Source organism: Telluria sp. LT1R51-2 (genome assembly GCF_059685775.1).
Genome location: NZ_JCASIM010000002.1, coordinates 629,738 through 685,315 on the forward strand (window position 1 = coordinate 629,738; position 55,578 = coordinate 685,315).

59 protein-coding genes and 1 tRNA gene (2 of these 60 only partly in view) are annotated in these 55,578 nt (G+C 62.5%); 24 read left to right on the forward strand and 36 right to left on the reverse strand.

Features of this window, described 5'->3' with window-relative positions; all coding sequences use genetic code 11:
* Positions 1-568: the start of an acetyl-CoA C-acetyltransferase gene (locus tag AC56LH_RS20965; protein WP_183554764.1), read on the reverse strand. 611 nt of this gene lie to the left of the window's left edge; the window shows 568 of its 1,179 coding nt (coding positions 1-568); the start codon lies at positions 566-568; the stop codon falls past the left edge of the window.
* Positions 569-931: 363 nt separating this feature from the next.
* Here AC56LH_RS20965 and minC point away from each other — a divergent pair, with 363 nt between their 5' ends.
* Genes minC through minE form a run of 3 tightly spaced genes read left to right on the forward strand, consistent with a single transcriptional unit; the run spans position 932 to position 2,849 of the window.
* Positions 932-1,744, forward strand: coding sequence for a septum site-determining protein MinC (minC, locus tag AC56LH_RS20970; RefSeq protein ID WP_499649356.1), 813 nt, complete (start codon positions 932-934; stop codon positions 1,742-1,744).
* Positions 1,745-1,780: 36 nt separating this feature from the next.
* A complete protein-coding gene (gene minD, locus AC56LH_RS20975) occupies positions 1,781-2,596 on the forward strand; it encodes a septum site-determining protein MinD (protein ID WP_343025743.1) in 816 nt (271 codons plus the stop codon).
* Between the two features lies 1 nt (position 2,597).
* On the forward strand, positions 2,598-2,849 hold the full coding sequence (gene minE, locus AC56LH_RS20980; protein WP_183554769.1) for a cell division topological specificity factor MinE: 252 nt from the start codon (positions 2,598-2,600) through the stop codon (positions 2,847-2,849).
* Between the two features lie 78 nt (positions 2,850-2,927).
* Here minE and AC56LH_RS20985 read toward each other — a convergent pair whose 3' ends face one another.
* On the reverse strand, positions 2,928-3,491 hold the full coding sequence (locus AC56LH_RS20985) for a hypothetical protein (RefSeq protein ID WP_343828442.1): 564 nt from the start codon (positions 3,489-3,491) through the stop codon (positions 2,928-2,930).
* A gap of 230 nt (positions 3,492-3,721) precedes the next feature.
* Between AC56LH_RS20985 and AC56LH_RS20990 the strand changes: the two genes are divergently transcribed.
* From AC56LH_RS20990 to AC56LH_RS21030, 9 genes are all read left to right on the forward strand, one after another.
* Positions 3,722-4,411, forward strand: coding sequence for a response regulator transcription factor (locus AC56LH_RS20990; protein ID WP_499649358.1), 690 nt, complete (start codon positions 3,722-3,724; stop codon positions 4,409-4,411).
* 70 nt (positions 4,412-4,481) lie between these two features.
* Complete coding sequence (gene hemA / locus AC56LH_RS20995) at positions 4,482-5,756, forward strand: glutamyl-tRNA reductase (protein WP_499649360.1); 1,275 nt, start codon at positions 4,482-4,484, stop codon at positions 5,754-5,756.
* Positions 5,757-5,866: 110 nt separating this feature from the next.
* Entirely contained in the window at positions 5,867-6,943 is a 1,077-nt protein-coding gene (prfA, locus tag AC56LH_RS21000) for a peptide chain release factor 1 (RefSeq protein ID WP_499649362.1), read from the forward strand.
* A gap of 127 nt (positions 6,944-7,070) precedes the next feature.
* Entirely contained in the window at positions 7,071-7,553 is a 483-nt protein-coding gene (locus tag AC56LH_RS21005) for a disulfide bond formation protein B (RefSeq protein ID WP_499649364.1), read from the forward strand.
* Positions 7,550-8,371, forward strand: coding sequence for a peptide chain release factor N(5)-glutamine methyltransferase (prmC, locus tag AC56LH_RS21010; protein WP_499649366.1), 822 nt, complete (start codon positions 7,550-7,552; stop codon positions 8,369-8,371). The genes AC56LH_RS21005 and prmC overlap by 4 nt, the downstream gene beginning before the upstream one ends.
* 31 nt (positions 8,372-8,402) lie before the next feature.
* Complete coding sequence (locus AC56LH_RS21015) at positions 8,403-10,460, forward strand: DUF885 domain-containing protein (protein ID WP_499649368.1); 2,058 nt, start codon at positions 8,403-8,405, stop codon at positions 10,458-10,460.
* Between the two features lie 78 nt (positions 10,461-10,538).
* The gene (gene gshA / locus AC56LH_RS21020; RefSeq protein WP_499649370.1) at positions 10,539-12,134 is read left to right on the forward strand and encodes a glutamate--cysteine ligase; all 1,596 of its coding nucleotides are present in this window, start codon (positions 10,539-10,541) and stop codon (positions 12,132-12,134) included.
* Between the two features lie 52 nt (positions 12,135-12,186).
* Complete coding sequence (locus AC56LH_RS21025) at positions 12,187-13,233, forward strand: histone deacetylase family protein (protein WP_499649372.1); 1,047 nt, start codon at positions 12,187-12,189, stop codon at positions 13,231-13,233.
* 40 nt (positions 13,234-13,273) lie between these two features.
* Complete coding sequence (locus tag AC56LH_RS21030; protein ID WP_499649374.1) at positions 13,274-13,741, forward strand: GNAT family N-acetyltransferase; 468 nt, start codon at positions 13,274-13,276, stop codon at positions 13,739-13,741.
* Between the two features lie 14 nt (positions 13,742-13,755).
* Here AC56LH_RS21030 and AC56LH_RS21035 read toward each other — a convergent pair whose 3' ends face one another.
* The 3 genes from AC56LH_RS21035 to AC56LH_RS21045 all read right to left on the reverse strand — a co-directional run bounded on the left by AC56LH_RS21035 (position 13,756) and on the right by AC56LH_RS21045 (position 16,598).
* Positions 13,756-13,893, reverse strand: a complete 138-nt coding sequence (locus AC56LH_RS21035) for a hypothetical protein (protein ID WP_499649376.1) — start codon at positions 13,891-13,893, stop codon at positions 13,756-13,758.
* Between the two features lie 270 nt (positions 13,894-14,163).
* Complete coding sequence (locus AC56LH_RS21040; RefSeq protein ID WP_499649378.1) at positions 14,164-14,595, reverse strand: FKBP-type peptidyl-prolyl cis-trans isomerase; 432 nt, start codon at positions 14,593-14,595, stop codon at positions 14,164-14,166.
* 125 nt (positions 14,596-14,720) lie between these two features.
* Positions 14,721-16,598, reverse strand: a complete 1,878-nt coding sequence (locus tag AC56LH_RS21045) for a potassium transporter Kup (RefSeq protein ID WP_499649379.1) — start codon at positions 16,596-16,598, stop codon at positions 14,721-14,723.
* Between the two features lie 167 nt (positions 16,599-16,765).
* Between AC56LH_RS21045 and rarD the strand changes: the two genes are divergently transcribed.
* On the forward strand, positions 16,766-17,647 hold the full coding sequence (gene rarD, locus AC56LH_RS21050; protein WP_499649381.1) for an EamA family transporter RarD: 882 nt from the start codon (positions 16,766-16,768) through the stop codon (positions 17,645-17,647).
* Positions 17,648-17,730: 83 nt separating this feature from the next.
* Positions 17,731-19,398 carry an energy-dependent translational throttle protein EttA gene (gene ettA / locus AC56LH_RS21055; RefSeq protein ID WP_499649383.1) on the forward strand — a complete coding sequence of 556 codons (1,668 nt, stop codon included), beginning with the start codon at positions 17,731-17,733 and terminating at the stop codon, positions 19,396-19,398.
* A gap of 130 nt (positions 19,399-19,528) precedes the next feature.
* Here the strand turns inward: ettA and AC56LH_RS21060 are convergent, their stop codons facing one another.
* The 8 genes from AC56LH_RS21060 to AC56LH_RS21095 all read right to left on the reverse strand — a co-directional run bounded on the left by AC56LH_RS21060 (position 19,529) and on the right by AC56LH_RS21095 (position 25,417).
* Positions 19,529-20,101: a porin family protein gene (locus tag AC56LH_RS21060; RefSeq protein ID WP_499649385.1), complete on the reverse strand. Its 573-nt coding sequence runs from the start codon at positions 20,099-20,101 to the stop codon at positions 19,529-19,531.
* Positions 20,102-20,279: 178 nt separating this feature from the next.
* Positions 20,280-20,876, reverse strand: coding sequence for an alpha-ketoglutarate-dependent dioxygenase AlkB family protein (locus AC56LH_RS21065; protein ID WP_499649387.1), 597 nt, complete (start codon positions 20,874-20,876; stop codon positions 20,280-20,282).
* Positions 20,877-20,933: 57 nt separating this feature from the next.
* Positions 20,934-21,296 carry a hypothetical protein gene (locus AC56LH_RS21070; protein ID WP_499649389.1) on the reverse strand — a complete coding sequence of 121 codons (363 nt, stop codon included), beginning with the start codon at positions 21,294-21,296 and terminating at the stop codon, positions 20,934-20,936.
* Between the two features lie 122 nt (positions 21,297-21,418).
* Positions 21,419-21,796, reverse strand: coding sequence for an MAPEG family protein (locus AC56LH_RS21075; RefSeq protein ID WP_499649391.1), 378 nt, complete (start codon positions 21,794-21,796; stop codon positions 21,419-21,421).
* Positions 21,797-21,836: 40 nt separating this feature from the next.
* Entirely contained in the window at positions 21,837-22,667 is an 831-nt protein-coding gene (locus AC56LH_RS21080; protein WP_499649393.1) for a Rossmann-like and DUF2520 domain-containing protein, read from the reverse strand.
* 1 nt (position 22,668) lies between these two features.
* A complete protein-coding gene (locus AC56LH_RS21085; protein ID WP_499649395.1) occupies positions 22,669-23,247 on the reverse strand; it encodes a DUF924 family protein in 579 nt (192 codons plus the stop codon).
* A 48-nt stretch (positions 23,248-23,295) separates the two neighbouring features.
* On the reverse strand, positions 23,296-23,562 hold the full coding sequence (locus tag AC56LH_RS21090) for a hypothetical protein (protein WP_499649397.1): 267 nt from the start codon (positions 23,560-23,562) through the stop codon (positions 23,296-23,298).
* Position 23,563: 1 nt separating this feature from the next.
* Positions 23,564-25,417, reverse strand: a complete 1,854-nt coding sequence (locus tag AC56LH_RS21095; protein WP_499649399.1) for an aminopeptidase P family protein — start codon at positions 25,415-25,417, stop codon at positions 23,564-23,566.
* A 144-nt stretch (positions 25,418-25,561) separates the two neighbouring features.
* On the opposite strand from AC56LH_RS21095, the gene AC56LH_RS21100 reads away from it, so the two are divergent.
* Entirely contained in the window at positions 25,562-26,158 is a 597-nt protein-coding gene (locus AC56LH_RS21100) for a hypoxanthine-guanine phosphoribosyltransferase (RefSeq protein ID WP_499649400.1), read from the forward strand.
* Between the two features lie 7 nt (positions 26,159-26,165).
* Here AC56LH_RS21100 and AC56LH_RS21105 read toward each other — a convergent pair whose 3' ends face one another.
* Positions 26,166-27,119: an NAD(P)H-dependent flavin oxidoreductase gene (locus AC56LH_RS21105; RefSeq protein WP_332533745.1), complete on the reverse strand. Its 954-nt coding sequence runs from the start codon at positions 27,117-27,119 to the stop codon at positions 26,166-26,168.
* Positions 27,120-27,207: 88 nt separating this feature from the next.
* On the reverse strand, positions 27,208-27,402 hold the full coding sequence (locus AC56LH_RS21110) for a DUF1289 domain-containing protein (protein ID WP_183554821.1): 195 nt from the start codon (positions 27,400-27,402) through the stop codon (positions 27,208-27,210).
* Positions 27,403-27,513: 111 nt separating this feature from the next.
* Between AC56LH_RS21110 and AC56LH_RS21115 the strand changes: the two genes are divergently transcribed.
* Positions 27,514-27,993 (forward strand): hypothetical protein, encoded by a 480-nt coding sequence (locus tag AC56LH_RS21115; protein WP_499649402.1) that lies wholly within the window; start codon positions 27,514-27,516, stop codon positions 27,991-27,993.
* A gap of 145 nt (positions 27,994-28,138) precedes the next feature.
* Entirely contained in the window at positions 28,139-29,242 is a 1,104-nt protein-coding gene (locus AC56LH_RS21120; RefSeq protein WP_499649408.1) for an extracellular catalytic domain type 1 short-chain-length polyhydroxyalkanoate depolymerase, read from the forward strand.
* 4 nt (positions 29,243-29,246) lie between these two features.
* Here AC56LH_RS21120 and AC56LH_RS21125 read toward each other — a convergent pair whose 3' ends face one another.
* Complete coding sequence (locus tag AC56LH_RS21125; protein ID WP_499649412.1) at positions 29,247-29,438, reverse strand: cysteine-rich CWC family protein; 192 nt, start codon at positions 29,436-29,438, stop codon at positions 29,247-29,249.
* 170 nt (positions 29,439-29,608) lie between these two features.
* Between AC56LH_RS21125 and argB the strand changes: the two genes are divergently transcribed.
* From argB to AC56LH_RS21150, 5 genes are all read left to right on the forward strand, one after another.
* The gene (argB, locus tag AC56LH_RS21130; RefSeq protein ID WP_183554827.1) at positions 29,609-30,538 is read left to right on the forward strand and encodes an acetylglutamate kinase; all 930 of its coding nucleotides are present in this window, start codon (positions 29,609-29,611) and stop codon (positions 30,536-30,538) included.
* A 42-nt stretch (positions 30,539-30,580) separates the two neighbouring features.
* Positions 30,581-30,655: transfer RNA gene (locus AC56LH_RS21135), tRNA-Thr, on the forward strand.
* A 40-nt stretch (positions 30,656-30,695) separates the two neighbouring features.
* Positions 30,696-31,424: a pyrimidine 5'-nucleotidase gene (locus AC56LH_RS21140; RefSeq protein WP_499649414.1), complete on the forward strand. Its 729-nt coding sequence runs from the start codon at positions 30,696-30,698 to the stop codon at positions 31,422-31,424.
* 23 nt (positions 31,425-31,447) lie between these two features.
* On the forward strand, positions 31,448-32,026 hold the full coding sequence (gene slmA, locus AC56LH_RS21145) for a nucleoid occlusion factor SlmA (RefSeq protein ID WP_499649416.1): 579 nt from the start codon (positions 31,448-31,450) through the stop codon (positions 32,024-32,026).
* Between the two features lie 9 nt (positions 32,027-32,035).
* Positions 32,036-33,862, forward strand: a complete 1,827-nt coding sequence (locus AC56LH_RS21150) for a chorismate-binding protein (RefSeq protein WP_499649418.1) — start codon at positions 32,036-32,038, stop codon at positions 33,860-33,862.
* Here AC56LH_RS21150 and AC56LH_RS21155 read toward each other — a convergent pair.
* From AC56LH_RS21155 to AC56LH_RS21240, 18 genes are all read right to left on the reverse strand, one after another.
* Positions 33,850-34,461 (reverse strand): OmpW/AlkL family protein, encoded by a 612-nt coding sequence (locus AC56LH_RS21155; protein WP_499649420.1) that lies wholly within the window; start codon positions 34,459-34,461, stop codon positions 33,850-33,852. The genes AC56LH_RS21150 and AC56LH_RS21155 overlap by 13 nt on opposite strands.
* A 105-nt stretch (positions 34,462-34,566) precedes the next feature.
* On the reverse strand, positions 34,567-35,160 hold the full coding sequence (locus AC56LH_RS21160) for a glutathione peroxidase (protein ID WP_499649422.1): 594 nt from the start codon (positions 35,158-35,160) through the stop codon (positions 34,567-34,569).
* 67 nt (positions 35,161-35,227) lie between these two features.
* The gene (locus AC56LH_RS21165) at positions 35,228-35,656 is read right to left on the reverse strand and encodes a CoA-binding protein (RefSeq protein ID WP_499649424.1); all 429 of its coding nucleotides are present in this window, start codon (positions 35,654-35,656) and stop codon (positions 35,228-35,230) included.
* 152 nt (positions 35,657-35,808) lie between these two features.
* Complete coding sequence (locus AC56LH_RS21170) at positions 35,809-36,231, reverse strand: F0F1 ATP synthase subunit epsilon (protein WP_183554845.1); 423 nt, start codon at positions 36,229-36,231, stop codon at positions 35,809-35,811.
* Positions 36,232-36,258: 27 nt separating this feature from the next.
* Complete coding sequence (gene atpD / locus AC56LH_RS21175) at positions 36,259-37,665, reverse strand: F0F1 ATP synthase subunit beta (protein ID WP_183554847.1); 1,407 nt, start codon at positions 37,663-37,665, stop codon at positions 36,259-36,261.
* Between the two features lie 103 nt (positions 37,666-37,768).
* Complete coding sequence (atpG, locus tag AC56LH_RS21180) at positions 37,769-38,644, reverse strand: F0F1 ATP synthase subunit gamma (RefSeq protein WP_183554849.1); 876 nt, start codon at positions 38,642-38,644, stop codon at positions 37,769-37,771.
* Between the two features lie 56 nt (positions 38,645-38,700).
* Positions 38,701-40,242 (reverse strand): F0F1 ATP synthase subunit alpha, encoded by a 1,542-nt coding sequence (atpA, locus tag AC56LH_RS21185; RefSeq protein ID WP_183554851.1) that lies wholly within the window; start codon positions 40,240-40,242, stop codon positions 38,701-38,703.
* Between the two features lie 79 nt (positions 40,243-40,321).
* Positions 40,322-40,855, reverse strand: coding sequence for a F0F1 ATP synthase subunit delta (locus AC56LH_RS21190; RefSeq protein ID WP_499649426.1), 534 nt, complete (start codon positions 40,853-40,855; stop codon positions 40,322-40,324).
* Positions 40,856-40,857: 2 nt separating this feature from the next.
* On the reverse strand, positions 40,858-41,328 hold the full coding sequence (locus AC56LH_RS21195) for a F0F1 ATP synthase subunit B (protein ID WP_482896753.1): 471 nt from the start codon (positions 41,326-41,328) through the stop codon (positions 40,858-40,860).
* Between the two features lie 76 nt (positions 41,329-41,404).
* The gene (gene atpE / locus AC56LH_RS21200; protein WP_183554857.1) at positions 41,405-41,650 is read right to left on the reverse strand and encodes a F0F1 ATP synthase subunit C; all 246 of its coding nucleotides are present in this window, start codon (positions 41,648-41,650) and stop codon (positions 41,405-41,407) included.
* 88 nt (positions 41,651-41,738) lie between these two features.
* Positions 41,739-42,575 (reverse strand): F0F1 ATP synthase subunit A, encoded by an 837-nt coding sequence (gene atpB, locus AC56LH_RS21205; RefSeq protein WP_499649428.1) that lies wholly within the window; start codon positions 42,573-42,575, stop codon positions 41,739-41,741.
* A gap of 1 nt (position 42,576) precedes the next feature.
* The gene (locus tag AC56LH_RS21210) at positions 42,577-42,912 is read right to left on the reverse strand and encodes an ATP synthase subunit I (protein WP_183554861.1); all 336 of its coding nucleotides are present in this window, start codon (positions 42,910-42,912) and stop codon (positions 42,577-42,579) included.
* Positions 42,913-43,174: 262 nt separating this feature from the next.
* Complete coding sequence (locus tag AC56LH_RS21215) at positions 43,175-44,053, reverse strand: ParB/RepB/Spo0J family partition protein (RefSeq protein ID WP_499456139.1); 879 nt, start codon at positions 44,051-44,053, stop codon at positions 43,175-43,177.
* Positions 44,054-44,076: 23 nt separating this feature from the next.
* Entirely contained in the window at positions 44,077-44,847 is a 771-nt protein-coding gene (locus AC56LH_RS21220) for a ParA family protein (RefSeq protein ID WP_499649431.1), read from the reverse strand.
* Positions 44,848-45,012: 165 nt separating this feature from the next.
* Positions 45,013-45,663, reverse strand: coding sequence for a 16S rRNA (guanine(527)-N(7))-methyltransferase RsmG (rsmG, locus tag AC56LH_RS21225; RefSeq protein ID WP_499649433.1), 651 nt, complete (start codon positions 45,661-45,663; stop codon positions 45,013-45,015).
* A complete protein-coding gene (gene mnmG / locus AC56LH_RS21230) occupies positions 45,660-47,591 on the reverse strand; it encodes a tRNA uridine-5-carboxymethylaminomethyl(34) synthesis enzyme MnmG (RefSeq protein WP_499649435.1) in 1,932 nt (643 codons plus the stop codon). The genes rsmG and mnmG overlap by 4 nt, the downstream gene beginning before the upstream one ends.
* Before the next feature lie 200 nt (positions 47,592-47,791).
* Complete coding sequence (locus AC56LH_RS21235) at positions 47,792-48,562, reverse strand: sulfite exporter TauE/SafE family protein (protein WP_499649437.1); 771 nt, start codon at positions 48,560-48,562, stop codon at positions 47,792-47,794.
* Positions 48,563-48,627: 65 nt separating this feature from the next.
* On the reverse strand, positions 48,628-49,455 hold the full coding sequence (locus AC56LH_RS21240) for an alpha/beta fold hydrolase (protein WP_499649439.1): 828 nt from the start codon (positions 49,453-49,455) through the stop codon (positions 48,628-48,630).
* Between the two features lie 642 nt (positions 49,456-50,097).
* Here AC56LH_RS21240 and AC56LH_RS21245 point away from each other — a divergent pair.
* Positions 50,098-50,433, forward strand: a complete 336-nt coding sequence (locus AC56LH_RS21245) for a hypothetical protein (RefSeq protein ID WP_499649441.1) — start codon at positions 50,098-50,100, stop codon at positions 50,431-50,433.
* Positions 50,434-50,587: 154 nt separating this feature from the next.
* Positions 50,588-51,355: a 5'-methylthioadenosine/adenosylhomocysteine nucleosidase gene (locus AC56LH_RS21250; RefSeq protein ID WP_499649443.1), complete on the forward strand. Its 768-nt coding sequence runs from the start codon at positions 50,588-50,590 to the stop codon at positions 51,353-51,355.
* Here the strand turns inward: AC56LH_RS21250 and ald are convergent.
* A complete protein-coding gene (ald, locus tag AC56LH_RS21255; protein WP_499649445.1) occupies positions 51,352-52,467 on the reverse strand; it encodes an alanine dehydrogenase in 1,116 nt (371 codons plus the stop codon). The two genes, AC56LH_RS21250 and ald, sit on opposite strands and share 4 nt — an antisense overlap.
* 109 nt (positions 52,468-52,576) lie before the next feature.
* Positions 52,577-55,578 carry the 3' portion of a trifunctional transcriptional regulator/proline dehydrogenase/L-glutamate gamma-semialdehyde dehydrogenase gene (putA, locus tag AC56LH_RS21260; protein WP_499649447.1) on the reverse strand. 670 nt of this gene lie beyond the right edge of the window, so only the last 3,002 of its 3,672 coding nucleotides appear in the window; its start codon lies beyond the right edge, outside the window — the gene reads right to left on this strand; the stop codon is at positions 52,577-52,579.

Sequence of the window (55,578 nt, forward strand, 5' to 3'; positions counted from 1 at the left end):
GCGCGGCCTCGGCCTTGAGCTGCGACTGCAGCGCGAATTCATCCTGCTCTGCGCGCGAAATCTCGTACTTGCGCGCGACGTTTTCCGCCGTCACGCCCATGTGGTAGCCATTGAACGAATCCCACAGGCCATCATTGATCATGGTGTCGACCAGCTTGGCGTCGCCCATGCGGAAGCCGTCGCGCGAACCGGACAGCACATGCGGCGAGGCGCTCATGTTTTCTTGCCCGCCGGCGATGACGATGTCGGCGTCGCCGCAGCGGATCGCCTGCGCGGCCAGGTGGGTGGCCTTGAGGCCGCTGCCGCAGACCTTGTTGATGGTGTAGCCGGGCACCATCTCGGGCAGGCCGGCCTTGATGAGAGCCTGGCGCGCCGGATTCTGGCCGACACCGGCGGTGAGCACCTGCCCCATGATGACTTCGCTGACAGCGGCAGGATCGATGCCGGTCTTGTCCAGCAGGTGCTTGATGACTTGTGCGCCGAGTTCGGCGGCGGGGATCTTGGCGAGCGTGCCGCCGAATTTACCAACAGCGGTGCGGCCAGCGGCCACGATGACGACGTCTTCCATTTCATTCTCCGTTCAGCCGGCCTGGGGCCGGCATTATTCAGGACTTCCCTGGGACGGGGCACAGCGTTCTCGGATGCGGTGCCCATGCGCATGGGAATGGTGAAGCCCCGACCAACCGGACTGCCAAAAAACCAGCAGCGGGATCGGGGGTTGAGGAACCCATGCTGATCTTTAAGCACTGGCAATCTTAGCAGTTTATTCATCGAAAACAAGGTCGCAAGCACCGGGGTTTGATGTAGAACAGAACTTTAATTCTCAACACAGTGCACGTTCAATTGCCGCTAGGAATGATGCGTGCGCTTCTGTCCTTTTCTACAATTTTCACAGTAGAATGCACAAGCGCAATGCCAACCACTCTGTTTTATGCCCAAGACCACGCTTCCCATCGAGATCAAGATTTCCACGGTCGTCGCCATTTCGACGATCCTGCACTCGGCAGACCTCGAGGCGATCGATTCCGCCCTGGCCTCGATGACGGGCGGCGTGTCGGACTTTTTCGAGGATGAGTTTGCGGTGATCGACGTGAGCGCCTTCACCTCGAGCGCCTGGACGATCGACTGGGCCGCCATCGTGGCGCTGCTCAAGAAATACCGCCTCAACGCTGTGGCCGTACGCGGCGCCAGCCCGTTGATGATCGATGCAATCCGGGCCCAGGGCCTGGCGCTGGACGATGGCTCGGGCGGCGTGCACGCCGGCGGCCACGCCACGCCGCCCCCGCTCGTCGTGCATGCGGCCGCTGCGCCGGTGCCGGAACCGGCCCCCGCGCCAGTCGCGCCCGTCCCTGAACCGGTTCCGACTCCGGCCGCCAGCCAGCCGGGCACGCCCGCCCTGGTACCGATGGTGATCGATACCCCGGTGCGCGCCGGCCAGCGCATTTATGCGCGCGGCACCGACCTGATCGTGACCGCCGTGGTCAACAATGGCGCCGAGCTGATCGCCGATGGCAGCATCCATGTGTATGCGCCACTCAATGGCCGCGCGCTGGCCGGCGCTTCGGGCAATGCCGATGCACGGATCTTCGCGCTGTCGATGCAGCCCGAACTGGTCTCGATCGCCGGCGTCTACCGCACGTTCGACGAAGGCTTCCCGACCGACCTGGCGCGCCAGCCGACGCAGATCCGGCTCGTCGGCGACCGGATCGATATCCAGTCGCTCGCGGCGCCGTCGCGTGCCTGACATCCGAATTGAACAGATACTGTAAAGGATTTATTTGTGGCACGAATTATTGTTGTGACGTCCGGCAAGGGCGGTGTTGGCAAGACGACCTCGAGCGCCAGCTTCGCCTCCGGGCTGGCCCTGCGTGGCCACAAGACCGCTGTCATCGACTTTGACGTCGGCCTGCGCAATCTCGACCTGATCATGGGTTGCGAGCGTCGTGTGGTGTATGACCTGATCAACGTCGTCAATGGCGAAGCGACCCTGAACCAGGCGCTCATCAAGGACAAGCACTGTGACAACCTGTTCATCCTGCCGGCCTCGCAGACACGCGACAAGGACGCCTTGTCCGAAGAAGGCGTCGAGCGCGTGATCAACGACCTCGTCAAGATGGAATTCGAATTCATCATCTGCGATTCGCCGGCCGGCATCGAGCACGGCGCGCTGATGGCGCTGACCTTTGCCGACGAAGCCATCGTGGTGACGAACCCCGAAGTCTCGTCGGTGCGCGACTCGGACCGCATCCTGGGTATCCTGCAGGCCAAATCGCGCCGCGCCCAGAGCGGCTCGGAGCCGGTCAAGGAACACCTCCTGATCACCCGTTACTCGCCAAAGCGCGTCGACGCCGACGAAATGCTGTCGTACCAGGACGTCCAGGAAATCCTGCGCATCCCGCTGATCGGCATCATTCCCGAATCCGAATCCGTGCTGCACGCATCGAACCAGGGCAACCCGGCGATCCACTTCAAGGGAACCGACGTGGCCGAAGCCTATGAAGACGTGGTCGCACGCTTCCTGGGCGAAGAACGCCCGCTGCGCTTTACCAGCTATGAAAAGCCGGGGCTGTTCCAGCGCATCTTCGGAGCCAAGTGAGATGGCACTGCTATCCTTTCTCTTCCCCGAAAAAAAGAAGAGCGCGACAGCTGCCAAGGAACGCCTGCAGATCATCATCGCGCGCGAACGCACCAACCGTGCCGGTCCGGACTTCCTGCCGGCCCTGCACCAGGAGCTGATCGCGGTGATCTCGAAGTACGTCAAGGTCAATCCGGACGACATCAAGGTGTCGCTCGACCGCCAGGGCAACCTGGAAGTGCTGGATGTGAACGTGGTGCTGCCGGATAATTAAACGTGCGCCCCCGTGATCGACAAAGCCCGCTGCGAGCGGGCTTTGTTTTGGGCGGTTGTTTTACCCGTCCGGCCGGTGTTACATCACCAGCAACGGCGCCTTCGCCGTGCCGCTGGTCGCGCCCACCGCATCGTCGTCCTCGGCCACATTGTGGTCGATCCCGGCGTTTTCCAGCTCGCGCGCCACGGCCACGCACGCTTCCACGTGCTGCGTACCCATCCGCTTGAACAGCGTGTAGCCAATCGCGGCCGACGCGATCTGGCCGGCAATCGGCACCATCTTCGCGCTCGACTTGACGGCCATCCGGCCTGCCACGCGCTGGAACAGGCGCAGCACCACGCCGCGCGTGACCAGCTTGCCAACCAGCATGCCGCCGACCGACGCTGCTGCTTTATAGGCGATGATGCGCAGGCGCGGGTTCAGGCGCTCGATCTGTTTCTGCGTCAGGCCAAATTCGGCGTTGACTTCATCGACCAGCGACGCAAAACCGGTAATGTCAGCCAAAAGATCCAGACCTGGAATCGGCACCGCCGCAACGGCAGCCGACATGGCGGCGCGTTTCTTGACCAGAGCGAGACAACGCAGGCGCGTGGCCTCGACTTCCGGGCCACTGACGGGCACGCGGTCTTCAGGAACTGTCACATCTTTGCGTCGAAACAACATAGTCGCATCCTTTTCGTTAGTTGAATTTCATCTGAATTCCAGTGTACGCCCATGATGAACATCGAACCGTGGTCCCTTTAACACAACAGTTGCAACGATACGCGAAAAAACGATATTTACCTTTAGCACTATTTTGTAAAAGTCTGATATATTCGTTTTTAACTTTGTAGGAGTCTTCCTACAGTGAAAACTCTTACATTCGTCCTATCATGAAGATCGCTGTTCTGGAGCAAGACCGCCCGCAGGCCGACCTGATTTGCCAAGTCCTCAGTGCTTCCGGCCACAACTGTCAATCGTTCGACAGCGCCCGCGACCTGCTCGCGCAACTGCGCAAGGACAGCGCCGACATGCTGGTGATGGACTGGAGCGTCCCCGACATGGATGGCGCCGAAGTCCTGCGCCGCGCCAAGGAAAAGCTGGCCTCGCATGCGCCGACGATGTTCCTGGTCGGCAACAACGCAGAAGACGACATCATCGCCGGCGTGAATGCCGGCGCCGACGACTATCTGGTCAAGCCACTGCGCCGCGGCGAACTGGTCTCGCGCGTGTCCGCCCTGCTGCGCCGCGCCTACCCGTCGCAAAACAGTGCCGAGCAGCTGCAGTTCGGCCCGTACACTTTCGAAACCCGCCCGGGCCGCCTGCTCAGGGATGGCGCCGTCATCGACGTGACGCAGAAGGAATTTTCGCTGGCGCTGCTGTTCTTCCGGAACATCGGCCGGCCATTGTCGCGTGCCTACATCCACGAATCGGTCTGGGTCCGCGACAACGACGTGCCGTCGCGCACGATGGACACGCACGTGTCGCGGGTGCGCAATAAACTGCATTTGCGCCCCGAGAATGGCTTCCGGCTGGTACCGGTCTACAGCTACGGCTATCGCCTGGAAAAACTGGGCGCCTGACCCGGCGTCTGAAGCCCTTCCGGCATGAGGGTATAATGACTGCAGTCATTCACCCTCCACCCTCCCCAGAATGCAACTTCTCGCCGTTGGCCTGAACCATACGACCGCACCGGTCTCGCTGCGCGAGCAGCTGGCGCTCGCCCCCGATCAGATCGGCACGGCGGTGCAGTCGGCGCGCGGCTGGTTCGCGCGCAATGGTTCTACCGGCAACGAAGAAGCAGCGATCCTGTCGACCTGCAACCGCAGCGAACTGTATGCGGCCACCAGCCTGCCCGACCCGCTCGACGCGTCGGCGCAATTCCTGGCCCATTACCATGCGCTGAACTACGCCGAGCTGCGTCCTCACCTGTACCTGCTGCCGCAGGACGACGCCGTGCGCCACGCGTTTCGCGTCGCCTCGGGGCTCGATTCGATGGTGCTGGGCGAGCCGCAGATCCTGGGCCAGATGAAGGATGCCGTGCGCACCGCCGACGAAGCCGGTGGCCTGGGCACCTATCTGCACCAGATGTTCCAGCGCACCTTTGCCGTGGCCAAAGAGGTGCGCTCGAGTACCGAGATCGGCGCGCACAGCGTGTCGATGGCTGCCGCCGCCGTGCGCCTGGCGCACCGGATCTTCGACCGCATCGCCGACCAGCACGTGCTGTTCATCGGCGCCGGCGAAATGATCGAACTGTGCGCGGCGCACTTCGCGGCGCAGAACCCGAAATCGGTCACCATCGCCAACCGCAGCATGCAGCGCGGCGCGCTGCTCGCCAGCCGCTACAACGGCCGTGCGATCGGCCTGGCCGAGCTGCCCGAGTGCCTGCACCAGTTCGACATCGTGATCTCGTGCACCGCCTCGACGCTGCCGCTGATCGGCCTGGGCATGGTCGAGCGGGCCGTCAAGGCGCGCCGCCACCGTCCGATGTTCATGGTCGACCTGGCCGTGCCGCGCGATATCGAACCCGAAGTCGCGCGCCTGGACGACGTGTTCCTGTACACGGTCGACGATCTGGCCCAAGTGGTACAGACCGGCATGGAAAGCCGCCAGGCCGCCGTGCGCCAGGCCGAAGCCATCATTGAAACCCGCGTCGAATCGTTCATGCACTGGGTGGGTGACCGCGCCGTGGTGCCGGTGATCCGCGACCTGCACGAGTCGAGCGAGGTGCTGCGCCTGGCCGAACTCGAACGCGCACGGCGCATGCTGGCGCGCGGCGACGATGCCGATGCCGTGCTCGAAGCCCTGTCCCGTGGCCTGACCGCCAAGTTCCTGCATGGCCCGCAACAGGCCCTGCACCATGCCCAGGGCGACGAACGCGCGCGCCTGGCCAGCCTGCTGCCGCAGCTGTTCCGCGGTCGTCGTTAGCGCACCTGTTCTCTGGCGGCCTGCCCGCCCGCGCCGTGCCTGGCGCCTCTCTGCTGCAACCCGGTCGCAATCCGCGGCCTGCCCGATTCCTTACATCCCTGATACCGCCCATGAAACCTTCCATGCTCTCCAAGCTGGACCAGCTTGCCAACCGTCTGGTCGAGCTTGACGAATTGTTGATGACCGAAGGCGTCACCGCCAATATGGACAGCTACCGCAAGATGACGCGCGAGCACGCCGAGCTCTCGCCACTGGTGGCCGTGTACCGCCAGTACGAAAGCGCGCTGGCCAATACCGCCGAAGCGCAAGAGATGCTGCAGGACCCGGAAATGAAGGAGTTCGCGCAGGAAGAAATCGAAGCGGCCAAGGTGCGCATGGCGGCGCTCGAGCAGGAACTGCAAAAGATGCTGCTGCCGAAGGACGCCAACGACGAGCGCAATATCTTCCTCGAGATCCGCGCCGGCACGGGCGGTGACGAGTCGGCGCTGTTCGCGGGCGACCTGCTGCGCATGTACACGCGCTTTGCCGAGCGCAATCGCTGGCAGGTCGAGATGGTGTCCGAATCGACCTCGGACCTGGGTGGCTACCGCGAGGTGATCGTGCGCATCGTCGGCAACGGCGCCTACTCGAAGCTGAAATTTGAATCGGGCGGCCACCGCGTGCAGCGCGTGCCGGCCACCGAAACCCAGGGCCGCATCCACACGTCGGCCTGCACGGTGGCGGTGATGCCCGAGGCCGATGAAGTCGAAGACATCGACATCAACCCGGCCGACCTGCGCATCGACACCTACCGCGCCTCGGGTGCTGGCGGGCAGCACATCAACAAGACCGATTCGGCCGTGCGCATCACCCACCTGCCGACCGGCCTGGTGGTGGAGTGCCAGGATGACCGCAGCCAGCACAAGAACAAGGCGCAGGCAATGAAAGTGCTGGCCGCGCGCCTGAAGGACGCCCAGCTGCGCGAGCAGCAATCGAAGGAAGCAGCCACCCGCAAGAGCCTGATCGGTTCGGGCGACCGCAGCGAACGCATTCGCACCTATAACTTCCCGCAGGGCCGGCTGACCGACCACCGCATCAATCTGACGCTATACAAGCTCGACTTCATCATGGATGGCGACCTGAGCGATCTGACCAATGCGCTGGCGTCGGAGCACCAGGCCGAGCAATTGGCGGCGCTGGGCGACTAAGGCCGTTTTAAGTTGCCAGATTGAAAATAGCGGGAAGCCACCGATAACGTTTGTGCGAAAATGGGTGCTCCCGATTCACGCCCACGATCGCGTTTCTTCCCGTCCCACGCCGAGAAAACCACCCATCATGCAACCTACCAACCGCCAGGCCCTGTTCGTCATCTCCTTCATCAGTTTTGCGCTGGTCGGCTTTGCCCTCTACCTGCAACACAGTCTGGAAATGCGGCCTTGCCCGCTGTGCGTGATCCAGCGGTATTTCTTCCTCGGCATCGGCCTGGCCGCCCTCGTCGGCGCCTTTACCGGCAAGATCAGCGGCAGCGTCGTGGTGGCGCTGCTGGCTGCCGTCGGTGGCCTGATCACGGTCGGCAAGCACCTGTACGTGATCGCCAACCCCGGTTTCTCATGCGGCATCGATCCGATGGAAACCATGCTCAACAAGGTCCCGACGGCCGAATACCTGCCGTGGCTGTTCCGCGCCGATGGCCTGTGCGAAGGCGCGACCGACAAGGTGCTGGGCCTGGCGATCCCGCAATGGTCGGCCGTCTGGTTCGTGATCCTGACCGTGTTGCTGGGCTGGGTGCTGTTGCGCCAGCGCCGCGCCAACGCATGATCGAGGCCGGCGTCACTCTGGCCCAGGCACGCCTGGCGCTGCCGCTCGATGCGCTGGAAAACCGCATCCTGCTGTGCCATGCATTGGGCCTGCCGCGCGTGGCGCTGATCACGCAATCCGAGCGCGTCTTGAGCACCGCCGAAGCCACGCTGCTCAATGGCCTCGTCGCACGGCGCCTGGCCGGCGAACCGATCGCCTACATCGTCGGTGAACGCGAATTCTTCGGGCTGCCGTTCAAGGTCACGCCGGCCGTGCTGATTCCGCGGCCCGACACCGAACTGCTGGTCGAACTGGCGCTCGAGCGCCTGGCGCCGCAGCAGCGCCTGCTCGACATGGGTACCGGCAGCGGCGCCATTGCCGTTGCCGCCGCCCACACCCGGCCCGATCTGGCCGTCACTGCCCTCGACGTCAGCGACGATGCCCTGGCCATCGCGCGCATGAATGCCGCCGCCAACGGCGCGCGCGTGCATTTCGTGCGCAGTGACTGGTTTGCCGGCTTGGGCGATGCGCGCTTCGATTTAATTGCCTCGAATCCCCCGTACATCGTGGCCGGCGACGCCCACCTGAGCGAAGGCGATCTGCGCTTCGAACCGGTGGACGCGCTGACCGACCACGCCGACGGCCTGTCCGACCTGCGCCAGATCGTCGATGGCGCCGGCGCGCATCTGGCCACCAGCGGCTGGCTGCTGCTCGAGCACGGCTATGACCAGGCCGATGCCGTGCGCGCACTGCTGACGGCGCACGGCTACGGCGACGTGCAAAGCTGGCGCGACCTGGCCGGCATCGAACGCGTCAGCGGTGGCCGGCGCGGCGCGTAAGGCGCGCCCGCCCGCAGATGGACTTGTTAAAATGACCAGTCCCGTCAACGGAGAGCGCATGCGCATCCTGTTTGCCTCACTTGCTTTACTGGTGCCGCCTGTCTGCGCTGCTGCGGCCACGCCCGCTGTTCCTCCCGTCGCTACTCCCGTCGCTGTTCCCGTCGCCATGCCGCCGGCCAGCGCGACCGAGACGCCGGCAATGCAGGCGGCCCAGCTGTTCGAGCGCGACTGGCAATGGCAACTGCGCCAGGCACCCGAACGCGCCACGGCCCTGGGCGAGCAGCGCTACAACGCTTATCTGACCGACACCTCGCTGGCTGCGCGCGCGCAAGCGATCGAGCACGAGCGCGCCATGCTGGCCGCGGCGCGTGCCATCGAGCGCAAAGCCCTGTCGAGCCAGGACGGGCTGTCACTCGACATGTTCATCGCCGACAAGCAGCGCGTGCTGGCCGGCGCTGCCTTGATGCCGTTCGATCCGCAACCACTCACTGCCTACGACGGCCTGCACGTGCAACTGCCACGCCTCGTGGCGCAGATGCCGTTCACGACCGACGCCGACTACCAGACCTACCTGGCGCGCCTGCAGGCGCTGCCGGCCCACGTCGATGGCCTGATCGAGCAGCTGCGCGCCGGTCGTCAGGCCGGCTGGACCACGCCCAAGGCGGCGCTGGCGCCCGTGCCGGACGCCTTGCGCGTGCTGCGCGAAGGTTTGCAAGATGGCCCGCTGGGCGCGCCGTTCAAGCGCATCCCCGCATCGATTGCGCCCGAGAGCCGCGACGCATTGCGCGCCGCGGGCGCCGCTACGCTGGCCAATACCGTCGCGCCCAGCCTGCGCACGCTCGAAACGTTCCTGCGCGACGATTATCTGCCGGGCGCACGCACAACGATCGGCGCGAGCCAGCAAGCGGGCGGCGTCGACTGGTATGCCCAGCTGGTACGCAACAGCACCAGCACGACGCTCACGCCGGCCCAGGTGCATGCGCTGGGTGTGCAGGAAGTCGCGCGGCTGCGCGCCGCGATCGAGGCCGTGATCCCGCGCACCGGTTTTCGCGGCGGCTTTGCCGAATTCATCGTGTTCGCGCGCGGTGACCGGCGCCTGTATTTCACCGATCCGAACGCCCTGCTCGACCGCTACCGGCGCACGCTGGCGCTGGCCCAGGCGCGCCTGGGCCGCGTGGTCACCGGCGTGCCGGCGGCCGGCATCGTCGTCAAGCCGATGGGCGCAAACAGCAGCGGCCAGCCGGCTGCCTACTACGAGGCCGGCAGTGCGCAGCGCAGCGCCGCGCTGGTGGTCGACAATGGGCGGCTGGACGCGCGGCCGATGTGGCAGGTCGACACGATCGCGCTGCACGAAGCGGTGCCCGGCCACCATCTGCAGGTAGCGCGCGCGCAGGAACTGGCGCTGCCGGCGTTTCGCCGTCACGGCTGGTACGACGCGTTCGGCGAAGGCTGGGCCACCTACGCCGAGGGCCTGGGCCCGGAGCTGGGCTTGTTCAAGGACCCGTTCTCGCTGTTCGGGCATCTGAACGAAGAGATGTTCCGCGCCGCGCGGCTGGTGGTCGATACCGGCATCCACACGCTGGGCTGGTCGCGCCAGCAGGCGATCGATTACCTGACCGCGAACACGGCCAATCCACCGGCGGACAACGAGGCCGAGGTCGATCGCTACATCGCCCGCCCGGCGCAGGCATTGAGCTACAAGATCGGCCAGCTGCGCATCCTGGCGCTGCGCAACAAGGCGCGCGCGGCGCTGGGCGCCAGGTTCGATGCGCGGCGTTTTCATGACGCGATGCTGGGCAACGGCGCGCTGCCCCTGAGCGAACTGGAACGCCAGGTCGAGCGCTGGATCTCGGCGCCGGATAGTTCGGTCTCGGCGCCGGTACTGGAAACGGCGCCGGACGACACGTTCAATGCCGAATTCGAATCGGTTGTCCCGGTGCTTGAACCGGTGTTCGAATTCGACTTCACGTTCGACGGCGAAGTCCCGCCCGGTCTCGAACCGGGCCCGGCGCCTGATTTCGCACCGCCTCCCAGACCCGCGCCGCCGCCCGCTGTTCCGTCGTACCGGGCGCCGCCTTGGCGCGAATGATGAGCGCTCGAACGTGGAGTCCGATTTTCGGTTAATCTCTGCACCAGCCGAAACAGGCAGTATAAGAAAGGAAACACCGTGTCGAACCAATTCAACCGCCGTCTGGCCCTTCTGGGCGACGACGAACACCGCGCCTTGCTGGGCCAGGGCCTGCGCGGCATCGAGCGCGAAACGCTGCGCGTGGACGCTGCCGGCCAGCTGGCGCGCACCCCGCATCCCCCTGCCCTCGGTTCGGCACTGACGCACCCCAGCATCACCACCGACTACGCCGAAGCGCTGATGGAATTCATCACCCCGGTCGAGCACGATATCTCGCTGGCGCTGCACCGCCTCGATGCGATCCACCGCCAGGCCTACACCAAACTGGGCGACGAAATGCTGTGGGGCGTGTCGATGCCGGGCGAACTGCCACCCGAAGAAGACATCGAGATCGCCTACTACGGCACCTCGAACATCGGCCAGCTCAAGCACGTGTACCGGCGCGGCCTGGCGCTACGCTATGGCAAGGCGATGCAGTGCATCGCGGGCATTCACTACAACTACTCGCTGCCGGAAAAGCTGTGGCAGGTGTTTGCCCACGATGAAGGTATCGTCGAAGAACGCCGTCACGCGCTGCGCGATTTCCAGTCCGAGAGCTATATCGCGATGGTGCGCAACTTCCGCCGTTATTCGTGGCTGCTGATGTACCTGTTCGGCGCCACGCCGGCCTTGACCACGAGCTTCCTGCGCGGCCGCCCGCACGCGCTCGAGACACTGTCCGATGACACGCTGTACCTGCCGTACGCAACCAGCCTGCGCATGAGCGACCTCGGTTACCAGAACGATGCGCAGTCGGGCCTGCGCCCGCACGAGAACAGCCTGGAAAGCTACGTCACCAGCCTGATGGATGCGGTCAATCGCCCGTATCCGCCGTACCAGGAGCTGGGCACCAAGAAAGACGGCGAGTGGATCCAGCTGTCGACCAACGTGCTGCAGATCGAGAACGAGTACTACTCCACCATTCGCCCGAAGCGCGTGATCCGCACCGGCGAGCGTCCGGTACAGGCCCTGTGCAACCGCGGCGTGCAGTACATCGAAGTACGCTGCATGGACGTCGATCCGTACGAGCCGGTGGGCATCTCGCTCGAGACGGGCCGCTTCCTGGACGCGTTCCTGCTGTTCTGCGCCCTCGAGGAAAGCCCTTTGATCAGCGACCATGACAGCGCCATGCACGCACGTAATTTCGCGCGCACGGTCAAGGAAGGCCGCCGCCCCGGCCTCACGCTCACGCGCGACGGCCTCGAAGTGCCTTTGAGCACCTGGGCGCTTGAGCTGATCGAGCGCATCCGGCCCGTGGCAGCATTGCTCGACGACGGACACAACGAAGGCGACGTGCACGCTGCCTCGCTGGGCCGCCAGAAAGCCAAGATCGAGGATCCTGCGCTGACGCCATCGGCGCGCGTGCTGGACGAAATCCGCGCGCTGGGCTCGGCCGCGGCGTTCGGCCTGCAGCAAAGCACGCTGCATGCGGCGGCGTTCCGCGACAGTCCGTTGATGCCTGTCGAAGAAGCACTGTTCGACGAGATGGCTGCGGTCTCGATCGCCGACCAATTGATCATCGAGCAAACCGATACCGGCAGCTTCGACGCCTTCGTTGCGGCGTACAACAGCAGTACACTGTGCTGCGATAACTGAGGCTACAGCGACCGCCTCACCTGCCTCACCTGCACCGACGCACGAGGACCACTTGCTCACGTTTTATAACGAACACCATGCCCAGCATGACGGCCGCGTCGAGATTCATCGCGGCGAGCTGGTGCCGTGTTGGGAAAAACCGGAGCGGGTAGCGATGGTGCTGGCGGAATGCGAGCGGCGGGGTCTGGGCGCCATCGTCACGCCGCACGGTGTGCCACTGATGACGCTCGAACGTGTCCACAGCCCGCGCTATCTGCACTTTCTGCGCACGGCCTGGAACGAGTGGCTCGCACTCGATCCGGCCAACGCTGGCAAGGATGCGTTTCCGGCCGTGTGGCCGGTGCGCACGCTGCGCAGCGACATCGAACCCGAGAACTTCTGCGCCCGCCTCGGCCTGTATTCGATGGATTGCGGCACGCCGCTGACCGGTGGCACCTGGGTCGCGGCCAAGACCGGCGCCGACTGCGCCGTCAATGCCGCCCACGCATTGCAGCGTGGTGAGCGCGGCACCTTTGCACTGACACGCCCGCCCGGGCACCACGCCGGCAGCGATTTCTTCGGCGGTTCGTGCTTTCTGAACAACGCGGCGCTGGCCGCCCAGCACCTGCTCGACGACGGGCGCGACCGCGTCGCCATCCTCGATCTCGACTACCACCACGGCAACGGCACCCAGAGCATCTTCTATGGCCGCAGCGACGTGCTGTTCATCTCGATCCACGCCGATCCGCGCGTGGAGTACCCGTTCTACCTGGGCCACGCCGACGAAACCGGCAGCGGCGCAGGTGTCGGCTACACGATGAACCTGCCGCTCGCACCGGGCAGCAGCAGCGCCACCTGGTTCGCGGCACTGGAAACCGCGTGTGTAAAAATCGCGATGACGCGCCCGCAGGCGCTCGTGGTTTCGCTGGGTGTCGACACCTTCGCACATGGCAACGATCCGCGCTTCAACCTGCAGGGTGGCGATTTTCTGCGCATCGGCGAGCGTCTCGCGCATCTGGGTTTGCCGACCGCGTTCATCTTCGAAGGCGGCGCCATGAGTCCGGAGCTGGGCATCCATACCGTGAATGTGCTCGAAGGCTTCGAGACCGCCGCCGAATAGCACACTCCCGCCCCATTTTTTCATTGACCCGTATCTGCCCATGACCTTCCCCAGCCCCATCGACTGGCACTTTTCCCGCTTCGCCGACCTGACCCCGTTCGATCTGTATGACGTGCTGGCCGCGCGCCAGAACGTCTTCATTCTGGAGCAGACCTGCCTGTACCCGGACATCGACGGCTACGACCTCGACGCGCACCACCTGCTCGGCTGGCGCGACGTGGACGGCAAGCGCCAGCTGGCTGCCTACCTGCGCGTGCTGGCGCCGGGCGCAAAATACGACGAGATGTCGCTTGGCCGCGTCGTCACCACGCCGGCTGCACGCGGCAGCGGCGCCGGCCGCGCCCTGCTCGAGCAGGGCATCGCCCATGCCGCCGCGCTGCACCCGGGCCACCGCATCCGTATCGGCGCCCAGCAATACCTGGAGCGCTTCTATGCGAGCTTCGGCTTCGAGACGGTGTCGGCGCCGTACGACGAAGACGGGATCATGCACATCGACATGCTGCGCTGAGCGCCGCGCGCCGCTCAGGATGCTGCCAGACGGCCGGCGCCAAGCAGGATGACGGCGCCGGCGAGCAGCAGCCAGGCGGGTGGTTCATGGTTCGCCATGGGCCTGGTGGTGGCAACGACGCAGGCAGGCGCCACCAGGGCCGGTGCGGACATGGCGGCGCCAGATGAGGGCAAAACAAGGAACGGTAATGCGCCAAGGATCGGCAGGAAAGGCGGCATGACAGGCTCGCGACAACAAAGTCCCGAGCATCGCCGATGGCCAGACGCCGCCCCGTGCGCCGGATCAGCCGTGCGCACCGCCTCTGGCCTGGACGCCACACCGGCGACGACTCAGGCACGGCCAGTCGACAAACCAGGCAAATTGCGGCGAAAAAAAAGCCAGAGCATGCAGCTCTGGCCATTGCCGGGTAGCGCCTTACCGGCTTACTCGACCTTGTTCAGCGTCACTTCAAACACCAGACCCGCATTCGACGGAATCGGTCCGCGACCGGCAGCGCCATAGGCCAGTGCCGACGGGATCAGGAGCGTGCGCTTGCCGCCGACCTTCATGCCCGTCACGCCCTGGTCGAAACCGGTGATGGTATCGCCGCTGCCCACGGTGTAGGCAAATTCGCTGGCTTCCTGACGGGTTCCCTTGAAGTCGCTCGCCGTCGCGCTGTACAGCCACAGCGTATAGGCAACGGTAACGCGCTTGCCGGCGACGGCTTCGGCGCCGGTGCCGACGACGCTGTCGGTTTTAATGAGCGCAGCAGGGCTGCTCACGGCCGGCTGGTAGGGCGAATCATCGCTGCCACCGCCACAGGCGCTCAGGGCGAGCATGGCGGCAAAGGCGGCGATCAGGGGGAACTTCATCATGGGACATCCTTGACTGAAAAAAGAACAACGAAACAGGTACGACGAAAGATCGTACCTTATCGAATCAGTCACATGAAACTGTCCGGACTTTGTCTAAGAATTGTAGTCAAGCAAATTCCAGAGCCTCAAATTTCAATTTGCGTGCCCAGCTCGATCACGCGGTTGGTGCGGATCTGGTAATAGTCGGCCGCGCTGCGGGCGTTGCGCGACATCGCCACGTACAGGTGTTCACGCCATGGCGCCATGCCGCCGCCCGGCGCCGAGATCACGGTCTGGCGCGCGATGAAGAACGACGTTTCCATCATTTCGAATTCCAGGCCCAGTGCGGCGCTGCGCTGCATGATGTCGGGAATATCGGCTTCATCCTTGAAGCCGTAATGGATGTTGAGCTGGTAGCAGTTGTGGCCCAGGTCGACGATGTCGATCTGTTCTTCCCTTGGCACCCACGGCTCTTCGCGCATGTGCACGGTGAGGAACACGACACGCTCGTGCAGTACCTTGTTGTGCGACAGGTTGTGCAGCATCGCATGCGGCACGCCATCGCTTTCGCCACGCAGGAAGATGGCGGTGCCGGGCACACGCGTCGGCGGCGCCACGAACAGCGATTCCATGAACGCTTCCAGCGGAATCGCATGCTTTTGCAGGTTCGTAAACACCAGCTCGCGGCCGCGTTTCCAGGTCAGCATCAGGGTCAGCAGCACGCTGCCCATCAGCAGTGGGAACCAGCCGCCATGGAACAGTTTGGTCGTGGTGGCGGCAAACAGCATGATGTCGATCGTCAGGAAGAAGCCGGTCGCTATCAAGCACATCCACAGCGGCAAGTGCCAGCGGTAGCGCGTGACGAAGAACGTCAGGATCGTCGTGGCCATCATGGTGGCGGTCACCGCAATACCGTAGGCGCCGGCCAGCTCGTCGGATGAGCCAAAGCCGATCACGGCCATCAGCACCACCACCAGTTGCAGCCAGTTGACGGCCGGGATATAGATCTGGCCGATCTCGCTTTCCGACGTGTGCATGATGCGCATGCGCGGCAGCAGGCCCAATGCAATGGCTTGCTTGGTCATCGAATAGGTGCCCGAGATCGTTGCCTGCGAAGCGATCACCGCGGCCATGGTCGACAGGATCACCAGCGGGATCACGCTCCACGCGCCGAGCTGGTAATAGAACGGGTTTTCCACTGCAGCCGGCTGCATGATCAACAGGCCGCCCTGGCCCAGATAGTTCAGGGTCAGCGCCGGATACGCGATCAGGAACCAGGCCCAGCGGATCGGCTTGGCGCCGAAGTGACCCATGTCGGCGTACAGCGCCTCGGCGCCGGTGATGGCCAGCACCACTGCGCCCAGCGCGATAAAGGCCAGCATTTTATTTTCCAGCATGAAGTGCAGCGCATGCCACGGATTGAGCGCATTCAGGATCACCGGTGCTTCGATGATATTGACGATGCCCATCGCGGCCAGCACCAGGAACCAGACCGCCATCACGGGCCCGAAGAAGCGGCCGATGCCGGCCGTACCATGGCGCTGCACGCTGTACAGGGCCACCAGCACCACCACCGCCAGCGGCACGACGTATTGCGACATGCCGGGTGCGGCGACCTCAATGCCCTCGATGGCGCCCAGCACTGAAATTGCCGGCGTGATCACGCTGTCGCCATAGAACATCGTGGCGCCGATGACACCGATGGCCAGCAGCGGGAAACTCCATTTGGAGGTACGCGGTATTGAACTGGTGGCCAGTGCCATCAGGGCCATGATGCCGCCCTCGCCGCGATTGTGCGCGCGCAGCACCAGGATCACGTACTTGAGCGAGACAATCAGCGTCAGGGCCCAGAAAATCAGCGAGATGATGCCGAGGATATTCGGTGTGTTGAGCGGCAGGCCGTGGTCTTCGTCGAACACCGCACGCAGCGTGTACAGGGGGCTCGTGCCAATATCGCCATAGACGATCCCGACCGCTGCCAGGGTAAGGGCCGCCAGGCTGCTTTTCTTGTTATCTGAGGTCAAGAGTCACCATTGCTGTTGTAGTGGTGCGGCGCACCATGAAATGAAGTGGTTCGAATTGCAAGAAGATTCGGTTGTGCATCATACACCTGTGTAAAACCGCGGGCGCGCCAGCAGCGTGCTACTTATTCAGTGATAATGTCGGCCCTGCAACCTCGTCTCCCCTCCCCATGCGTTCCGGCATTATTTACGCGGCCCTGGCCTTCTTCTGCTGGGGCCTGTTCCCCATTTATTTCCACGCCCTGGGCGAGGTGCCACCGTTGCAGATCCTGGCGCACCGCATGCTGTGGTCACTTGCTTTTCTCCTAATCCTGCTGTTGCTGCGGCGCGACTGGAAGTGGCTGCAGATCGTGCGCCAGCCGCGCGTGTTCTTCAGTTTCGTGCTGTCGGCCCTGCTGCTTAGCGCAAATTGGCTTGTGTATATCTGGTCAGTGATGAACCACCATGTGATCGAGGCGAGCCTGGGCTATTTCATCAATCCCCTGGTCAACATCGTGCTGGGTTACCTGATCCTGAAGGAACGCATGCGCCCGCTGCAGTGGGCTGCCATCGGCGTGGCCGCGCTGGGCGTGGGCTGGCTGACCTGGCAGGCCGGCACGGTGCCGTGGATCGCGCTGTTCCTGGCGCTGTCGTTCGGCGGCTATGGCTTGCTGCGCAAGACGGCCGCGCTCGGTCCGCTCGAGGGATTGTCGTTCGAGACCATCGTGCTGTTTCCGCTGGCGGCCGGCTACGTGATCTGGCTGACGGTGCACGGCCAGAACGTGTTCATCAACACGGCGTCGGACAGCACGCGCTGGCTGTTGATCATGGCCGGCCCGCTCACGGCCATTCCGCTGCTGCTGTTTGCCACCGGCGCGCGCAAGATCCCACTGTCAATCCTGGGTCTGTTGCAATACCTGTCGCCGACGCTGCAATTTTTGCTCGGCGTGTGGCTCTTCAAGGAGGCATTCAGTGCCGATCGCCTGGTTGGCTTCGTGCTGATCTGGAGTGCGCTGGCGCTGTTCGCCGGCGAAGGATTGCTGCGCAGACAGCCTGCTGCGGCCAAGGCCTGAGCGGGCAGATTTGCCAAGAAATCCTGTGTTGGCTGCAGGTTCTGTCGTATCCTGTGCACCTCGAACAACACCAGAGTACAAGCATGGCCAATTACGTCTATACCATGAACCGCGTGGGCAAAATCGTCCCACCGAAACGCCAGATTCTGAAGGACATTTCCCTGTCCTTCTTCCCGGGTGCCAAGATCGGCGTGCTGGGCCTGAACGGCTCGGGCAAATCGACCCTGCTGAAAATCATGGCCGGCATCGACACCGACATCCAGGGCGAAGCCCGTCCGATGCCGGGCCTGAACATCGGCTACCTGCCGCAGGAACCGCAGCTCGACCCGGAAAAAACCGTGCGCCAGGAGGTGGAATCGGGCCTGGGCGAAGCGTTTGAAGCGCAAGCCAAGCTCGAAGCCGTCTACGCGGCCTACGCCGAAGAAGACGCCGATTTCGACGCGCTGGCCAAGGAGCAGGAACGCCTGGAAGCAATCATCTCGTCGTCCGACGGCGGCAACCTGAACCTGCAACTGGAAATGGCCGCCGACGCGCTGCGCCTGCCGCCGTGGGATGCCAGGATCGCCGTGCTGTCGGGCGGTGAAAAGCGCCGCGTGGCGCTGTGCAAGCTGCTGCTCTCGAAGCCCGACATGCTGCTGCTCGACGAACCGACCAACCACCTGGATGCGGAATCGGTCGAGTGGCTCGAGCAATTCCTGCTGCGCTTCCCGGGCACCGTGGTCGGCATCACCCACGATCGCTACTTCCTCGACAATGCCGCCGAATGGATCCTGGAACTGGACCGCGGCAGCGGCATTCCATGGAAGGGCAATTACTCGTCGTGGCTGGACCAGAAGCAAGCGCGCCTGAAGCAGGAAGAATCGACCGAATCGGCCCGTCAGAAAGCCTTGGCGAAAGAACTCGAATGGTCGCGCCAGAATCCAAAGGCACGCCAGGCCAAGTCGAAAGCCCGCCTCGCGCGCTTCAACGAACTGTCCGAGTACGAATACCAGCAGCGCAACGAGACGCAGGAGATCTTCATTCCCGTGGCCGAGCGCCTGGGCAATGAAGTCATCGAATTCAAGAACGTCTCGAAAGCCTTTGGCGACCGCCTGTTGATCGACAACCTGTCGTTCACCGTGCCGCCAGGCGCGATCGTCGGCATCATCGGCCCGAACGGCGCCGGTAAGTCGACGCTGTTCAAGATGATCACCGGCAAAGAACAGCCGGACAGCGGCGAGGTCAAGATCGGCCAGACCGCGCGCGTGTCCATCGTCGACCAGCACCGCGACGAACTGGCCAATGCCAAGAGCGTGTTCGAAGATGTCTCGGGCGGCGCCGACATGCTCAGCGTCGGCCGCTTTGAAATGCCGTCGCGCGCCTACCTGGGCCGCTTCAACTTCAAGGGCTCGGATCAGCAAAAGATCGTCGGCAACCTGTCCGGTGGTGAGCGCGGTCGCCTGCACCTGGCCAAGACGCTGCTGCAAGGCGGTAACGTGTTGCTGCTCGATGAACCGTCAAACGATCTGGACGTCGAAACTCTGCGCGCGCTGGAAGACGCCCTGCTCGAGTTCGCTGGTAGCGTAATGGTCATTTCCCACGATCGCTGGTTCCTGGATCGTATCGCGACCCACATCCTGGCCTTCGAAGGCGATTCCCAAGTGACCTTCTTTGATGGTAACTATCAGGAATACGAAGCCGACAAGAAGAAGCGTCTGGGTGAAGAAGGCGCCAAGCCGAAGCGGATCCGTTACAAGCCGCTCACGACCTGATCGCAGCGCATACGCCACGAACGCAAAAAGCCCGCCAATCGGCGGGCTTTTTCATTGGCGAACACGAGGCGGGTTGAACTCGCCCATGAAAAAAGGCCCCGAAGGGCCTCTTTTTCAGACTACGTTCTGCTTAGAACGAGTATTTCGCGCCGATGGTCAGTGCGTTTGGACGCACGCCGAAGTCACGGGTGCCGCCGAAACGTTCGTATTCAGCGATCACGGCCACGTCCTGGTTGATGTTGTACTGAACACCCAGGGCGCCGTAGGCGTTGTTGTCGCTCTCACGACGGCTCAGCGCCGAGTTGATTGCCGACAGTTCGTTCACGTCATGCGACACGCCCAGCTTGGCGTAACCAACCAGCTTTTCGGTCAGCGGCGAGCTGAACTTTGCTGCAACGTAGGTCGAACGGCCATCGACCACGCCGCTCGAAGCGACTGGGCCCAGGGTGTAATAGATGTCGGCGCTACGGAAATCGGTGTGACCGACTTCAACAGCCCAGTTCGGGGTGAACTCGTAGCCACCGAACAGCTTGGCCGAGGCCTTGATGGTATCGATGTCGGCAGTAGTTGCGCCTGGAACGCGCGACTCATAGTCGGTAGCGACTGCACCGGCGCCGACGTAGGCACGCGGGGTGAATTCTTGGGCCTGAACAGCCGACACAGCGGCGGTGGTGGCGAGCAGGGCAACGATCAGCTTTTTCATCTCTAATTCCTCTTTTTGTTCATCTAGTTCGTGATTCACAATGAATCGCGATAGGGTTCAAGATAACACTGTCGAAAGATCAAGTCCGTCGCGATTCCGTAAGAACTGTAAGAAAGTGTAACTAAATGACCCAATAGTAAGTAATATTTGCCACCCTATAAGCGATATTACTGAGAACTTAGACGATTTTCCTGAAAGTTAGATTGATTCTAGCTTGTAACGATTTTGTCATCTTGTTGATCCCATGCAACCAATTTTGTTGGGTGTCGCCTGCCATCAGTAACAGACTGCCATCGGTCAAGGGCACGCGTACTGTCTGTCTGGTGTGTTTGTGTTGCAGGATGAAGGTGCGCGCTTCGCCAAAACTGAGCGACGCGATCGCAGGTCGTGGTCCCAGCGCAGGTTCGTCGTCACTGTGCATGCCCATGCTATCGCGCTCGTTACGATAGTAGTTCAGCAGAACGCTGTTGAATGCATGCCCGGTCGCGGCCTCGACGGCATCACGCAAGGTCACAAGTAGCGGCGTGAACGGTGTGGGCTGCAGCCGCAGGCCGGAATAGGCATAGGCTTTCTCGCCATACCAGGCACTGAGGCGGGGTTGCAGATGCCGCTTGCCATAGACCACCACGGTCTCTTCGCGCCAATCGGTCTCGGCCAGCAGGCGCGCGAAGACGTCGGCATTCGACCACGGCAACGGCAACTGGGCCATCCAGCCCAGTTCACCATCGTTGAGCGGCAGCGGGAGCAGGCCCGCTTGCGGTGCAAATAAATCCATCGAGAATCATCACGCCAAACATGGTGAAGGCCACCACGACGCTCATTCTCGCACGGCTTATGCGTAAGCTTCCGCCAGGCTCATGACGCGTGGTTCGATCTTGATGCCGACATTGCCGAACAGGGCGTCGAGCGCTGCCAGATTGGTCGTGCACTCTTCCGCTTTCCAGCCCTTGAACAGATCGGTGCCATCTTTCTGGAAATGCAGCTCCAGCACTTTGCCCTTGTCGCGGTGGACATAGTTTTGCTCGTGGACACTCTGGAAACCCAGCTCGGCCAGGCCGGCGATCACGGTGTGCGGCGGATTGTCCGGGTCGGTGGCCAGGAATACACCGAAGGTCTTGCCGGGCGGCTTGGCCGCGACGTCGACTTCGTAAATCCCAGGCGCCTTGGTGGCGGTCGTACTTTTCAAAAACAGCATCACGGTGCTCCTGGCGTGCTAGTGACCCGCGAGATAGTTCGCGGATCGCTTTTCAGTTAATCAGCCTGCCAGCATATTTCCATATGGGAACTTTGTCGACCGAAGTTTTTGCTTTGTCCGATTTATCGCATGACCAGGCCAAAAACTGTGGCGCCAATCAACGCGGCGCTGGCCAGCATGCTCACGATGAAGCCGATTTCGCGCTTGGCCGGATCGCGGTAGTAACCCAGCGCATACAGAATCCGGCCCACGCACCACAGCAAGCCCCCGGCAGCAGCCCAGGTGTCACCCAGGTAGATGGCGCACAGCCACAGAGGCACGAGTACCAGCGGCAGCAATTCCAGCGTATTCATCTGGACGCGATGGGCGCGCAAAAAGCCCTCGGGACCATCCATCGACGGCGCCGGCACCTTGAACTGGATGCGCGCACGCGCAGCATTGCCCCAAGTCCAAAAATAGACGGCAAGAACGGCCAGGGTGGTCCAGGCGGTGAAGATCATGGTGTTCCTTTGCGATGAGCGCGGTGAATCGTGGTGGTGATCAGGTGGCGCTGTGCTTGCGCCGCGCCAGGTCGGTCGTGGGTGGGACCAGCGCGCCGTACAGGCGGCCCGTTGCGGCGTCCCAGTCCAGCAAAGCCTGTTCTTGCCGCGCCACGGTGGCCAGGTCGCCGCGCGCGACGGGGCCGCTGAGCGCTGCGGCCGGGCCGAGGCGAAATACATTGGCCAGCGTCTCGGTGGCCAGCGGTTGTGCCAGTTCGCGCGCCACCGCTTCGGGGATGCCGGCGGCCTGATAGGCTCGCAGCGCCGCGTCGAGCACCGTGGTCAGGTAGTTCGACGCGAACACGGCGGCGGCGTGGTAGACCGTCTTGGCGGCGCCATCGATCGGCACGAGGCGCGCGCCGATGGCCTCGAATGCTGGGCCCAGCAGCGCCAGCGCCGCCGCATCACCCTCGACGCCGCAGAAGGTGCCGGCAAATTCGCGCGCCACCTGCTGCGGATCGGCGAAGCTGCGGATCGGGTGCACGCTGGCCACCAGCGCGCCGCCCCCACGCGCCGCCTGCAGCGCAGCCGACGCTTTCGCGCCGCTGCAATGGAACACCACGGCGCCAGTCAGGTCGTGCGTCTGCGCCAGTTGCGCGGCGACCGGCTCGATCTGATCGTCGCTCACCGCCAGCAGCCAGGCTTGCGCAGGGCGCAGCTGCACAACATCGGTACAAGCCTGGCCAGCGCCGATGAACGCCACCGCCGCCTGCGCGCTGGCGGGCGAACGGGTCAGCACATCCTGCAGCGCGAACGCACCGCTGGCGGCGAACAGGCGCCCCAGCACGCGGCCGACATGGCCCGCGCCGACCAGATTCAGCGTCGGGGTCATTTCAGAAGCCGGCGCCAGGCTGACTCAGGTAGTCGAGTTCTTCGGGTGTCGACGCGCGGCCCAGAATCGGATTACGGTGCGGGAAGCGGCCGAAGCGCGCGATCACGCCGCGGTGGCGGTGCGCGTAGTCGAGCACTTCGTCGAAGCCCTCGTGGTCAGCAGCCAGCGCGGTGAACTGATCGACTGCGAGCTGCTGCATGCCGGCGTCTTCGGCATGCTCGAACGGCATGTAGACGAACTGACGCTCGAGCGGTGCCAGCGCCATGTGCTCGCCGGCGTCGACCATCTGGCGGGCGGCGCTCAGTGCCAGCACATCGCCGGCGAACGATTCCGGCGCGCCGCGGTAGACGTTGCGCGTGAACTGGTCGAGCACCAGGATGCGCGCCAGCACGCCGCGCGCGCCCTGTTCGTCCCACTCGCGCAGGCCGCCTGCAATCGCGTGCGTGATTGTTGCGCCGAAGCGTTCGCGGATGACGGCGTCGAACGCGGGGTCCTTGCGGTACCACTCGGCGCGCGCCTTGCCATGGTCAGGATGGGAAGCTGGCAGAAACCAGAAATCGAGAACTTCTTGTGCGTCCATGGATGAATTCCGTTGATTGTGATGGTGAAGCAGGCCGGTACGCCGCGCTCAGGCCGCCGGCTTCTTGCGCACCAGCTGCTTTTCGAACGCGATGTCGTTCTTGCTCATGCGCGGCTGCTCCTGCGGCCCCAGGCCCTTGACGAAGGTGACGAAGTCGTCGAGCTCCATCGGTGCGCACAGCGGCGGGCTGCCGGGCGCTTCGGACAGGTAAAAATGGCCATCGCCGGTGCGCGCCATCGAGTACAGCGGATTACCGGTGCGCTGCTTGAGACGGTCGACCGCGCTGCTGGCGCGTGTGGAACGGGAACTTGCCATGTCAGATTGCCTCCGTGCGCAGCATGAGCCACTCGAACGCGGCGCCTTCGACATGGGGCGTCAGGCGCGCACGCACGGTGGCGTGGTAGTCGTTGAGCCAGACGATTTCGTCAGGGCGCAGCAGCGAACGGTCGAGGCAGCGGGTGTCGATCGGGCACAGGGTGAGCGTCTCGAAAGCCAGGTATTCGCCGAATTCGGTCTTGTTCGCGGCGACATTGAGCACCAGGTTTTCGATACGGATGCCCCAGCGGCCCGGGCGATAGATGCCCGGCTCGATCGACGTGATCATGCCCGGCTCCATCGCGGTGTGCGGGTCCGGCGGCACGGCCGGCGAAATCGTCTGCGGGCCTTCATGCACGTTCAGGAAGTAGCCCACGCCGTGGCCGGTGCCGTGGCCGTAGTCGATGCCGGCAGCCCAGATCGGGGCGCGTGCGATCGCGTCGAGCAGCGGTGCGCGGGTGCCGCGCGGGAAGTGGGCGCTCGACAGCGCGATCAGGCCTTTCAGCACCAGCGTGTAGTCGCGCCGTTGGTCGGCGCTTGGCGTGCCGACCGGGATCACGCGCGTGATGTCGGTGGTGCCGCCCAGGTACTGGCCGCCCGAGTCAATCAGCAGCAGGCCGTCGCCTTCGATCGTGGCGCAGGTGGCCGCTTCAGCGCGGTAATGCATGATCGCGCCATTGCTGTTGAAGCCCGCGATGGTCGAGAAACTCGCGCTGACGAAGTTCGGGCGGCGCGCGCGGGCAGCGGTGATGCGCGTGTCGATATCGACTTCGTTGATTGCACTACGGTTTGCGTCCGCCAGCAGCGGCTCGAGCGCGGCAAAGAATTCGCACAGCGCGGCGCCATCCTGCTCCATCGTGGCGCGCACGTTGACCGCCTCGCTATCGAGCTTGCGCGACTTGGCAAATGTGGTCGGGTTGATCGCCTCGACCACGTTCACGCCGCTGGCCACGCTCGCGCGCATGCCGGCCGTGACGCGGCGCGGATCGAGCAGCAGCGTCGCGCCTTCGGGCAGCGCTTCGAGCGCATGCACGGCGTTCTCGTACGGCGCCAGGTGCACGTCGTCCGCTTGCAGGCGGGCACGCACCTCAGCCGGCACCTTGCCGTCGCCAACGAACAGCGTGGCGTCGCCACGGCCGATCAGCGCATGGGCCAGGAACACGGGATTGAAACTGACGTCGGCGCCGCGCAGGCTGAACAGATAGGCGATGTCGTCGAGCGTCGAGACGAAGTGAAAACCGGCGCCATGCGCTTCCATCGCGGCGCGCGTGGCCTGCAGCTTGTCTGCGCGGGTGGCGGTGGCAAACGGTGGCAAGTGCTCGAACACGGCGTCGGCCGGCAGCGCCGGGCGCTCACGCCAGACATCGTCCAGCAGGTCGAGATCGGTGCGCAGCACGACGCCCCTGGCCTGCAGCGCGTCGGCCAGCAGGCGCGCGCCAGCCAGGCCCAGCACGCGCGCATCGACGGCGGCAGTCTGGCCGGCGGCCAGGTTGGCGGCGAGCCAGTCGACGTGCAGCTGGCTGGCCGCGCCCGGGATCTTCATCAGCGCGATCTCCGTGCCGGCCAATTCGGTGTCGGCCTGCGTGAAGTAGCGGCCATCGGTCCAGACACCAGCGAAATTGGCGGTGGCGATGAAGGTGCCGACCGAGCCCGTGAAACCGGACAGCCATTCACGGCCCTTCCAGTGACCGGGCAGGTATTCCGACAGGTGCGGGTCGCTCGACGGCACGATGACGGCGTCGATGCCGTGGCGCGCCATGGCTGCGCGCAGTTGCGCGAGGCGGTCGGCGCGGACAGTCTGGAAGTCGGTGGAAGAATCAGAAGAAGTGTGGGCTTGTTCGGTGGCGTCGGACATGGGCGGAGGCGTCGATTTGTTTTCCAAGCTGCGTATGATACGCCCCATTTGGCGCCGCCGACATACGCGGGGCGCCCCAACCGGAACACCCTCCAGCCCGGGGATCACGCATAATGGCGCGGCATCCACCAGACATAGAGACCCATGCTCGATTTTCATCATGAGCGCGCCCGCGCGCTGTTGGCGAACGCCACGCAGATCGTCACTCCTGCTGAAGTCCAGGCCGCTGTTACCAGCGTCGCCGACCAGCTCAATGCGCGCTTTGCCGCGCCAGGCGCCACCGAATTCCCGCTCGTGCTGGGCGTGATGGGCGGCGCGGTCGTGTTCACCGGCACGCTGCTGCCGCAACTGGCCTTCCCGCTCGACTTCGACTACATCCACGTGAGCCGCTACGGCGACGATGACCGTGGCGGCGAACTGGTATGGAAAGTGATCCCGCGCCAGAACGTGGCGGGCCGCACGATCCTGCTGGTCGACGACATCCTCGACGAAGGCGAGACGCTGGCCCACGTCAAACAGCGCCTGCTGGACATGGGCGCGGCCGAAGTGATGGTCGTCGTGTTTGCCGACAAGGATCTGGGCCGCGCCAAGCCGATCACGGCCGACCTGATCGGCTTGAGCTTGCCGAACAAGTTCGTCGTCGGCTTCGGGATGGACGTGTATGGCTACTGGCGCAACCTGCCGGGCCTGTGGACGATCCGACCCGAGGATTTGAAACAGCCCGCGGCGCCGGCAGCCTGAGCGTTTTTTAAAGCGCCAGTCGCGCGCGCGCCGCCATGTATTCGGCGCTCAAGCGCGCGACCATGTCGGCCACCGTCGGCACGTCGTCCATCAGGCCGACGCCCTGCCCTGCGCCCCAGATGTCGCGCCAGGCCTTGGCGCTGCCCGAACCAAAGCTCATCTTGCTCTTGTCCGATTCGGGCAGGTTGTCCGGGTCCAGCCCGGCCGCGACGATCGATTTTTTCAGGTAGTTCCCGTGCACGCCCGTAAACAGGTTCGTGTAGACGACGTCGGCTGCCGTCGATTCGACGATCGCATCGCGGTAGTCGTCGCTGACGTTCGATTCCTTCGTCGCCAGCCAGCGCGAACCGATGTAGGCAAAGTCGGCGCCCATCGCCTGCGCTGCCAGGATCGCGTCGCCGGTGGCAATCGAGCCGGACAGCGCAATCGGTCCCTTGAACATCTTGCGGATTTCGCCCACCAGCGCAAACGGCGACAGCGCGCCTGCATGGCCGCCAGCGCCAGCGGCCACCAGGATCAGGCCATCGACGCCCGCTTCCAGCGCCTTTTCGGCGTGGCGGATCGAGACGATATCGTGCAGCACGATGCCGCCATACGAATGCACGGCGTCCATCATCTCGCGCGGCGGCGCGCGCAGCGACGAAATGATGATCGGTATCTGGTGCTTGACGCAGACTTCGACGTCATGCGCCAGGCGGTCGTTCGACTGGTGGACGATCTGGTTGACGGCGATCGGGCCGACCTTCTTGCCCGGATTGGCCGCCGCGTAGTCAGCCAGTTCGCGCTGCAGGTCAGTCAGCCAGACGTCGAGCATCTCGGCCGGCCGGGCATTCAATGCCGGGAACGAGCCGACGATGCCGGCCTTGCACTGGGCTGCCACCAGCGCGGGCCCGCTGGCAATGAACATCGGCGAAGCGATGACAGGAAGGGACAGGTCTTGCAGCGCAGCGGGCATCGTCATGGAAGCTCTCGGTGGTGGATGAAGGATGGGCCTGATTATAGCCTTGAGAAAAGTACGACCGTGCTAGATTCCTGCCTCTAAACGATCGCTACTGCCAGTCAATCTCGCCCTCGCGGCGCCGGATCTCGGCCCAGATCGCGCGTTTGGCGTCGTCCGTGGCCGTGCCCCAGGCGACGATTTCATCGATGGTGCGCAGGCAACCCTGGCACAGGCCCGTCTCCGGGACCATCTGGCAGATATTGATACAGGGCGACGGTACGGGGGTTTGCAGTTCGGGAGCCATCGTTCGCAGTGGTGGAAAATAAAGTGGCATTATCGCGCGGCTGGCAGTCCAGCGCCGCGTGTTGCCTGTCTTTTACTATACTGGGGCAACGCCACTTTGCACGAGGTACCCATGAAATTACGCTCTGTTTTGCTGGCTGGCCTGTTCGGCGTGTCCACGACTGCCTTTGGCCAGATCCTCTCTCCTGACGGTTACGGCAAGATCGGGTTCGGCCAGCGGCTGGACGTCGTCGAGCGCCAGTTGGGCCAGCGCGCCGCGCCTCGCCCGGCCGACCCGGCCTGTTCGATGGTGGTCTTCAAACGGTATCCCGATGTGCGCTTCATGGTCGAAAACGGCGTGATCACGCGCGCGGACGCCAAGCGGATCGTGCGCAACAGCGCCGGTATCACCGCGCGCATGTCGGTCAGGGATGCGCAGCGCCATCGCCCGGCGCTGCAGGTCGGGCCGCACAAATACGACGAGAACGGGCAGTACCTGACGCTGGCCCAGGGCAAGGACAAGGCGCTGGTCTTTGAGGCGAGCAAGGGCAAGCTGCAGCGCATGCGCGCAGGCATCAAACCGGCCGTGGAGTACGTGGAAACCTGCGGTTAAGCATGCGTTCGTGCGCGATGTGATCACGAAGATCAATGTTCCGTATCTAAGATAACCGCATATATACGGGCCGTTCGGCAACGTCAGCAAGGTTCGTGTAAGCTCATGGCCTGAAATTGGTGCGGTGCACAATAAAAGGAATGCCATGAAACTCAACCGACTCATGCTCGCGCAAATGCGCAGCGCTACCCGAACGCTCTGGCGCTCGGGTCCGGTGACCCCTGGCGCAGCAGTGCGGCAAGCGATGAGCAACGTCAACGCGTTGCACCGGGTCGCCCGTCAACAGATGCGTGACTTCACGATGACGGTGACGCCGTCGGAATCCGCTTCGGAATCCACTTCGGCATCCGCGCCGGAAGCAGCCTCGACCTCTGCCCCTGCTGCCGCGCCCGCAGCAACAGCCAGCGCGCCACCGACCGGCACCTTCATCGCCGGCAGCCACACGAACGACGCCGGCACGCGCGACTACAAGCTGTACGTCCCGGCCAGCTACACGGGCGGCCCCGCGCCGCTGGTGGTGATGCTGCACGGCTGCACGCAGGACCCGGACGACTTCGCCGCCGGCACCGGGATGAACGTGCTGGCCGAAGAGGTCGGCTGCCTGGTGCTGTATCCGGCGCAAAGTAAAAGTGCCAACCCGTCGCGCTGCTGGAACTGGTTCAACGCCGTCGACCAGCGCCGCGATGAAGGCGAGCCGTCGCTGATCGCCGGCATGACGCAGGCGATCATGGACACCTACAGCGTCGATGCGAGCCAGGTGTATGTGGCCGGCCTGTCCGCCGGCGGCGCGATGGCCACCATCATGGGCACGCTGTATCCCGACCTGTACGCCGCCGTGGGTGTGCACTCCGGCTTGCCGTTCGCGTCGGCCAATGATCTGTCGTCGGCGCTGGCGGCGATGAAGGGCGACTTCCGGCGCAGCCAGCTCGAGAACCAGCCACTGCCGGTGATCGTGTTCCATGGCGACCGCGATACGACGGTCCATCCAGCCAATGGCGAAGAAGTGGTCGCGCAAGGTGCACGCCACCTGCCGCAGCCGGGCACGACCGAACCGGGCAACGTGCCGGACGGCCATGCCTACACGCGCACGCTGTATCCGGCCACCGATGGCACCGTGCAGGCAGAACACTGGCTGGTGCATGGCGCCGGCCACGCGTGGTCCGGCGGCCAGGCGCAGGGCAGCTATACCGATGGCAAGGGGCCTGATGCCAGCCGCGAAATGATGCGCTTCTTCCGTACCCAGCGCTGAGTTCTCAGGGCGGTGCGGCAGATGGCGGTTGACTCTGCGCGGCGATGTGATCGCGCAGACATGCCGGACACCAGCAGCCAGCTGCCTCCTGCGGCACCGCCACCGCCGGCGGCAACGCCATGCACCAGCACGGCGCGCTGTCGCCATCGGCCATGGCGCAGCTGAACGGGGCGCCGCAGCGCGTGCAAAAAATCATGGTCTCAACAGCCTTGATGATGGATGGCGAACGGCGGGAATGGCATGGCAGGAGTAGAGTGGTGGGCGCTGCTATAAAATACAACAGAACACCGCCCACTCCCCACAAGGTTTACGCTGTTTTTATGGCATTTGGCTGTAAAATCTCGCGACAATTATTTCGGACTTTCCATGAACGCTCAAGTGACCAGCCTGACTACCGACGACCAACCAAACGACCTCGCGGGCGTCTCCCCGGCGATCAAGGCGCAGATCCTGGCCGAAGCGCTTCCGTACATCCGTAATTTCCACGGCAAGACCATCGTCATCAAATACGGCGGCAACGCCATGACCGACGAGCGCCTGAAACACGGCTTCGCACGCGATGTCATCCTGCTCAAGCTGGTGGGCATGAATCCGGTCGTGGTGCATGGCGGCGGTCCGCAGATCGACAACGCGCTGAAGAAAATCGGCAAGCAAGGCACGTTCGTGCAGGGCATGCGCATCACCGACGAAGAAACCATGGAAGTGGTGGAGTGGGTGCTGGGCGGTGAAGTCCAGCAGGACATCGTCATGCTGATCAACCACTACGGTGGCCAGGCCGTGGGCTTGACCGGCAAGGATGGCGGCCTGATCCGCGCACGCCGCATGGCGATGCCCGACAAGGAAAAGCCAGGCGAGTTCCTCGACATCGGTTTCGTCGGCGAGATCGACGCCATCAACCCGGCTGTCGTCAAGGCGCTGCAGGACGATGCGTTCATCCCGATCATTTCGCCGATCGGCTTTGGCCAGGACGGCCAGGCCTACAACATCAATGCCGACGTCGTCGCCGGCAAGATCGCTGAAATCCTGAAGGCTGAAAAGCTGATCATGATGACCAACATCGCCGGTGTGCAGGATAAATCGGGCAACCTGGTCACCGACCTGTCGGCACGCGAGATCGATGAGATGTTCGCCGACGGCACGATTTCGGGCGGCATGCTGCCCAAGATTTCATCAGCTCTCGATGCTGCCAAATCGGGCGTGAACACCGTGCACATCATCGATGGCCGGATCGAACACTCGTTGCTGCTCGAAGTCTTGACCGAGCAGGCTTTTGGCACTATGATCCGGTCTCATTAAATTTTTTGTGGCGGAAACAATCGCCACAGAAAAACCAGTACCGCCCTTTTAGCTCAGTGGTAGAGCACTCCCTTGGTAAGGGAGAGGCCACGTGTTCAATCCACGTAAAGGGCACCATCGCTTCACCTCCCCCTCTGCTTTACCTACGCCTCGCACCGTGGCCACTCCCCTACCCCGCGCACCTGTCTGGTTATTTGACCTCGACAACACCCTGCACGACGCATCGCACGCGATTTTCCCGGCGATCAGCGCCAACATGAACACGTACATCGCACGCGTGCTGAGCCAGAACGGCGAGACCGCCACGCAAGCGATGATCGATGCTGCGCGCATCGGGTACTGGAAGCGCTACGGCGCCACCCTGCTCGGCATGATGCGCCATCACCAGGTGTGCCCGACCGACTTCCTGCGCGAGACGCACGATATCGGACCCTTGGCAGAACTGCTGCGCTTCGAGCGTGGCCTGGGGCGCCTCTTGCGCCGCCTGCCGGGCCGAAAGATCCTGCTGACCAATGCGCCCAACTCGTACTCGACCGAGATCGTGCGCCGCCTGAAGCTGCACAACCATTTCTCGCACCATGTGGCGATCGAACACATGCACGTGCACCGGCAGTTGCGGCCCAAGCCGTCCAAGCTGATGCTGCGCCGCCTCTTGCGCAAGCATGGCGTGGCCGCGCAACGCTGCATTCTGGTCGAAGACACGCTGGCCAATCTGCGCACTGCGCGCCAGCTGGGCCTGCGCACCGTGTGGGTCACGCAATACCTGCGTATGGCCGATCCGATTGGCACCGCCCCTTTGCCGAGGACATTGAAATGTCCCGGTTACGTCAATGTCAAAGTAAAATCCGTGCGGCAACTTCCTGCGCGGCTGTCGAGGCTGCGTTAATCGATCAACCACCTAGGGATCCCATGGCAAGCACGAAGCCCGGCCAGCGCAAGCTGCAAATCCTTCAGGCCCTGGCCGCGATGCTCGAGCAGCCCAAGGGCGAGAAAATCACCACTGCCGCCCTGGCCGCGCGCCTGGGCGTGTCCGAAGCGGCGTTGTACCGCCACTTTGCCAGCAAGGCGCAGATGTACGAGGGGTTGATCGAGTTCATCGAGACCTCGGTATTCGGCGTCATCAACCAGATTACTGAAAACGAAGAAGGCGGCCTGGATCAGACGCGCGCGATCGTGCAGATGCTGCTGGGCTTTGCGGCGAACAATCCGGGCATGACGCGCGTACTGATCGGCGACGCGCTGGTGAACGAAGACGAGCGCCTGCAGCACCGCATGAACGCGTTTTACGACAAGGTCGAGCTGGCGTTCAAGGGCGCCCTGCGCGTGGCCGTCACGCAGGGTCACGGTCGGGAAGCCGACGTCGCCGGCCGCGCGAGCCTGTTGATGAACTACGTCACCGGGCGCTGGCACCGCTTTGCCAAGAGCGGCTTCAAGGTCAGTCCCGTGGACGGCACGGCGCTGCACCTGTCGTTGCTGCTGGCAGCGTAAAATCCGGGGATGGATACTGGTGAAGTCTTTGCACTGCTCGACGATGCGCGCGCCACGCACGAAGCCCGTTCGCGGCTCTACCGCGGCCATGCCGGCACGCTGACCTGCGATGACGCCAGCGGCTGGCCACCACTGCTGGCGGCCCTGCAGGCCGCGTTACAACAGGGTTTGTATGCGGTACCGCTGCTGACGTACGAACTTGGCGCGCACCTGCAAAACCTGCCGGCGCGCCCGGTGGACGGACCGCTGGCGCAGGTGCTGCTGTTTTCGCAGTGCGATCATCTGCCCGGCGAGCAGGTCGCATCGTGGCTTGCCACGCGCAGCGCCGGGCCGGACCAGATGGCCGGTGTGGCCGGCATCACGGCCAATGTCGACGAGGCGCAGTTTGTCGACGCCATCGCCCGCATCCGCGCACTCATTGAAGCGGGCGACACCTACCAGGTCAATTACACGTATCGCTTGCGCTTCGACGCGTTCGGCCCGCTCGTCGCCCTGTATGCACGCCTGCGCGCGCGCCAGCCGGTGCCGTATGGCGCGCTGGTGGCGCTGCCGGATGGCCGCGCGCTGCTGTCGTTCTCGCCCGAGCTGTTCGTGCGCCACGAGGCCGGCGTGCTGCAGGCGCGGCCGATGAAGGGCACGGCGCGCGCCAGCGGCGACGCCACGATCGATGCTGCGCGGGCGCGCGACCTGGCGCAGGACACCAAGAACCGCGCCGAAAACCTGATGATCGTCGACCTGCTGCGCAATGACCTGGGCCGCGTGGCGGTCACGGGCAGCGTGCAGACGCCTGTGCTGTTTGACGTGCAGCGCTACGGCGCCGTACTTCAGATGACGTCCACGGTGCAGGCGCGCCTGAAAGCCGATGCGGCGCTGGTGGATATCTTTGACGCGCTGTACCCGTGCGGCTCGATCACGGGCGCGCCCAAGCGCCGCGCGATGGAAATCATTCAGGACCTCGAACCGGATGCGCGCGGCGTCTACACCGGTGCGATGGGCTGGTTCGATCCGGCGCCACCGGGCCACGCGTTCGGCGACTTCTGCCTGTCGGTGCCGATCCGCACGCTGGCGCTGGCAGCACAGGCAAACGGCGTGCGGCGCGGCGAGCTGGGTGTGGGCGCCGGCATCGTCCACGACAGCGAAGCGCATGACGAATTCGCCGAGTGCCAGTTGAAATCAGGCTTCCTGACCGGGCTGGCCAACGATGTCACGCTCTTCGAAACGTTGCGTGCCTCGCGCGACCATGGCTGCCGGCACGTCGACCAGCACCTCGAGCGCTTGCGCGCGTCGTGCAGCTATTTCGGTGTTCCGTTCGATCATGGCGCCGCGCACGCGGCCCTGGACGCTGCCTGCCGGGCGCTGCCGACCGACAGTGTGTACCGCATGCGCCTGGCCATCGATGCAACCGGCGCAATGACGATCACATCTGGCGTACTGACGCCGCTGCAGGAGCCGGTGCTGGTGGTGCTGGCCGACGAACCGACGGCCAGTAGCGACATCTTCCTGCGTCACAAGACGAGCCGGCGCAGCCGCTACGATGCGGCCTGGCAGGCAGCCGAAGCGCGTGGCGCGTTCGATGCGCTGTTCTTCAACGAGCGCGGTGAATTGACGGAAGGTGGGCGCAGCAATGTGTTCGTGCGCGTGGGTGACACGTGGATCACGCCGCCGCTAAGCTGCGGCGTGCTGCCTGGCGTCATGCGGGGCGTGCTGCTGGCAGCGCCCGCATGGCACGCGCGCGAAGGCGTGATCACGCGCGCGATGCTCGACGCGGCCGACGACATCGTCGTCTGCAACGCGCTGCGTGGACCGCTGCGCGCGGTGCTTCTTCAGAACCGGTAACCGACGCCCAGGCCGAACAGCATCGGATCGACTTTCAGGTGGCTGATATTGGCGCCGCCGACGATCACGTCGCTGCGGATGTTGACGCGCTTGATGTCGGCATTGAGCGACCAGTGCTCGTCCAGGCGGAAATCAACGCCAGCCTGCAGCGCCAGGCCAACGCTGTCGTTTTCCAGGTCAGCTGCACCATTGAGCAGCTTGACGCTCGAGATGCGCGTGTAGTTCACGCCCACACCCACGTACGGATTGAAGGTGGCGCCCGGTGCGAAATGGTATTGCGCGCTCAAGGTTGGCGGCAGGTGCTTGAAGCTGCCGATCTTTGTGCCGGCCAGCGTCACATCGTGCTTTTGCGGATAGGTCAGGATCAGTTCCGCCGCGAAGTTCGGCGTGAAGAAGTAGCTGATGTCCAGCTCGGGGATGGTCTTGTTGCTGACCTTGATCGTGTCCGATGCGCCCACACCGCCAACCGGGCTCGATTTATTGTCCGGCTCCATCTGGATGGCGCGTGCACGCACCAGCCACGGCGATTCCTGGGCCAGCGCCTGTGCAGATGCTACGGCAATCAGGGCCACCACTACGGATTTCAACATCGTTGTCATTGGTTCTTACCTTTCGTTTTTAAATTACTGCCACGAAAGTAAGCTTATTGATGTGGACCCAAAAAAACGTTGATCCACATCAAAATGACCATGCTGTCAGTAAGGTTACAGCGCTTTTTCGATCTGACCGACCAGTTGCGGGTCTTCCGGCGTGACTTTGCTCGGGAAATACTCGAGTACTTTGCCGTCACGCCCGATCAGGTACTTGGTGAAGTTCCACTTCGGTTCCTTGCCCGTTGCCTTGATCAGTTGCGCGTGCAGCGGGTTGGCGTCCGGCCCCTTGACCGACGTCTTGGCAAACATCGGGAACTTCACGCCGTAGGTGTTGTAGCAGAGGTCCGCAATTTCTTTCGCGTTGCCCGGTTCCTGCTGCCCGAAGTCGTTCGACGGGAAGCCCAGCACCACCAGGCCGCGGCTGCCATACTTGGCGTAGATCTTTTCCAGGCCTTCGTACTGCTTGGTAAAGCCGCAGTAGCTGGCCGTGTTGACCACCAGGATCACCTTGCTGCTGTACTGGCAGAGGTCTTGCGGCGCTTCATCCTGCAGGCGCTTGAAGCTGTGCTTGAGCACTGCCGGGCAGGCGGCCGGGTTCTTGCTCAATGCCGGCGCTGGGGCAGCAGGCGCGGCCTGCGCGCTGGCGGGCGGGATGACGCTGACAGCAGCGGTGGCGGCGAGCAGCAGGGCAATGGTCTTGATCATGGCGTGGTATTGACGAGGTGGAAGTAGCAGCGATTGTAGCGCGAGGCGCAGGACCCCGCGCCGCTTTTCACGCGCCTGCCTGCAGGCTGCGATGCTCGATCTTGATGCAGTGGTTCATCACCACATCCAGGCCGGCAGCGCGCGCCAGATCGGCGGCAACCTGGTTCTCGATCTCGAGCTGCATCCACAGGCACCCTGCCCCTACGGCGATCGCATCGCGCGCTATCGGACCGATGTCTTCCGACTTGCGGAAGCAGTCGACGATGTCGATACGCTGGCCACTGTCTGCGAGCGAAGCGGCAGCATCCTGCAGCGTGGCGAATACGGTCTCGCCAAGGATCGTCTCACTGGCGTACTGGGGGTTCACTGGCAGGATACGGTAGCCGTGCTGCTGCAGGTAGGCGCCCACTTCGTGGCTGGCACGCTCCGGCTTGGCCGACAGGCCGACGATGGCGATGGTGGTGCTTCCTTCGAGGATCTGGGCAATGGTACGCATGGTGGCAGGCAGGTCGTTGGGATGGCGATCAGCTTAGCAGGTTTGCTTTACCTGGCCTGACACGTGCCGGACGGTGCGGGGCTGCCATGTGCACTGACGAAAAAAAAGGCAGCCCGCAGGCTGCCTTTCTTGTTGCCGAGCTTGTACTAAACTCAACGGCCTTTCGAACGCAGACGCTGGATCGCCGCCAACTGCGCGATTGCCGCGGCCATTTCGGCCTGGGCTTTTGCGTAGTCGATCTTCGACTCTTGATTGAGCATCAGGTCTTCAGCCTGCTTCTTCGCGGACGTTGCCTTCGCTTCGTCCAGGTCGGCGCCGCGGATCGCGGTGTCGGCCAGCACGGTCACGCCGTTCGGCTGCACTTCGAGGATACCGCCAGCGACGAAGACGAACTCTTCACCACCACCGGCAACCTGGATGCGCACGGCGCCCGGGCGGATGCGCGTGATCAACGGGGTGTGCTTCGGGTAGATACCCAGCTCACCCGCTTCACCCGGCAACGCGACGAATTCGGCCTGGCCGGAGAAGATCTGCTCTTCGGCCGAGACGACGTCGACTTGAAATGTGTTTGCCATGTGTGTCTTTCAGTGGAAGAAAGCGACTTAACCAGCAGCCAGTTTCTTGGCTTTCTCGATAGCTTCCTCGATCGTGCCGACCATGTAGAACGCTTGCTCCGGCAGGTGATCCAGTTCGCCCGATGCGATCATCTTGAAGCCCTTGATCGTGTCTTTCAGCGAAACGTACTTGCCCGGCGCGCCGGTGAACACTTCAGCGACGTGGAATGGCTGCGACAGGAAACGCTGCATCTTGCGAGCGCGTGCCACGACCAGTTTGTCTTCCGGTGCCAGCTCGTCCATGCCCAGAATCGCGATGATGTCACGCAGTTCCTTGTAGCGCTGCAGCGTGTTCTGCACAGCGCGCGCGGTGGCGTAGTGCTCTTCACCGACGACGAGCGGGTCCAGCTGGCGCGAGGTCGAATCGAGTGGGTCGACTGCAGGGTAGATACCCAGCGAGGCGATGTCACGCGACAGAACGACGGTCGAATCCAGGTGAGCAAAGGTGGTTGCCGGTGACGGGTCGGTCAAGTCATCCGCAGGGACGTAGACGGCCTGGATCGACGTGATCGAACCGGTCTTGGTCGAGGTGATGCGCTCTTGCAGACGGCCCATCTCTTCGGCCAGCGTAGGCTGGTAGCCCACTGCCGATGGCATACGGCCCAGCAGTGCCGAGACTTCGGTACCGGCCAGGGTGTAGCGGTAGATGTTGTCGACGAAGAACAGAACGTCCTTGCCTTCATCACGGAACGCTTCCGCCATGGTCAGACCGGTCAGCGCGACGCGCAGACGGTTGCCTGGTGGTTCGTTCATCTGACCGTAGACCATTGCCACTTTCGAGTTGGCAGGGTTTTCCAGGTCAACGACCTTGGCATCGGCCATCTCGTGGTAGAAGTCGTTACCTTCACGGGTACGCTCACCCACGCCGGCGAACACGGACAGACCCGAGTGTGCCTTGGCGATGTTGTTGATCAGTTCCATCATGTTGACGGTCTTGCCGACGCCGGCGCCGCCGAACAGGCCGACTTTACCGCCTTTGGCGAACGGGCAGACCAGGTCGATGACCTTGATGCCGGTTTCCAGCAGGTCGGTCGATGGCGACAGTTCGTCGTAGGCTGGCGCGTCACGGTGGATCGACGCCATGCGCTCGTGGCTGACCGGACCGCATTCGTCGATCGGGTTGCCCAGCACGTCCATGATACGGCCCAGCGTCGGGGTGCCGACCGGGACCATGATTGGCTTGCCGGTGTTCTGGATCATCATGCCACGGCGCATGCCGTCCGAGCTGCCCAGAGCAATGGTACGGACCACGCCGTCGCCCAGCTGTTGCTGGACTTCCAGGGTCAGATCCGAGCCTTCCATTTTCAGTGCGTCGTACACTTTCGGCATGGCATTACGTGGGAATTCCACGTCAACCACTGCGCCGATACACTGAACGATTTTGCCATCAGCCATGTTCGTTCCTTCAGATATTTAGTTAAATTCTTTTTTGCTTTGATCGGTCGGGGACAGCGTAGCGGGCCTAACCCGCTTGACGCCATCCCCACGGGCGGCGCTGTTAAACAGCTGCGGCGCCCGACACGATCTCGGAGAGTTCTTTGGTAATCGCCGCCTGACGGGTCTTGTTGTAGACCAGCTTGAGGTCGCTGATGACACTGCCGGCGTTATCGCTCGCGGCCTTCATTGCGACCATGCGTGCCGATTGCTCGGACGCCAGGTTTTCTGCCACTGCCTGGTAGACCAGCGCTTCCACGTAACGCACCAGCAGTTCGTCGATGACGACCTGTGCTTCCGGTTCGTAGATGTAGTCCCAGCTGGTGGCGCCTGCATCGGCTTTCAGCGAATTGGCTGACAGCGGAAGCAGTTGCTCGACCACGGTTTCCTGTTTCATCGTGTTGATGAACTTGGTGTAGCACAGGTAGACAGCATCGAGCTTGCCTTCCTGGTACGCGTCCAGCATCACTTTGACCGGTCCGATCAGCTTGTCCAGTTGCGGTGCATCGCCCAGCTGCGTGGCTTGCGACACCAGCTTCATGCCGACACGGTTCAGGAAGCTCAGGCCCTTGTTGCCAATGGCAACTGCCTCGACGCGGTTGCCCGCCTGTTCCTGTTCGCGCGCCTTGACGGTTACCTGGCGCAGGATGTTGGTGTTCATGCCGCCGCACAGACCCTTGTCGGTCGTGACGACGATGAAACCAACTGCCTTTGCCTGCACGTCCTTGGCTTGCGCCATGAATGCGTGCGTGTACTCCGGGTTTGCAGTGGCCAGATTGGCGGTGATGTTACGAACCTTGTCACTGTAGGGACGGGCGGCGCGCATACGTTCCTGCGCCTTGCGCATTTTCGATGCGGCGACCATTTCCATCGCCTTGGTGATCTTCTTCGTATTCTCTACGCTCTTGATCTTGCCACGAATCTCTTTGCCTGCTGCCATGAGTCCTTACTCCTTCCAGGCACCGGCATCGCCATGGGGCGACGCCGGCCCACAGATTAATATGCGCCGGATTTCTTGAAATCAGCAACGGCCGCGGCCAATGCTGCTTCGCCGTCTTTGTCCAGTTGCTTGGTTTCGTCGATCTTCGCCAGCAGCGCTGCATGGCCCGACTTCAGGAAGGCGTGCAGGCCGTGCTCGAATGGCAGCACTTTCTTGACTTCGATATCGTCCAGGTAGCCCTTGTTGACGGCGAACAGCGATGCGGCCATCAGCGAGGTCGACAGTGGCGAGAACTGTGGCTGCTTGAGCAGTTCGGTCACGCGCGCACCGCGGTCCAGCTGCTTGCGGGTCGATTCGTCCAGATCCGATGCGAACTGCGCGAACGCAGCCAGTTCACGGTACTGGGCCAGGTCGGTACGGATACCACCGGACAGGTTCTTGATGACTTTGGTCTGGGCAGCACCACCGACGCGCGACACCGAGATACCGGCGTTGATCGCAGGACGGACACCGGCGTTGAACAGCGACGTTTCCAGGAAGATCTGGCCGTCAGTAATCGAGATCACGTTGGTCGGCACGAATGCCGAGACGTCGCCAGCTTGCGTTTCGATGATCGGCAGTGCGGTCAGCGAACCGGTCTTGCCGGTCACGGCGCCGTTGGTGAACTTCGACACGTAGTCGGCGTTCACGCGTGCTGCGCGCTCGAGCAGGCGGCTGTGGAGGTAGAACACGTCGCCTGGGTACGCTTCGCGGCCTGGTGGACGGCGCAGCAGCAGCGAGATCTGGCGGTAGGCAACTGCCTGCTTCGACAGATCGTCGTATACGATCAGTGCGTCTTCGCCGCGGTCGCGGAAGTATTCGCCCATCGCGCAGCCCGAGTAGGCCGAGATGTATTGCATGGCGGCCGATTCCGACGCCGATGCAGCAACAACGATGGTGTATTCCATCGCGCCGTGCGTTTCCAGCGAGCGCACGATGTTCTTGATGGTCGATGCTTTCTGACCGATCGCGACGTACACGCAGGTCACGCCCTGGCCTTTTTGGTTGATGATCGCGTCGACTGCAACAGCCGATTTACCGGTCTGGCGGTCACCAATGATCAGCTCACGCTGGCCACGGCCGATCGGCACCATCGCGTCGATCGATTTGATACCGGTCTGCATTGGCTGCGAGACCGATTCACGCGCGATAACGCCTGGCGCGATCTTTTCGATTGGCGAGGTCAGCTTGGCGTTGACAGGACCTTTGCCGTCGATCGGCTGGCCCAGTGCATTGACCACGCGGCCGCACAGTTCAGGACCGATCGGCACTTCCAGAATACGGCCGGTGGTCTTGACGATGTCGCCTTCCGAGATGTGCTCGTAAGCACCCAGGATGACCGAGCCGACCGAGTCGCGCTCGAGGTTCATGGCCAGGCCGAAGGTGTTGCCTGGGAATTCCAGCATCTCGCCCTGCATCACGTCCGACAGACCATGGATGCGGCAGATACCGTCGGCGACCGAGATCACCGTGCCTTGATTGCGAACGTCAGCCGAACTTTCGAGGCCCTGGATTCGGCTCTTGATCAGTTCGCTGATTTCAGATGGGTTAAGTTGCATGCTTGCTAACTCCAATTATAGTTTCTTGATGCGTAGGGCAAGGGCGGGAACGCCGGCGCGTGCCAGTCGATACGTCGTATTAGTTGGCCAGCGCAACGTGCATCCGTTGCAGCTTGGCGCGAACCGAGGTATCGAGCACTTCGTCACCGACGACCACGCGCACACCACCGATCAGCGATGGATCCACTGTTACCGTTGGGTTGAGCTTGCGGCCAAATTTCTTTTCCAGCGTGGCGACCAGCTGCGCCAGCTGGTCGGCCGAGATCTCGAACGCGCTATGGATCATCGCATCGGCAGCGCCCTCGTTCGCGTTTTTCAGGAGCGCAAACTGGGTGCTGATCTCGGGCAGCAGGTTGATGCGGCCATTCTCGGCCAGCATCGCGATAAAGTTCTTCGCTTCAGCATTCAGCGGCGACTTGACCAGGGACGCAATCGTGTCCGCCAGTTGTGCGTGCGTGACGATCGGGTTGCTGGCGAAGGTCTGCACGTCGGCACTGGCGCCAATCTGGCCCAGTTCCGACGCGATGGCCGAGTACGTGTTCATGTCGCCGGTTTGGGCGACACGGAACAGCGCTTCGGCGTAGGGGCGGGCGACGGTTGCGAGTTCTGCCATGATCAGAGCTCGGTCGACAGTTGCGACAGCAGGTCGGCGTGGGCCGCTGCGTTCACTTCACGCTTCAGGATCTGCTCGGCGCCGGCGACCGCAAGGGCGGCAACCTGGCCACGCAGTGCTTCGCGTGCGCTGTTGACTTGCTGCTCGGCGTCAGCCTTGGCGGCGGCAACGATACGCGCGCCTTCGTCAGCGGCGGTACGCTTGGCTTCTTCGATGATCGCAGCAGCGCGCTTTTCAGCGTCGTTGATGCGCTTCTGGACTTCGTCACGGGCGCCAGCCAGTTCGGTCTGGACACGCTTTTCAGCAGCAGCCAGATCGGCCTTGCCACGGTCTGCAGCGGCCAGGCCACTTGCAATCTTCGCGGCGCGCTCATCGAGCGCCTTCATCAGTGGCGGCCACACGAATTTCATCGTGAACATCGCCAGGATAAAGAAGACCACGAACTGGACAAACAACGTTGAGTTGATGTTCACGGTTTTTTCCTTCTTACAGAAACACGGATGCCGAACCAGAACTGGTTCGGCCCTTCAAGACAGCGAGAAGCGCGTCTTAGACTGGAACGAACGGGTTAGCGAACGCGAACAGCATGGCGATACCAACACCGATCAGGAACGCAGCGTCGATCAGACCAGCCAGCAGGAACATCTTGGTCTGCAGGGTGTTCATCAGTTCTGGCTGACGTGCGCTGGCTTCCAGGTACTTACCGCCCATGATCGCGATACCGATACAAGCGCCGATAGCGCCCAGGCCGATGATCAAACCGCAAGCCAGTGCAACAAAAGAAAGGTCAGTCATGTGTAACTCCAAAAGTTAAAATTGAAAACTAGATTAAAAACTACAACTTCTTTACAACCACTATCTGTTTCGATGCTTGCGGCGCCGATCAGTGGCCTTCGTGAGCCTGACCGAGGTAGACCAGCGTCAGCATCATGAAGATGAATGCCTGCAGGAACACGATCAGGATGTGGAAGATCGCCCAGATGGAACCAGCAATGATGTGGCCAACGACACCGAATGCGGTAGCCGATGCACCCAACAGTGCGATCAAGAGGAACAGCAGCTCACCGGCAAACATGTTGCCGAACAGTCGCATACCGAGCGACACCATTTTTGCTGCGTATTCGATGATATTCAGAAGCAGGTTGAACGGCGCCATCCAGATGCCGAACGGTGCTGCCAGCAGTTCGTGGATCCAGCCGCCGAAGCCCTTGATCTTGATGCCGTAGTAGATCATCAGGACCAGCACGCCCAGCGAAATACCGATGGTGCCGTTGATGTCGGCGGTCGGGACCACGCGGTGATACGGGAACAGATGCTCGACGCCCAGGGCGGCAAATGCCGACGAGAACATGTCGACCGGCAAAAAGTCCAGGCAGTTCATCAGGGCGACCCAGACGAACACGGTCAGTGCGGCTGGCGCGATGAAGCTGCGGTCGCCGTGCACGATCGACTTGGCCTGATCGTCAACCATTTCAAACAGCATCTCGACGGCAGCCTGGAAACGGCCAGGCACGCCGGCGGTAGCGTTGCGCGCAGCGCTCCACAGGATCAGCGAACCGACGATGCCCATGGCCACCGACCAGAACACGGTGTCCATGTTGATCACGGAAAAGTCGACAGGACCGTTCTGATGGCCAGTCGACAGGTGGCCGAGGTGGTGCCGGATATATTCTGATGCGGTGGGCGCGTGGGCTGCGCCGTCTACGGTTGGAGTCGCCATGTCATTGCCTAAATAATAAGAATATGTAACTTTTCAGCGCCACGATGATTCCGGCGACCAATGCCAGCCAGTTCAGATCGCGGTACAGCCACGCCGTCGCGCCCAGGAGCGCCAGCGTCAATGCAATCTTTATAAATTCCCATATGAAAAATGTCGCAGGGTTCGCCGTGCCACTTGCTGATGCGGCAAACAGGCGCACTGCCATGATTCCGTTGGGCACGACGCAACTCAAACCGCCAAGTACCGCAGAAAACGCCGCAGGCCATCCCCCCAGTAATCCGGCGATCACGCCAACGAGAACTGTTGCAATCAACTGCAGGGAAACGATGCGCAGCATATTTTTATAGGTCTTCGCGCTGGCGCAGTGGACGTGCTACGTGGTGGTAATTACATGAATCGCCGGAATTATAAGTGGTTATACGGATGTGAGTCAAACGATTCCCTACTTATAACTGCGCTGTAAAGATGACGAAAATGTGACACGTTGCAGGTGGATTGGGCATTATTTTCAACAACTTAACGCCAGATGGTGTAGGCAGCGGGTGTCACATTGCAGGGTAGTTCGGTCACCGCCTACCCTGCCTTCAGCCAGTTGCCGGTCAACCGCGCAGGCGCGCCAGCACGCCGTCAAGGATGTCGAGGTCGGCGAAATCGATGATCATCTGGCCCCTGCCCTTCGGGCCCATCTTGAACACAACCGGGGTCGCCAGCTTGTCCGACAGCTCTTCTTCGAGCCGCACGATGTCGCCTGACTTGTCTTTCGCACGGGCAGCTTGTGCCGGCGCGTTGTGTTCGTCGAGCGCGCGCGTGACGAGTTTTTCCGTTTCGCGCACCGACAAGCGCTTGGCGATGACCTGGTTGGCCAGCGTGATCTGGTGCGCGCTGTCGACCGCCAGCAAGGCACGGGCGTGACCCATGTCGATGTCGCCGGCCATCAGCATCGTCTGCACCGGTTGCGCGAGGTTGATCAGGCGCAGCAGGTTCGAGACCGCGCTACGCGAGCGGCCCACGGCGCCCGCTGCCTGTTCGTGCGTGAAATTGAAATCCGAAATCAAACGGTTGATACCCTGCGCTTCTTCGAGCGGGTTCAGGTCTTCACGCTGGATGTTCTCGATGAGCGCCATCGCGGCCGCAGCCTGGTCGTCGACGTCGCGCACCAGCACCGGGATTTCATCCAGGCCCGCCATCTGCGCCGCGCGGAAGCGCCGTTCGCCAGCAATGATCTCATACGGCGTCGTGCTACCCGGCGGCAACGGGCGCACCAGCACCGGTTGCATGATGCCCTGGGTCTTGATCGATGCGGCCAGCTCCGACAGGCTCACTTCGTCCATGCGCGTACGAGGCTGGTACTTGCCGGCCTGAATCTGGGTCACGGCGAGCACGGACGGCGTGTTCGGCACGGCCGGTGCGGCGTCCAGGTCGCCGCCGAGCAGGGCGTCGAGGCCGCGGCCCAGTCCCTTGAGTTTTTTGGTTGCCATCTCTTTGTCAGCTTTTTGATTGATTACATGCTCTTGATGCGCTCGACCATCTCGGCGCCGAAGGCGATGTATGCCTGCGCGCCTTTCGAGGACGGGTCGAACGTCACGCCGGGGATGCCGTACGACGGCGCCTCGGCCAGCCGCACATTGCGCGGGATGATCGTCTTGAACACCTTGTCGCCGAAATGCTGCTCGAGCTGGCCAGAGACCTGTTGCGACAGCGTCATGCGCGGATCGAACATCACGCGCAGCAGACCGATGATCTTCAGGTCGGTGTTCAGATTGGCGTGGACCTTCTTGATCGTGTTGACCAGATCGGACAAGCCTTCGAGCGCATAGTATTCACACTGCATCGGGATGATCACGCCGTCGGCGGCGCACAGGCCGTTCAGTGTCAGCAGCGACAGCGCGGGCGGACAGTCGACCAGGATGAAGTCGTAGTCATCGGCCACTGCGGCCAGTGCTTCCTTCAGGCGCCGCTCGCGGTTCTCGAGCGCGACCATCTCGACTTCGGCGCCGGCCAGCTCGCGGTTGGCAGGCAGCACATCGAAGCGCCCTGCTTCCGAGCGCACGCGCGCCGTGGCCACATCGGATTCGCCCAGCAGCACCTGGTAGATCGACGCGGCCAGCTCGGCCTTGTTGATGCCTGCGCCCATCGTGGCATTGCCCTGCGGGTCGAGGTCGACCAGCAGCACGCGCTGGTTCAGTTTGGCCAGGCCTGCGGACAGGTTGACGCTGGTGGTGGTCTTGCCTACTCCACCCTTTTGGTTCGCAACGCAAAAAATCTTCGCCATCTTTTCCTTTCCTGGATGCGACATCAAGGCATCATATCGTTCATACCGTAAAACCGTTGCGGCGATTTATATGAAATAAACGATATAAACTGTTTATACGATTAATACAGATAGTACGGTTAGTACAGTTGGTACTATTTATATAGTATGTACTGTTGGTAGCTTTTATGCGGCTCGCTCGATGAATACCAAGTGTCGCTCTGCCTGCAGTCTAGGCACCCACAGGGGCTGCAGATCCACGACTCTCCAATCCTGCGGCAGGCGCTCGCGCTCCTCGCTTGGCGCGACGCCTTTCAAGGCGATGAATTTCCCGCCCACGGCCAGAAGATGACCCGACCAGTTGACGAAGTCGGACAGGTCGGCAAATGCGCGTGACGTGATCACATCGAATTTGTCTTCTACAACGAGGTCTTGCACTTTCATCGTGTGCACGCTGACGTTGGTCAGCTTCAGTTCTGCCTTCACCTGATTCAGGAACGCGGTTTTCTTGTGCACGGTGTCGATCATCGACACTTTCATGTCCGGTCGCACGATGGCCAGCACGATGCCCGGCAATCCTCCCCCTGCTCCCACGTCCAGCACATTACGGGCATCAGCAAATGCCGGCACTGCTGCCAGCGAGTCAAGCAGATGATGCGTGACCATTTGGTGCGGATCGCGCAGCGACGTCAGGTTGTAGACGCCGTTCCACTTGTTCATCAGTGCCAGATAGCCCATCAGCTTGGTCTGCTGTTCCGGTGTAACGGCGAGCGTCATGTCCTTGATGCCCTGATCCAGTACCGCTGCCAGTGCATCGTGATCGAATGCATATTTCATTCGGCCACCTCGGCTGCAGTCGTGGCAAAGCCTTTGGCACCGCGCTTTTTCAGCGTCACCAGCAACAGCGAGATTGCCGCCGGGGTCACGCCGGAAATGCGGGAAGCCTGGCCCAGCGTTTCAGGCCGCTGCTTGTCGAGTTTCTGGCGTACTTCAAACGACAGCGCCTCGATATCCAGGTAGTTCAGGTTCTCGGGCAGCTTCATGTTTTCGTAGTGATCGTGACGCTCGACTTCGCGCGCCTGGCGATCGATGTAGCCGGAATACTTCAGCTGGATCTCGACCTGTTCCTTCACGGCGGGATCGTCAACGCCCGGGCCGGCCAGGCTCTGGCCTTCAAGACCGCTCATCGTCATGAGGATGTCGTAGTTCACACCCGGTCTGCGCAGCAGATCGGCCAGATTGTATTCACGCTCGAGCGGCTGGCCGACGATGCGTTCCGACTCAGCGACCGCCAGGATGCGTGGATTCACCCAGACTGAACGCAGGCGTTCCAGTTCGCGCGCGACGGATTCGCGCTTGGTTTCGAACGCCGCCCAGCGCGCGTTATCGACCAGGCCCAGACTGCGGCCGATTTCGGTCAGGCGCATGTCGGCATTGTCTTCACGCAGCGAAAGGCGATATTCGGCGCGGCTGGTAAACATGCGGTATGGCTCGGCCACACCTTGCGTCGTCAGGTCGTCGACCAGTACGCCGAGATACGCTTCCGAACGACCCGGCGTCCAGGCATCCTTGCCCTGGGTTTGCAGCGCGGCGTTCAGGCCGGCCAGCAAACCCTGGGCCGCCGCTTCTTCGTAACCGGTGGTGCCGTTGATCTGGCCGGCGAAAAACAGGCCCTTGATCGACTTGGTTTCCAGCGACGCTTTCAAGCCGCGCGGATCAAAATAATCATATTCGATCGCATAACCGGGCCGCAGGATGAACGCATTTTCCATGCCGCGCATCGAGCGCACCAGTGCCAGCTGCACATCGAATGGCAGACTGGTCGAGATTCCGTTCGGATAGAACTCGTTGGTCGTCAAGCCTTCCGGCTCAAGAAAAATCTGGTGCGACTCCTTGCTGGCGAAGCGGTGGATCTTGTCTTCGATCGATGGGCAGTAGCGCGGTCCGACACCTTCGATCACGCCGGTGTACATCGGGCTGCGGTCGAGCCCTGCCCGGATGATGTCGTGCGTACGTTCATTGGTATGCGTGACCCAGCATGGCACCTGTTTCGGATGCATCGCCACATTGCCCATGTACGAGAAAACCGGCACCGGATCGAGGTCGCCAGGTTGTTCGGTCAGCAGCGAAAAGTCGATGCTGCGGCCATCGATCCGGGGCGGCGTGCCGGTTTTCAGGCGGCCCTGCGGCAACTTGAGTTCCTTCAGGCGTGCCGACAACGACGTCGCCGGTGGATCGCCCGCGCGGCCACCGGCATAATTTTGCAGGCCGACGTGGATTTTCCCGTCCAGGAAAGTACCGGCCGTCAGTACCACAGCGCGTGCACGGAAGCTCAGACCTACTTGTGTCACGGCGCCAACGACGCGGTCGCCCTCGACAATCAGGTCTTCGACTGCCTGCTGAAACAGCCACAGGTTTGACTGGTTTTCCAGGCGCGAGCGAATTGCCGCCTTGTACAGGACGCGGTCGGCTTGCGCACGGGTCGCGCGCACGGCCGGGCCTTTTGAGGAATTCAGTATCCTGAACTGGATTCCGGCTTCGTCCGTTGCAATGGCCATTGCGCCGCCAAGGGCGTCGACTTCCTTGACCAGATGGCCTTTACCGATGCCGCCGATCGACGGGTTGCACGACATGGCGCCGAGGGTTTCAATATTGTGGGTCAGCAGCAGGGTCTTTTGACCGGTGCGTGCAGACGCAAGTGCAGCTTCGGTACCGGCATGGCCGCCGCCGACGACGATGACGTCGAATTCAGTAGGAAATAGCATGATGGGATGTGAGGCGAGGAGACTAATGCGCGATTATAGATTCTTTTCCGCTGCCAGATTCTTCGACCGTCAGAAAACGACGAATTTTGTTTCACGTGAAACGTCAGGCTGATCTGTCAATCCGATTGTTTCACGTGGAACGTCCGAAAGAAAAAGCCGGTCGGAACCGGCTTCAACTTGTTTCACGTGGAACAATGGGACTACCAACCCAGCTTTGTGAACGCATCATAGGCAGTCTTCACAATCAAGGCACTGACAACAAACAGAAACACTTTGCGCACAAAGCCGCTGCCGTACTTGAGAGCGAGTCGCGTACCCGACAACGACCCGGCGATTTGGCAACCTGCCATCAACAACCCCAGCTGCCATAAAATATGGCCGCTGTAGCCGAACCACATCAGCGCGGAAAAATTGCAGGCGACGTTGACGATCTTGGCTGCGGCTGAAGCACTGAGAAAATCAAATCCGAAAAATCGCACGAACAGGAAAATCAGGAAGCTGCCGGTACCAGGGCCAAAGAACCCATCGTAGAAACCGATCGCAGCGCCGATGCCGATTGCCCAATACCGCTCCGCCAGGCCACTGTGCATAGGTGCGTGCACCGAACCCAGATCTTTTTTTCTGAACGTGTAGACCGCCACCGCGACCAGAATGATCGGCAATAAGGCACGCACGAAATCCGCAGGTACGCGCGTGACCGTCCAGGCGCCGGCGAAGGAGAGCACAAACGCGGCGGCAGCTGCGGGCGCCGCAGTACTCCAGGCCACCCTCACCCGACGCGAGTATTCCACCGCAGCCGAGCCGGTGCCGAAGATTGCTGCAAACTTGTTGGTACCGAGGATCGTTGCCGGGACTTCTTTCGGCAATAGAGAGAACATGGCGGGAAGCTGGACCAGGCCGCCGCCGCCGACAACGGCATCAACCAGGCCAGCGGCGAACGCAGCGCCGCCGAGCCAGACAACATCAATCATGGGAACGTTTGGGTGGAATGTACGAGCCGCAATTTTACGGCAAGTCGTAAGTGCTCCACCAAGAATCAGTCGATCGGTGACTTCACGAAATCGAGCAGCAATGCGTTCAGGCGATCTGCGCCAGAAAGCTGCAGCCAATGGCCAACACCATCGATGCGTTCATAACGAAAACCGGCAGTACATTGACCACGCGAATCGAGCATCTGTTGTTCACAAAGAGCCGGGTCGTGTTCGCTCCAGACGCCCATCACCGGCACGTCCACTGGCAACCAGTTTCGCGCCGATGACGGCTTGAAATTAGCGCGGTAGTAATTCAATGCAGCTGTCAACCGACCTGGCGGCGCAAGCGCCGCGATCCAGATCTCTTGCTGTTCACGACTGCGGATCATTTTTCGGAGTGCGGCCCAGTCCCCTGCTTTCAACAAGGCTTCGGCGACCACGGGTGTCTTGAACACCAGCATGTACCAGAACCGCAGTTTCTGCCCAAGTCCTGATGCAGCGATTGCTTTGGGATGACCGACCGACAAGGCGGCGTACCGGACGATGCGCTGTGGCGCATGCATGGCAAGGTGCCAGCCGATCAATGCGCCCCAGTCATGACCGACGACGACTGCTTTTTCGATTCCCAGCGCATCCATCAATCGCAGCACATCATCAGCAAGGAACGACACGGCGTAAGCGCCAACGTCCTGCGGCATGTCGGTTTTGCCGTAGCCACGCAGGTCAGGGGCAATCACACGCAAACCCGCTGCGGCAAGCGCAGGAATCTGACGACGCCAGACCTCGTGGGTGTCGGGGAAACCGTGCAGCAGGATGACGGGTGGACCGTCGCCAGCTGTCACGTAGTGCATGTTCAGGCCATTGACGGTGGCGTACAGCGACGCGAATTCCATGCGGCTCCCCTTGGCGCTGACTCGATGAAACACAGCTTACCAGAACGTAAACGCCTGTCCAGACCCTGCCTGTGGATAAGCAAATGGATATCCACAGGTACGGTTTGTGCAGAACTACGCTTTTGTACACAAGCGAAAATGTTGTCCAGATTTGCCACCAGGAAGCCGGATAACTAGTGCACTGCCTTATGCGCATCGTAAGTGGATGATTTTGTTCTCGTTAACCGGGTTGTCCACAGAAGATGGTCACCCTTACTTATTACTATTAATGTTCTATACAGTTATTGGTTGTAAACCTGAGATGCATGTTTTCAAAAAAAAAATTTGTCCGTGGCAAATCAACAGCATCCGGCGTTGGCAACCTCAATTGCAGGTCTGTGGAGAACCCGCTGCATATCCACAGGGCAGAATGTGCACAAACCCGTTTTGCAAGACGTCCGAGATTTCTATCCACCTTTGCTGCACGACGATCACCATGGTTCTCCAGCCAGTTGACGACCACGTAAATCGTTGATGTTGTGGAAAAATCCGCGCTTATCCACAGAATATGCCGCGTTTACTATTACTACTATTTTGTATACAAGCTTTTAAGTAAACAAACTGCATAACTTGCGCACTGCAGATCCCGGACCAGCAACGCCTTTGCAGATCGTTCTGAAAAGCGCTTTTAAAAAAAACGATCGCAGCATCGACACCGCCCCGACATCAACTGACAGCCCACCTGTTCGGACACCGGAAACCGTCGCCAACCAGCGCCAACCAGCGCCAACCAACAAGCGCCTGTGGACAAGCAGCTGCATATCCACAGCATCGGATGTGCAGAACCCTGCCTTTTTCACGCAAGCCAATTTTTGTCCCCGATCCATGCCTGGTTCACGCAAGCTTTGTCCCGCGCAAAAATACCGGCTTAAACCGCTGATTCTGTTGAGTAAACCAACCTTATCCACAGAAATGTACGCGTTTACTTACTACTACTAAATCTGTATACAGATCTCTTAATTAAATAAGCAAACAAGGTTGCAGGCAAAAAAAGCGTTTTGCAGAACGACCATGCAGGCCACGATATTTGTCTCCAGTGCCTGACAATGCTGTGTACAATCCGGCGCTTATGCACAACGGCCCAGCAAAAAAAATGCGTTTAGGCATCATCAGCGCGTTGCACGAAGAACAGGCAGGGCTCGTGGAAGCCTTGCAAGAGCCCTCCACGCTCATCCATGGCAAGCGTGAGTACTTTCTTGGACAGCTGTGGGAAATCGACGCCGTGTGCGTCCTGTCGCGAATTGGCAAGGTTGCTGCGGCCATGACCGCGACAACGCTTGTGGAGAAGTTCGGAGTTACCCACATCCTGTTCACGGGCGTGGCTGGCTCAGGGGACGCGTCGATCCGGGTTGGCGACATCGTGGTGGCCGAATCGCTCGTCCAACACGACATGGATGCCAGTCCCCTGTTTCCCCGCTTCGAGGTGCCATTGACGGGGCAAACGCATTTTCAACCGGACGCCCGGCTGTCGCTGCGGGTGTCCAGTGCAGCGCATGCATTTCTCGACGACGACTTGGTGAAGGCGATCGGCCAGGCTGACCGCGCCACCTTCAGCTTGACGCAGCCACGGGTGCACCGTGGCCTGATCGCCAGCGGCGACCAGTTCGTGCATCAGGCGGTGAAGATCGACGCGATGAATGCGGCGCTGCCGGGCCTGGTGGCGGTGGAGATGGAAGGCGCTGCAGTGGCACAGGTATGCCACGAGCTGGACGTGCCATTTGCCGTCATCCGCGCGATCTCGGACAACGCCAACGAACACGCGGCGCACGACTTCATGGGCTTCGTGAAGACCGTGGCCGCGCAGTACGCATTCCACATCACCCGGCGCCTGTGCCGGGATCTGGCAGCAGCGCCGCTCTAGTCCAGCAGCGACTCGGCCGGCATGTAGTCGTAGCCCAGTGCGTGCGCCACGGCCTCGAACGTGACCTTGCCCTCGCAGACATTCAGGCCCTGGCGCAAGTGAACATCGTCCGCCAGTGCGCGCCGCCAGCCCTTGCCGGCCAGTGCGAGCACGTGACCGATCGTGGCATTGTTCAGCGCAAAGGTGGATGTGCGCGCTACTGCGCCAGGCATGTTCGCGACGCAGTAATGCACGACGCCATCGACGACGAAGGTTGGATCGGCGTGGGTGGTGGCGTGTGAGGTTTCAAAGCAGCCGCCCTGGTCGATCGCCACGTCGACGATGACCGCGCCCTGCTTCATGCGTGACACCATGCTGCGCGTGACGAGTTTCGGCGCTGCGGCGCCCGGTACCAGCACGCCGCCGATGACCAGATCGGCCGAGAGCACGGCTTCTTCGAGCGCCTGCGCATTGGAGTGCAGCGTGGCGATGCGGTTGCCATAGATCAGGTCGAGCTGGCGCAGGCGATCGAGGTTCTTGTCGAGCACCGTCACCCGTGCGCCCGTTCCCACGGCCATCTGCAGGGCATTGGTGCCCACCACACCGGCGCCGATGACGACGACGTGACCCGCGGCCACGCCCGGTACGCCGCCCAGCAACAGGCCCATGCCGCCCCTGGATTTCTCCAGGTGCGCAGCGCCCGCCTGGATCGACATGCGCCCTGCCACTTCGCTCATCGGCGCGAGCAGCGGCAAGCCACCGCCAGGCCCGGTGACGGTTTCATAGGCGATGCAGATGGCCTTCGAGCGCACCAGCGCTGCCGTTTGATCGGGATCGGGCGCCAGGTGCAGGTAAGTAAAGAGGATCTGGTCGTCGCGCAGCATCGCGCATTCGCCCGCCTGGGGCTCCTTGACCTTGACGATCATGGCGGCCTGCGCAAACACCTCTTGCGCGCTGGCCACGATGCTGGCGCCGGCCGCGACGTACTGCGCGTCGGGCAAGCCGATCTCGCTGCCGGCGCCCTGCTGGACAAGCACCTGGTGGCCTTGCACCACCAGTTCATGGACCGACGCCGGCGTGAGGCCGACGCGGTACTCGTTGTTCTTGATTTCGGTTGGAACGCCTACAAGCATGGTGAGTCTCCTTGTTGTTGGTATGGTTCCTGCAACTGCTGTTATTGCTCCTGACGTGAATGCGGGTTAGAAAGCACATCGGCGACCGAAGTCGCCGATGTGGTGTGCGTTACAGGCCCAGTGTCATCAGGCTGGCGTTACCGCCGGCTGCCGTCGTATTGACGCAGACAGCGCGTTCGGCCACCAGGCGCCATAGATCGACCGCGGCCAGTGGTTCGGTATCCACCACCCCGATGATGGCGCCGCTGTGCGCCGCCAGTTGCGTGCGCAGCGAGCCGGCCAGGCCGGATTCGACCAGGGCAATCGCGAACTCGCCCGCATCCACTTCATCCTTGCCGATGAAGCGCACGCGTTCCTTGACCGCCTGCGGCAGGTTGGCCGGGATCGCCTCTGGCGACATGGTCAGCACCAGTGCGCGGTTGCCGGTGGCCAGCGCAGCTGCCACTTGATTGAGCAGCCCTGCCGGCGTGCCTGCTGCGCACAGCACGACGCCGCGCGGCGTGAACGACAGGCGATTGCGCTCGCCGGTCGGACCCGGCAAGTCGATCGACACGCCATTCAACGACGTGCGCGCATAGCCTTCGGCCAGCGCTACGACGGGTTGCTGGTCGCTCATGCGCAGCCAGGCGATCAGCGCTTCCAGTGCGACGTCAGACAGACGGACGTGGTCCATCAATGGCGCCGCGCCGCGCTGCAGGCGCTTGATGTACAACGGGCCGCCGGCTTTGGGACCCGTGCCGGACTTGCCCTCGCCACCGAACGGCTGCACGCCGACGACGGCGCCGACGATATTGCGGTTCACGTAGATATTGCCGACGTGCGCATGGTTCACGATGTAGTCGATCGTTTCATCGATGCGCGAGTGCACGCCCAGCGTCAGGCCAAAACCGGTGGCATTGATCGATGCGATCACCTTCGGCAGGTCGGCGCGGCGGTAGCGCACGATGTGCAGGACCGGGCCAAACACCTCTTGCTTGAGTTCCGACAGCGACGCGATCTCGAGCACCGTTGGCGGCACGAACGTGCCGCAGCTGGTGATGGCGGTCGGCAACTCGAGCGCGAAGTGGCTGCGCGCCGTGGCCTTGGTGCGCTCGATGTGCGCCAGCAGGTTGCGCTGCGCCTCTGCATCGATGACCGGGCCGATATCGGTCGCCAGACGATCCGGGCTGCCCACGCGCAGTTCCAGCATCGCACCCTTGAGCATCTTGATGGTCTTGTCGGCAATGTCTTCCTGCAGGAACAGCACGCGCAGCGCCGAGCAGCGCTGACCGGCCGAATCGAAGGCCGAACTCAACACGTCGCCCACCACCTGCTCGGGCAGCGCCGACGAGTCGACGATCAGCGCATTCTGGCCACCCGTTTCGGCCACCAGCGGAATGTCGATGCCTTCCTGTTCGGCGCGTTTGGCCAGCGTGCGGTTGATCAGCTGCGCGACTTCGGTCGAGCCAGTGAAGATCACACCCTTGATGCGGCTGTCGGCCGTCAGCGCAGCGCCGACGACTTCGCCGCGGCCCGGCAGCAGTTGCAGCGCCGCGCGCGGCGTGCCGGCCTCGAGGAACAGCTCCACCGCGCGGTGGGCGATCAGCGGCGTTTGCTCGGCCGGCTTGGCCAGCACCACGTTGCCGGCGGCCAGTGCAGCTGCGACCTGCCCCGTGAAGATCGCCAGCGGGAAGTTCCATGGGCTGATGCAGCTGACCGGGCCCAGTGCCTGGATGCTTGACTGCGTTGTTGACTGCATACCTGCTGCGCCGCGGATCTGCACCGCGTAATAACGCAGGAAGTCGACCGCTTCCCGCAGTTCGGCAATCGCATTCGGCAGCGATTTGCCGGCTTCGCGCACGGCCAGGGCCATCAGCTCGACACCATGGTGCTCGAACAGGTCGGCGGTGCGTTCCAGGATCGCAGCGCGCTCGCTGGTGCTGGTGGCGGCCCATTCGCCGGCAAAGGCGCTGGCGGCTGCCAGTGCGGCGTCGACATCGGCGCGCGAGGCTTCCTGCACCTGACCGACGATATCAGCCGACTGGGCCGGGTTGACCACATTGGCGAGCGGCCCGGCCTCGACCAGCGCGGCAGTGATTGGCGCAGCGACATGGCGGCGCTGTTGCGACAGGCCACCCGCCAGCACGCCCAGGATGTCTTCATTGACCAGGTCCATGCCGGCGGAGTTCTTGCGCTCGCTGCCGAACATGTCCACCGGCAGTGCAATGGCCGGATGCGGCTTGCCGCCGCTGGCGCGGGCGGCCTCAAATGGATCCGTGATCAGGGTGTTGATGGCGACACTCTCGTCGACGATCTGGTTCACAAACGACGAGTTGGCGCCGTTTTCCAGCAGGCGGCGCACGAGGTAGGCCAGCAGCGTTTCGTGGGAACCGACCGGCGCATAAATACGGCAGGGTTTGTCGAGGTTCTTGCTGCCCACGACCTGGTCGTACAGCGTCTCGCCCATGCCGTGCAGGCACTGGAATTCGTAGTTGCTGATGTTGCCCAGGCGCGCCCACGTATAGATGACTGAAAGCGTATGCGCATTGTGGGTGGCAAACTGCGGGTACAGGATGTCGGCCGCGCCGAGCAGCTTGCGCGCGCAGATCAGGTAAGACACATCGGTGTGCACCTTGCGCGTATAGACCGGATAGCCGGGCATGCCGTCGACCTGGGCGCGCTTGATCTCGGCATCCCAATACGCGCCCTTGACCAGTCGCACCATGAACTTGCGGCCGCTGCGCTTGGCCAGGTCGATCACATAATCGATCACGTACGGGCAGCGCTTCTGGTAGGCCTGCACTACCAGGCCGATGCCTTCGAAGCCGGCCAGCTCGGGGTCGAACGCCAGCACCTCGAGCATGTCGAGCGAGATCTCGAGGCGGTCGGCTTCTTCGGCGTCGATATTGATGCCGATGTCGTAGCGCTTGGCCAGCAGCACGAGGCTGCGCACGCGCGGCAGCAGTTCGTCCATCACGCGTGCCGACTGCGCGCGGCTGTAGCGCGGGTGCAGCGCCGAGAGCTTGATCGAAATGCCCGGCCCGTCCTTGATGCCGCGGCCATTCGAGGCCTTGCCGATCGCATGGATCGCCTGCTCGTACGATGCATAGTAATGTTGTGCATCGAGTTCGG

Excerpts from the sequence above, each read along its gene's own strand:
- minC (WP_499649356.1), top strand. The coding sequence starts at position 932 with ATGCCCAAGACCACGCTTCCCATCGAGATCAAGATTTCCACGGTCGTC.
- minE (WP_183554769.1), top strand. The coding sequence starts at position 2,598 with ATGGCACTGCTATCCTTTCTCTTCCCCGAAAAAAAGAAGAGCGCGACA.
- AC56LH_RS20990 (WP_499649358.1), top strand. The coding sequence starts at position 3,722 with ATGAAGATCGCTGTTCTGGAGCAAGACCGCCCGCAGGCCGACCTGATT.
- hemA (WP_499649360.1), top strand. The coding sequence starts at position 4,482 with ATGCAACTTCTCGCCGTTGGCCTGAACCATACGACCGCACCGGTCTCG.
- prfA (WP_499649362.1), top strand. The coding sequence starts at position 5,867 with ATGAAACCTTCCATGCTCTCCAAGCTGGACCAGCTTGCCAACCGTCTG.
- AC56LH_RS21005 (WP_499649364.1), top strand. The coding sequence starts at position 7,071 with ATGCAACCTACCAACCGCCAGGCCCTGTTCGTCATCTCCTTCATCAGT.
- prmC (WP_499649366.1), top strand. The coding sequence starts at position 7,550 with ATGATCGAGGCCGGCGTCACTCTGGCCCAGGCACGCCTGGCGCTGCCG.
- AC56LH_RS21015 (WP_499649368.1), top strand. The coding sequence starts at position 8,403 with ATGACCAGTCCCGTCAACGGAGAGCGCATGCGCATCCTGTTTGCCTCA.
- AC56LH_RS21030 (WP_499649374.1), top strand. The coding sequence starts at position 13,274 with ATGACCTTCCCCAGCCCCATCGACTGGCACTTTTCCCGCTTCGCCGAC.
- AC56LH_RS21035 (WP_499649376.1), bottom strand. The coding sequence starts at position 13,893 with ATGTCCGCACCGGCCCTGGTGGCGCCTGCCTGCGTCGTTGCCACCACC.
- AC56LH_RS21040 (WP_499649378.1), bottom strand. The coding sequence starts at position 14,595 with ATGATGAAGTTCCCCCTGATCGCCGCCTTTGCCGCCATGCTCGCCCTG.
- rarD (WP_499649381.1), top strand. The coding sequence starts at position 16,766 with ATGCGTTCCGGCATTATTTACGCGGCCCTGGCCTTCTTCTGCTGGGGC.
- ettA (WP_499649383.1), top strand. The coding sequence starts at position 17,731 with ATGGCCAATTACGTCTATACCATGAACCGCGTGGGCAAAATCGTCCCA.
- AC56LH_RS21060 (WP_499649385.1), bottom strand. The coding sequence starts at position 20,101 with ATGAAAAAGCTGATCGTTGCCCTGCTCGCCACCACCGCCGCTGTGTCG.
- AC56LH_RS21065 (WP_499649387.1), bottom strand. The coding sequence starts at position 20,876 with ATGGATTTATTTGCACCGCAAGCGGGCCTGCTCCCGCTGCCGCTCAAC.
- AC56LH_RS21070 (WP_499649389.1), bottom strand. The coding sequence starts at position 21,296 with ATGCTGTTTTTGAAAAGTACGACCGCCACCAAGGCGCCTGGGATTTAC.
- AC56LH_RS21075 (WP_499649391.1), bottom strand. The coding sequence starts at position 21,796 with ATGATCTTCACCGCCTGGACCACCCTGGCCGTTCTTGCCGTCTATTTT.
- AC56LH_RS21080 (WP_499649393.1), bottom strand. The coding sequence starts at position 22,667 with ATGACCCCGACGCTGAATCTGGTCGGCGCGGGCCATGTCGGCCGCGTG.
- AC56LH_RS21085 (WP_499649395.1), bottom strand. The coding sequence starts at position 23,247 with ATGGACGCACAAGAAGTTCTCGATTTCTGGTTTCTGCCAGCTTCCCAT.
- AC56LH_RS21090 (WP_499649397.1), bottom strand. The coding sequence starts at position 23,562 with ATGGCAAGTTCCCGTTCCACACGCGCCAGCAGCGCGGTCGACCGTCTC.
- AC56LH_RS21095 (WP_499649399.1), bottom strand. The coding sequence starts at position 25,417 with ATGTCCGACGCCACCGAACAAGCCCACACTTCTTCTGATTCTTCCACC.
- AC56LH_RS21100 (WP_499649400.1), top strand. The coding sequence starts at position 25,562 with ATGCTCGATTTTCATCATGAGCGCGCCCGCGCGCTGTTGGCGAACGCC.
- AC56LH_RS21105 (WP_332533745.1), bottom strand. The coding sequence starts at position 27,119 with ATGACGATGCCCGCTGCGCTGCAAGACCTGTCCCTTCCTGTCATCGCT.
- AC56LH_RS21110 (WP_183554821.1), bottom strand. The coding sequence starts at position 27,402 with ATGGCTCCCGAACTGCAAACCCCCGTACCGTCGCCCTGTATCAATATC.
- AC56LH_RS21115 (WP_499649402.1), top strand. The coding sequence starts at position 27,514 with ATGAAATTACGCTCTGTTTTGCTGGCTGGCCTGTTCGGCGTGTCCACG.
- AC56LH_RS21120 (WP_499649408.1), top strand. The coding sequence starts at position 28,139 with ATGAAACTCAACCGACTCATGCTCGCGCAAATGCGCAGCGCTACCCGA.
- AC56LH_RS21125 (WP_499649412.1), bottom strand. The coding sequence starts at position 29,438 with ATGATTTTTTGCACGCGCTGCGGCGCCCCGTTCAGCTGCGCCATGGCC.
- argB (WP_183554827.1), top strand. The coding sequence starts at position 29,609 with ATGAACGCTCAAGTGACCAGCCTGACTACCGACGACCAACCAAACGAC.
- slmA (WP_499649416.1), top strand. The coding sequence starts at position 31,448 with ATGGCAAGCACGAAGCCCGGCCAGCGCAAGCTGCAAATCCTTCAGGCC.
- AC56LH_RS21150 (WP_499649418.1), top strand. The coding sequence starts at position 32,036 with ATGGATACTGGTGAAGTCTTTGCACTGCTCGACGATGCGCGCGCCACG.
- AC56LH_RS21155 (WP_499649420.1), bottom strand. The coding sequence starts at position 34,461 with ATGACAACGATGTTGAAATCCGTAGTGGTGGCCCTGATTGCCGTAGCA.
- AC56LH_RS21160 (WP_499649422.1), bottom strand. The coding sequence starts at position 35,160 with ATGATCAAGACCATTGCCCTGCTGCTCGCCGCCACCGCTGCTGTCAGC.
- AC56LH_RS21165 (WP_499649424.1), bottom strand. The coding sequence starts at position 35,656 with ATGCGTACCATTGCCCAGATCCTCGAAGGAAGCACCACCATCGCCATC.
- AC56LH_RS21170 (WP_183554845.1), bottom strand. The coding sequence starts at position 36,231 with ATGGCAAACACATTTCAAGTCGACGTCGTCTCGGCCGAAGAGCAGATC.
- atpD (WP_183554847.1), bottom strand. The coding sequence starts at position 37,665 with ATGGCTGATGGCAAAATCGTTCAGTGTATCGGCGCAGTGGTTGACGTG.
- atpG (WP_183554849.1), bottom strand. The coding sequence starts at position 38,644 with ATGGCAGCAGGCAAAGAGATTCGTGGCAAGATCAAGAGCGTAGAGAAT.
- atpA (WP_183554851.1), bottom strand. The coding sequence starts at position 40,242 with ATGCAACTTAACCCATCTGAAATCAGCGAACTGATCAAGAGCCGAATC.
- AC56LH_RS21190 (WP_499649426.1), bottom strand. The coding sequence starts at position 40,855 with ATGGCAGAACTCGCAACCGTCGCCCGCCCCTACGCCGAAGCGCTGTTC.
- atpE (WP_183554857.1), bottom strand. The coding sequence starts at position 41,650 with ATGACTGACCTTTCTTTTGTTGCACTGGCTTGCGGTTTGATCATCGGC.
- atpB (WP_499649428.1), bottom strand. The coding sequence starts at position 42,575 with ATGGCGACTCCAACCGTAGACGGCGCAGCCCACGCGCCCACCGCATCA.
- AC56LH_RS21210 (WP_183554861.1), bottom strand. The coding sequence starts at position 42,912 with ATGCTGCGCATCGTTTCCCTGCAGTTGATTGCAACAGTTCTCGTTGGC.
- AC56LH_RS21215 (WP_499456139.1), bottom strand. The coding sequence starts at position 44,053 with ATGGCAACCAAAAAACTCAAGGGACTGGGCCGCGGCCTCGACGCCCTG.
- AC56LH_RS21220 (WP_499649431.1), bottom strand. The coding sequence starts at position 44,847 with ATGGCGAAGATTTTTTGCGTTGCGAACCAAAAGGGTGGAGTAGGCAAG.
- rsmG (WP_499649433.1), bottom strand. The coding sequence starts at position 45,663 with ATGAAATATGCATTCGATCACGATGCACTGGCAGCGGTACTGGATCAG.
- mnmG (WP_499649435.1), bottom strand. The coding sequence starts at position 47,591 with ATGCTATTTCCTACTGAATTCGACGTCATCGTCGTCGGCGGCGGCCAT.
- AC56LH_RS21235 (WP_499649437.1), bottom strand. The coding sequence starts at position 48,562 with ATGATTGATGTTGTCTGGCTCGGCGGCGCTGCGTTCGCCGCTGGCCTG.
- AC56LH_RS21240 (WP_499649439.1), bottom strand. The coding sequence starts at position 49,455 with ATGGAATTCGCGTCGCTGTACGCCACCGTCAATGGCCTGAACATGCAC.
- AC56LH_RS21250 (WP_499649443.1), top strand. The coding sequence starts at position 50,588 with ATGCGTTTAGGCATCATCAGCGCGTTGCACGAAGAACAGGCAGGGCTC.
- ald (WP_499649445.1), bottom strand. The coding sequence starts at position 52,467 with ATGCTTGTAGGCGTTCCAACCGAAATCAAGAACAACGAGTACCGCGTC.